Source organism: Arthrobacter sp. NicSoilB8 (genome assembly GCF_019977355.1).
Taxonomy (GTDB): Bacteria; Actinomycetota; Actinomycetes; order Actinomycetales; family Micrococcaceae; genus Arthrobacter.
In genome coordinates this window covers 1428308-1485750 of record NZ_AP024655.1, presented here as the reverse complement: position 1 = coordinate 1485750, position 57443 = coordinate 1428308, and the positions used below count along the sequence as shown (strand labels likewise).

Sequence of the window (57443 nt, the reverse complement as noted above, 5' to 3'; positions counted from 1 at the left end):
CAGGCCCGTGTACCAGGACATGCGTTCCTTCATCCAGTACTCATGCCACTGCTCGTCGGTGCCGGGCTCGACAAAGAATTCCATCTCCATCTGCTCGAACTCGCGGGTGCGGAAGATGAAGTTGCCCGGCGTGATCTCGTTGCGGAACGACTTGCCGATCTGGCCGATGCCGAACGGCGGCTTCTTCCGCGAGGTGGTCAGGACGTTGCTGAAGTTCACGAATATGCCCTGGGCCGTTTCGGGCCGCAGGTAGTGCAGGCCTTCCTCGCTGGCGACGGGGCCAAGGTAGGTCTTGAGCAGGCCGGAGAATTCGTGCGGCTCCGTCCACTGGCCGCGGGTTCCGCAGTTGGCGCAGGCGATGTCCTTGAGGCCGTTCTCGGCCGGACGGCCCTTCTTCTCCTCGTACTCTTCTTCGAGGTGGTCCGCGCGGTAGCGCTTGTGGCAGGACAGGCATTCCACCAGCGGGTCGGAGAAGACATCGACGTGGCCGGAGGCTTCCCAGACCTGGCGGGGCAGAATGACGGAGGAATCGAGGCCTACGACGTCTTCGCGGCCGCGGACCACGGACTGCCACCACTGGCGCTTGATGTTTTCCTTGAGCTCGGCGCCGAGGGGCCCGTAATCCCAGGCAGAGCGGGAGCCACCATAGATTTCACCGGCCTGGAAAACGAATCCCCGTCGCTTGGCGAGGGAAATGATCTGGTCGAGGACGGATTTTGCTGCCATGGGAACTCCAATTTCTACAGGGCCGCTGGGTGCGGTCCGCGGTGTCAGCCCCGGGTCACCGGCTGGTTGCCGGACGGGGTGATACGAACAGTGCGATGCAAGCTCCAAGCCTACCGGGCCGCTACCGCTTCAGCGCGCCCCGGGGCCAGGGCAGGGTGGCCAGGATGATGGCGCCGAGCGTGAGCAGGGTGCCGAGGACAGTGGGGAGGGCGACGACGGTGCCCGGCACCGGGAATATCAGGTCCAGTCCGAGGGAGCCCAGCAGCTGCCCGGCGATCATCCCGAGGCCGGTGACCAGCACGCCCAGGCTGCGGACCAGGAGGGCGCCGACGCCGATGAAGATGCAGCCGAGCGGGCCGCCCAGGTAGTACCACCACTGTGCCGGGAGGGGGTTACCGGCGCCGGCCACGGCGAGTTTGACCAGCCAGGCCGCCCACAGCAGGGCGGCTCCGGCGATGAAGTTCACTAACGTCGCGGCGATCGGGGATCCGTAATGCACGGTGGCTGTGCCGTTCATGGCCTGCTGGAAACTCATCAGGAACCCTGCCAGTACCGGCAGCAGAACGGGAAGAAGGAGCTGCAGCCCGGTTTCCCCGGCGCTGAACCGGGGCGACACGGCCCACGCGACGGCGGCGACGGTCAGCACGCTGCCCAGCACGCGGATGCCGGTGATGGGCCGTTTGCCCGCGGGGCCGATCCCCATCCGGTCCACGAGCAGGCCGCTGAGGGTCTGCCCCGTCACGGCGGCCACGGTGAAGAGGGCCACACCGAGCACTGCAACGGTGAAGGACTGGGCGAAGACGAAGAGCGCCCCGATGCAGCCGGCCAGGACGTAGTAGGGCGGAAACTGCCGTTCCCGCACGGCCGGGAGGATCCGAGCCAGCCCGGCCCTGCCTTTCGGCAGCGCCAGGGAAATGACCACCATCACCGCCAATCCGGTACTGAAGCTGACGACGGCGGCGGCGATTCCGTCCCCCAGCGCAACGCCGAGGGCGCCGTTGATCCGGCCCTGGAGCGGTATGAACAACCCCGCCGCGATGGCCATGGGCAGCCCCGCGATGAGCGGTAGCCGGGGTGTGTGGGTCATTGGTGCCACCTTTGGTCAGGCATCATTGCCTATATGAGCAATCCGGAATTCGAAGACATCATCATCCGCGACAGCATGATCCGGCTGGGCCAGCTCCTGAAGCTCGCGAACCTGGTCGAGGACGGTGTGGAGGCCGCGGACCTGATCAAGAACGGGCTGGTCAAGGTCAACGGCGAAATCGACGAGCGCCGGGGCCGCCAGCTGCACGACGGCGACACCGTCACCGTGAACGGCCAGACCGTGCGGATCAGCGCGCCCCCGGCCGCCTGACAGCGGCGCCTCTGACGGCGGCACCCGCGCGCCGCCGTCGTCCGGCCTATTTGTTGAGGACCTCGTGCGTGAGGAACTCGCCCACGTGGCCGATTTCCTGCTGGTTGATGCCGTGCCACATGCCCGTGTAGAGGACCTTGGTGAGCTTCACGTGCTTGCGTACCCAGCCCATGGTGAAGTCGATCTTGTCCGGCGTGATCACGGGATCCTGCTGGTCGCGCCCCCAGAACATCGGCACTGTTCCGTCCAGGTCCGCGTCGCGGAAGCTCGGGTCGCCGTCGGCGTCGACGGCAAAGCCTGAGAGCCCGACGACGGCGGCGTAGCCGTCCGGCCGCTGCCGCAGCAGCGTGGTGGCCATGGCCATGCCCATCGAGAACCCGAGCAGCGTCACCGAGGGATGGTTGGCCCTGACCGAGTCGATCCAGTCCTGGACATACGCCGCGGCGTCCTTGACGGCTTCGAGCGAATAGTCAATGGACGCCGTCAGCGGGAACCAGGTGAAGCCCGGGCCGGAGACCAGGGGGGCACGCAGCGAGGCCACCACAAACTCTTCCGGCAGCATGTCCGCCAGGCTGAGCAGGTCCTGCTCGTTGGCGCCGTAGCCGTGCAGCAGCACCAGGAGGGGCTTGCCGGCGCGGGCCTCTTCGGGCTGGGACCACAGGACAACAGGGGCGGGGAAGGCAGCGGCTTCAGTCATGGCTCCATTCTTACAGTTACCTTCCGGTAACAAGCTACGGTGGCGTAGCTTTGCGGGAAGAGTGCAGGATATGAAGGTGAGCGAAACTGAAGCCATGGACAATGCACCGGACACCTCAGCGGAGACCTCCGCGGACATCGTCACGCACCCCTGGACCCGCTACGTGGCCATGGGCGACTCCTTCACCGAAGGCATCGGCGATCCGGAGCCCGCCAGCCCGGGCGGCCACCGGGGCTGGGCAGACCGGGTGGCCGAGGAACTCAGCCGCGGCCACAACGACTTCGCGTACGCCAACCTGGCCGTCCGCGGCCGGCTCCTGCAGCAGATCGTGGACCAGCAACTGGCGCATTGCCTCTCGCTCAAGCCGGACCTCATCACGCTCTCCGCCGGCGGCAACGACCTCATCCGTCCGGGCGGCGATCCGGACGCGCTGGCCGAAAGGCTGGACTCGGTGGTGCAGATCCTGAGCCTGGGCGGCGCCACCGTGGTCCTGTTCAACGGCCCCGACACCGGCTCCACGGTGCTGGGCCGGATCCGCAGCAAGGTGGCCATCTACAACGAGAACCTGCGCACCATCGCCTCGCGCCACGATGCCGTGATCGCGGACATGTGGTCCCTGCGCCAGCTCAATGATCCGCAGATGTGGAATGCCGACCGGCTGCACTTCTCGCCGCTCGGCCACCACACGATCGCGGCCATGGTGCTGGATTCCCTCAACGTCGACCACACCCTCGAGCCGCTCTCCCCCAAGCCGCTGCCGCAGCGCAGCTGGCGCGAGGCCCGCAGCGGGGATCTCGTGTGGGCCAAGGAGTACTTTGTCCCCTGGGTGGTGCGGCGGCTGCGGCACCGGTCCTCCGGCGACGGCGTGACGGCCAAGCGGCCCCTGCCGGGTCCGGTGTTCGGGCCCGGCGTTCCGCTCGGTTCGGGCGAGGGCCCGCCGGGCGCCGAGGACGCGGTGCGGTCCTGAGCCTGCGGGGCATAAGCTGGAGGCACATTTCTCAGGCCCTCCCGGGGAGCCCTCCGTTGAGCGCCGTTGAGAAGTCCCAGCAGCTGAAAGGCCCCGTACCGTGAGCAGTATGTTCTTCTGGATCATCGTCTTGTCGTTCCTGATCCCCATGGGCGTGCGGCTGTACCGGAGGTCAGTCCGCGGCCGGAACCAGGGCACGCCGGGTCAGTTCGGCCGGTTCCCCGGCAACCCGAACAACCAGAGCAACCAGCCGCGGGACGGTTACACCCAGCAGGACTACTTTGGCGGCTTCGGCCAGCTGGGCGCTCCGAAGCAGCCCGGGCAGGCCAACGGTCCGTACCCGGGCCAGCCCTACCCCGGCGGCCAGAATCCCGGACAGCAGTACCCCGGGCAGCCTTATCCCGGGCAGCCTCATACCGGGCAGCCTCATACCGGGCAGCCTCATACCGGTCCCCGGTTTCCCGAGCAGCCCTTCCCGAACCAGCCGTATCCCGGCCAGCAGTATCCGAGTCCGGCCGGCTACCAGTCCCCCGTGCCCTACGAGGACAGCCCCGAATACCTGAACAACGTGCCGCAGCGGCAGGACCCCGCGCAGGGCGCGGGACAGCCGCCGGCACCGCCGGTGCCCCAGTCGCCGTCGGCCCCGCAGGGTTACCGGGCCCGCAAGCTCGCCGAACTCGACCAGAAATACAGCGACGGCAAACTGTCCATGGAGGACTACATGGCCCAGCGCGCTGAGATCATGAAGGGCTAGACCAGTCAGAACCGGATGAAGCAGGGCCCGGCGAAGTCGACGTCGGCCGCGTTGACGGCTCCTGCCGTCCGCCCCGGGGCCCAGCAACGCGGGGTCACTTACGGCCCATAATCCTGCCGTGGATGGGCCGTATGTGACCCCGCGTTGGTTTATGCGGGGGCGGGGGTCAGTCCACCTGGGGGAAGCCGAGGTCGATCACCGAGGTGGCGGGGTCCGGCCAGCGGGTGGTGACCACCTTGCCGCGGGTGTAGAAGCGGATGCTCTCCGGGCCGTACATGTGGGTGTCGCCGAAGAGCGAGTTCTTCCAGCCGCCGAAGGAGAAGGTGCCCACCGGCACCGGGATGGGCACGTTGACGCCCACCATGCCGGCTTCGACGTCGAACTCGAACTGGCGGGCGGCGCCGCCGTCGCGGGTGAAGATCGCCACGCCGTTGCCGAACTCGTTGTCGTTGACCAGCTTCACGGCGTCCGCGTAGGTCTCGACGCGGACCACCGAGAGGACGGGGCCGAAGATCTCGTCGTCGTAGACCTTCATGCCCGGCTTGACATGATCGATCAGGCTGACGCCGAGGAAGAAGCCGTTGGAATCGAACTCCTGCTCGCGGCCGTCCACCACCACGGTGGCGCCTTCGTCCGCAGCACCGGCGACATAGGAGGCCACCTTGTCACGGTGTTCGGCTGTGATGAGCGGGCCCATCTGGGAGGCCGGGTCCGTGCCGGGACCGATCGTGAGCGTGGCCATGCGGGTGCTGATCGCGTCCACGAGTTCATCCGCGATGCTGCCGACGGCGACCAGGACGCTGACGGCCATGCAGCGCTCCCCGGCGGAGCCGTAGGCGGCCGAGACGGCGGCGTCGGCGGCCATGTTGAGGTCGGCATCCGGCAGGACCACCATGTGGTTCTTCGCTCCGCCCAGAGCCTGGACGCGCTTGCCGTGGTCCGCGGCGCGCTTGTAGATGGACTGCGCGATCGGCGTCGAGCCGACGAAGCTGACGGCCTTCACGGCAGGGTGCTCCAGCAGGACGTCGACGGCTTCCTTGTCGCCGTGGACCACGTTGAGGACGCCGGCGGGCAGCCCGGCTTCGGCGAAGACCTGGGCGATGAAGATGGCGGAGGACGGATCCTTCTCGCTCGGCTTGAGCAGCACGGTGTTGCCGCAGGCCAGGGCGCTGCCGATCATCCACAGCGGCACCATGGCGGGGAAGTTGAAGGGCGTGATGCAGGCGACGACGCCGACGGGCTGGCGGACCGAGTGGACGTCGACGCCGCCGGCCACCTGCTCGGAGCGCTCGCCCTTGAGCATGTGGGACAGCCCGGTAGCGAATTCGATGTTCTCCAGGCCGCGCGTGATCTCGCCTTCGGCGTCGGAGAGGACCTTGCCGTGCTCGCTGGTGAGCAGGGCTGCCAGCTCGGGCCGGCGCTGCATGAGCAATTCGCGGACCTTGAAGAAGATGGTGGTGCGTTTGGACAGGCTGGTGGCGCGCCAGCCGGGCAGGGCGGCGCGGGCCGCCTCGACGGCTTCCCCGACGCGGGCGGCGGAGGCGAGGGCAACTTCCTTTTCCTGCTCGCCGGTGGCCGGGTTGTAGACGGGTCCGTAGCGCTCGGCGTCGGAAATCAGGGCGCCGTTGATGAAGTGCGGAATGCGTTCCATGGGGTGGTCTCTTTCGTGGGGGGCCGTTAAGGCCGGGGGCAGGGAGCAGGGTGCCTAGTTGGCGGAGTCGAGCGAACCGTCGACCAGCTTGACGATTGCGGAGCAGTCCATCCCGGACTGGCCTGAATCGATGAGCCGCTGGAAGAGCTGCTGGACGTGCTCGCCCAGCGCCAGCGGGGTGCCGGTGTCGCGGGCGGCGCTGATGGCCAGGCCGATGTCCTTGTTGGCGAGTTCGGTGGTGAAGGTCGGGGCGAAGCCGTTGTTCGACGCCGCGGTGGGCACGACGCCGGCCACGGGATACCAGGTGCGGAGGGCCCAGCTGTCCCCGGAGGAGACCGAGGCGATGTCCCAGAAGACCTGCTTGTCCAGGCCCAGACGGTCGGCAAGGACCGCGCCCTCGGCCGTGGAGGCGAGGTTGATGAAGAGCATGAGGTTGTTGCAGATTTTGGCGGCCTGGCCGGTGGTGGCGCCGCCGGTGGGGATGATGTTCGCCGCCATCGGCCTGATGTATTCGGTGGCGTCGGCGACGGCGCCGGCCTCGCCGCCGATCATGAAGGTCAGGGTGGCGGCCTTTGCCCCGCTCATGCCGCCCGAGACGGGCGCGTCGACGAAGCGGAAGCCGGCGGCAGCGGCGGCGTCGTGCAGGGCCTGGGCGGAGGCGATGTCAATGGTGGAGGAATCCACCAGCAGCGTCCGGGTGTCGGCTTGTGCCAGGATCCCGGCCTCGCCCAGGTATACGGCCCGGGCGTGGTCGCCCTTGGGGAGCATGGTGAAGACGACGTCGGCGCCGCCGACTGCCTCGGCGATGCTGCCGGCCGGTGTGACTCCCCCGGCCCCGGCGGCGGCAACGGCCCCGGCGTTGAGGTCGAAGCCGCGGACCTCATGTCCGGCCTTGGCGAGGTTGACCGACATGGACCCGCCCATGTTTCCCAGTCCGATCCAGGCGATAACTGCCATGGCATAAGCTCCTTTGCTTGGTGATTGCCGTGCTTCTTGGTGGTTGCCGGGCGCCTCCGCCCGCTCCGGCCTGAGGGCCGAAAGCCCGGCAACCCAGTGTCCACAATCACACCCTGTTAGAGTGCAATCAAGGTAAAAAATCACAGAGGGCATGTGCACAAATGCACACCGGCGGCCGCCGGACCCGTATTCCTCCGTGTCCGTTGACCGCAAACACTCACAAAGGAGGGCCATGGTGGACCTGCGTCGGCTTCCGAGCCCCGATGACCTGCTCATCCTGCTGACGGTGGCGCGGCTGGGCCGGTTCAACGCGGTCGCGGAGACGCTCGGCACGACCCACACCATCATCTCCCGCCGGGTCCTGGCACTGGACAAGCAGCTTGGCGGCCGGACGCTGGAACGCAGCCCGCACGGCTGGGAGCTGACCGAGCTCGGCAGCCGGGCCGTCGCCGCGGCCGAGGCCATCGAGGGCACTTTGGGCGCCCTGTCCAGCAGCATCGCCCGCTCCGGCGACGTGGTCTCCGGCCTGGTCCGCATCAGCACCCCGGACGGCTTCGGCAGCGAGTTCCTCGCGCCCGCCCTCGTGCGGCTCCAGCGGGCCAGTCCGTTGCTCAACGTGGAGCTGCTCAGCGCCACCCGCAAGGTGAGCCAAAACCGCTCCGGCGTGGACCTTGAGGTGGTGGTGGGCACCATGGAGACCGCAAATGCCCAGGCCATCTTCCTGAGCAACTACTTCCTCAGGCTCTACGCCAGTCCCGCGTATGCGCAGGAGCACGGGCTTCCGGCAACGCTCGACGACGTCCGGCAGCACGGCTTTGTCTCCTACGTCGAGTCGGCGCTCCAGGTGGCCGAGCTGGGCCACCGCTCCACGCAGCTGCCGGTGCCGCGGTCCAGCTTCCAGGCCACCAGCGTCTTCGCCCAGCTGGAGGCGGTCCGGCGGGGCGGCGGGATCGGTCTGCTCCCGAACTTCCTCGTGGCGGGCAGGCCCGGCTTCGTGCCCGTTCTGCCCGACGACTTCCAGCGCCAGCTCCCCATCTGGGCGGTGGCCCGGCCCGAGGCGCTGCGCTCGGCCCCGGTCCGTGCCGTACTGGAGGCGATCCGCCAGGAAATCCGGGACCGCCAGGACGTGCTGTCCGGCTGATCCGCGGGTTAACCCAGGTTGCCCGGGTCCGCGCAGTGCGCGGATCCGGGCAGCCTGCCCCGCAAAGGGTTTCCCCGGCGGGTTTCCCCTTCCGGCGGGGATGCCGTTTACCGGCGGACTACCGTTTGCCGGCGGCGAGGAGGTCCGCGGTGCCCCGGGCATCGGCGGCGTCGACGTCGTGCAGCGAGACGCCGCGGGTCTCCTTGAGGAAGAAGACGGCGACGGCGGTGATCGCGCAGGCGATCAGGAGGTAGATGGCCACCGGGACGGACGACTTGAACTGGCCCAGGAGCGCGACGGCGATGATCGGCGCGAGCGAACCGGCCACGATCGAGGTCACCTGGTAGCCGAGGGAAACACCGGAGTACCGCATGCGGGTCGGGAACATCTCCGCCATGATGGCCGGCTGACCGGCGTACATCAGGGCGTGGAAGAGCAGCCCGATGATGACCGCGGCGAGGATGATGAGATCGTTTCCGGTGTCCATCATCGGGAAGGCGAAGAAGCCCCAGGTCGCACCGAGAACGGCGCCGGCCATGTAGACGGGCTTGCGGCCCAGCCTGTCCGAGAGCCTGCCGACCATGGGCACCACGGAGAAGTGGATGAAGTGCGCCACCAGCAGGAGCAGCAGGATCCGGGAGGTGTCGGCGTGGACCACCGTCTTGAGGTAGGTGATCGAGAACGTGACCACGAGGTAGTACAGGATGTTTTCCGCGAAGCGCAGGCCCATCGCGGTGAACACGCCGCGGGGGTAGCGGCGGAAGACCTCGGCAACGCCGTAGCCCTTGTGGCCTGCTTCGACCTCCTTGCGTGCTTCCAGGAAGATCGGGGCGTCGCGGACCTTGGTGCGGATGTAGTAGCCGATCAGGACGATCACTGCCGAGAGCCAGAAGGCGACCCGCCAGCCCCAGCCGAGGAAGTCCGCGGAGGACAGCACGGAGGACAGGATGAACAGCACAGCGGTGGCGAAGAGGTTGCCGAGCGGGACGGCAGACTGCGGCCAGCTGGCCCAGAAGCCGCGGGACTTGCTGGGGCTGTGCTCGGCGACCAGGAGGACGGCGCCGCCCCATTCACCGCCGACGGCGAAGCCCTGGGCGAAGCGCAGGAAGACCAGCAGCGCCGGGGCCCAGTAGCCGATCTGCGCAAACGTGGGGAGGCAGCCCATCAGGAAGGTGGACACGCCTACCAGGATAATGCTGAGCTGGAGCAGCTGCTTGCGGCCGAATTTGTCGCCGAAGTGGCCGAACACGATTCCGCCGATCGGGCGGGCGATGAAGCCGACGGCGTAGGTGAGGAAGGCCGCGAGGATGCCGTCCAGTTCCGTGCCTGAATTGGGGAAGAACGCCTTGCCGAAGACCAGTGTGGCCGCGGATGCGTAGAGGAAAAATTCGTACCATTCCACCACGGTGCCGGCCATGGAGGCCGCCACCACCTTCTTGAGACCGGACGTTTTGACGTCGGTTTCTTCAGCGCGCCTTGCAGCGTTTTCCGTACTCATCGAGACTCCTTCGGCGTCGCCATCGACGCCCTGTGGACCATTGGGCTGAGGACGCCTGTGATGCAGGGCACACGGCGTCATTCCCCACGAGTATGGACGCTCCCGCCCTGGGCCTCAACGGCCATTAGTGCAGAGCGCATCTGCAAAAACGCACACGGCGGCCGGGCCTAGTGGCCGAAGAAGGTCTCCCGAAGCTGGCCGCTAAGCTGGCCGATTTCGGTCAGGAAGCCGTCGTGGCCGATCGGCGCCTCGATGATGTGCACGTCGGCGCCGCCCGGCAGGGCCTCGGCCAGGGCCCGGGACTGGGCCGGGAAGTACAGGCGGTCCGAGTCGACGGCCGCCACCAGGAACTCAGCTGTGGCCGGAGCCAGCGATTCGCGGAGGCTTCCGCGCCCGCGGCAGACGTCGTGGCTCATGAGCGCCTCGGTGATGGCGATGTAGCTGTTGGCATCGAAGCGCCGGACCAGCTTGTTGCCCTGGTGGTCGAGGTAGCTTTCCACCTGGTAGCGGCCGCGTCCGGCCAGCGACCCTGCCTCCAGGGGCGCCTCGGACTCCTGGGCGTTGCGGCCGAACCGGCCGTCGAGTTCGGCCGCGGAGCGGTAGGTGATGTGCGCGATGCGGCGGGCCAGGGCCAGCCCGGCCTCGGGTTCCGGGCCGCCGTAGTAGTCGCCGCCGTTGAAGTGCGGGTCCTGGCGGATGGCCAGGGTCTGGGCCTGCGCAAAGGCGATCTGTTCGGCGGTGCTGCTGGCGCCGACCGAAATCACGGCGCAGCGCCGGACCCGCCCCGGGTACGTGACGGCCCATTCCAGGGCGCGCGCGCCGCCGAGCGAGCCTCCCACGACCGCGTACCAGCTGCCGATGCCCAGGGCGTCGGCCAGGCGCGCCTCGGCGGCGGTGGTGTCCCGCAGCGTGACGAGCGGAAAGCGCGATCCCCAGGGGCGCCCGTCGGGGGCCGGAGTGGAAGGGCCCGTGGAGCCGTAGCAGCCGCCCAGGATGTTGATCGACACGACGAAGTATTTGTCCGTGTCCACGGGAGCACCGGGTCCGGCCAGCTGTTCCCACCAGCCGGGTTCCTCGCTGGCGCCGCGGGTCACATGGGTGTCCCCGGTCAGGGCATGTTCAATCAGGACGGCGTTGGAGGCATCCGCGTTCAGGGTTCCCCACGTCTCATAGGCGAGGACGACATCCGGCAGCGGGACCCCGGATTCGAGCTGCAGGTCACCGATCCGGACGTGCTGGACTGTCCCGTCCGGCACGCGGGACGCAATGCCGGCGGACGCACCGCCCGGGGCACTTCCGGCGGACGCACCGCCCGGGGCACTGCCGGCAGGAGTGCTGCCCGGGGCACTTCCGGCAGGAGTGCTGCCGGCGGTACCGGAATTTCGGGCTTGTTTGGTTTCGGGTTCACCGCTGCGGGTGACGGCAATCGTCATGTGAGGACCTAACTTCGCGCTTGCCTGCCGTCAGCTGACCGGCAGGCCAGGTCTTCACCCGGGGCACCCCGCCGCAAAAGGAGGGTTGCCGGCCAGCAAGCCGGGGCTGTCGCTGGCACTCATGACCTTGTACGAGTGTACGAAACAGGGTGCGGAAATGACGAAGATTGTGACTTCCATGTGACAGCCGGGCGCCGGCACTCCCCTTTCACGGACAGTGCCGGCGCCGTCGGCACACCTAGTCGCTCTTGGCCGCGCGGAATCCGGCGTCGAGGTCCGCGAGGATGTCGTCAATGTGTTCCAGGCCGACCGAGAGCCGCACCAGCCCCGGGGTCACGCCCGCCACGGCCTGCTGCTCGGCCGAGAGCTGGCTGTGGGTGGTCGACGCCGGGTGGATCACCAGGGATCGGACGTCGCCGATGTTCGCGACGTGCGAGTGCAGTTCGAGGGCATCGACGAACCGCTTGCCGGCCTCGGCTCCCCCGGCGATATTGAACGCGACGACGGCGCCGGTCCCCTTGGGCCCGTACTTGCGCCCGCGCTCGTACCACGGGCTGGACGGCAGCCCGGCGTAGGCGACCGATTCGACGTCGTCCCTGGCCTCCAGCCATTGCGCCACCTTGGTGGCGTTGGCCACGTGCCGCTCGACGCGCAGGCTGAGTGTCTCAATGCCCTGGGCGATGAGGAAGGCGTTGAACGGGGACACCGCCGAGCCGAGGTCGCGCAGGAGCTGGACGCGGGCCTTGAGGATGTAGGCGAGGTTGGCCCCCAGGGCGCCGTCCGCACCGAGGTCGCGGGCGTAGACCAGGCCGTTGTAGGTGGGATCCGGGGTGTTGAAGCCGGGGAACCGCCCGGGGTCCTTGCCGAAGTCGAAGTTGCCCGAATCCACGATCACCCCGGCGATCGCCGCGCCGTGGCCGCCGAGGTACTTGGTGGCGGAGTGAACCACGATGTCCGCGCCCCACTCGATGGGACGGATGAGGTAGGGGGTGGACAGGGTGTTGTCCACGATCAGGGGAACGCCGGCCTCATGGGCGACCTTGGAGATGCCCTCGATGTCGAGCACGTCCTGGCGGGGGTTGGAGACCACTTCTCCGAAGAACAGCTTGGTGTTGGGCTGGACGGCGTCCCGCCAGTGGTCCAGGTTGTCCGGGTCCGCAACGAAGGTCACGGAGATGCCGAACTTCTTCAGCGTGTGGGCGAGCAGGTTGTAGGTTCCGCCGTAGAGGCTGGGGCTGGCCACCACGTGGTCCCCGGCTTCGGCGACGTTGAGGATCGCGAAGGTTTCGGCGGCCTGGCCGGAGCTTAGCAGCAGGGCCGCGAGGCCGCCTTCAAGGCTGGCCACGCGCTGCTCCACGGCGTCCTGGGTGGGGTTGCCGATCCGGGTGTAGATGGGGGCGAGCTCGGCGAGCGCGAAGCGGTTCGCGGCGCTCTCGGCGCTGGGGAACACGAACGACGTCGTCTGGTAGATCGGGAGGGACCGCGCGCCGGTGGCGGAGTCCGCCTCCTGGCCGGCATGGATCTGGCGGGTTTCGAAGGACCAGGCAGTGGACATTGATGCTCCTCAAGGGACCGGGCACAGCACCGTCCAGGGCCATCGGCCCGGACCGGCACAGGCGCCGCGCTTGCCCTCCGGCGGGCGCCGGACGGCCGGGTCTTCACCCGGGGCACCCCACCGCGATACGAGGGTTGCCGGCCAGCAAGCCGGGGCTGTGCGCTGGCACTCATGACCTTGATTCAGTGTAGGAATGGCGGCAGGCCGCTGGATAGCTTTGTGACGAACATGAAGCGGACGGGCCCGTGTGCGGTGATGGCGCCGTCCGGAACGCCGCGGAAGGCGCGGCCATGACATCCTATGACGGTAAGGCAAGCCTAAGCTGAGAGCCGCATCACAAAGTGCCAAGATGATGGCATGCGCATGGATCACGTCTCTTACGCCTGTGAACACGATGGCTTGGCAGCCACCACTGAACGTATTGCGTCTGCCCTCGGCGTCGAAGCCGTGAAGGGTGGAGTGCACCCCCGTTTCGGGACACGCAACATGATTATCCCGCTCGCGGGACACAAGTACCTGGAAGTCGTAGAGGTACTGAACCACCCGGCGTCGGACAAGGCGCCCTTCGGACAGGCAGTCCGGGCCCGCTCCGAAGCCGGCGGCGGCTGGATGGGCTGGTGCGTCGAAGTGGACGACCTCGCCCCGTTCGAGGAGCGTCTCGGCCGCTCGGCCGTGAACGGCAACAGGAAGTTCCCCGACGGCCGCGAGCTGGTCTGGAAGCAGATCGGCATCCTCGGCCTTATCGCCGACCCCCAAGTGCCCTACATGCTCAAGTGGGAGGGCAACCCGGAGCTTCACCCCTCCAACGCCTACGCGAGCGATGTCAAGATGTCCGCGCTGACCATTGCCGGTTCGGCAGAGCGCGTGACGGAATGGCTGGGCGAACCGGTGGAGAAGCCGCTGGAGGACGTCGCGGTCAACTGGATCGCGCCGCACGGCACGCCCGGCATCCTCTCCGTCACCTTCGAGACCGCCTCCGGGGCAGTCACGATCTAACGCTCCACCTGCCCCACACTTCGGCCGCCATCTAAGGGTGCCAACGATGTCACCCTTAGATGGCGGCCGATATCTTTTTAAAGCCCGGATCTTTCAAAGCCCGGATCTTTTCAAAGCCCGGGTCACCGGCTCTCCGGGCCCAACAAGCAACGCGGGGTCACTTGCGGCCCGTCCAGGCGCTCCGGACGGGCCGCAAGTGACCCCGCGTTGCTTTGTGGGCGGCTCAGCCCAGGCCCACGGCCTTGCCGAACAGGCTGAACCCCACGAACGCGACGGTGTCCAGGATGGCGTGGGCGATCACGAGCGGCATCACGCGCTTGGTCCGGGTGTAGACGAGGGCGAAGACAACGCCCATCACGGCATTGCCGATGAACGGGCCGAACCCCTGGTACAGGTGGTAGCTGCCGCGGAGCAGGGCGCTGGCGGCGATCGCCGCCGGAGTGCTCCAGCCGAGCTTCCCGAGCCGGTCCAGCAGGTAGCCCACCACAATCACTTCCTCGACGATCCCGTGGCGGATCGCGGACAGGACCAGGACCGGCACGGTCCACCAGTACGCGTCCAGCGCGCTGGGGATGATCGTCGTCGTGATTCCCATGGCCCGGCCGGCGGCGTAGAGCCCCAGGGACGGAATGCCGATGGCCGCGGCCAGCCCCAGCCCCTGCAGGAGGTCCTTGCCGGGCCGGGCGAAATCGAAGCCTAGCTTTCGGAACGCCGAGGTCCCGCGCTCCCCGGCCGGCCAGTGTTCGGTGAGGAAGTAGATCACCAGGGCCACCGGCACCAGTGCGAAGACGATGTCCAGGAGCTGGTAGGTGAGGTCGAAATATTCCCGCGGGCTCTGCGACCGGTTCAGGGTTGACGTCCCCTGGGCCAGCGGGGCCCGGGTCATCTTGTCCATCAGCTGCACCACGGAGTAGACCGCGGACTGTCCGAGCGACAGACCCAGGACAATCAACATTTCGAACCGCAGCCGACGGCGGGAGGGAACCAGCATGCTCCTATCTTGCCTGCAGTTGCCGAGAGTTTGCTGGTCCTTTGGCTGGCGCCGGCCATGCCGGTCCCGCCGGTGGCACCGGCTTTCGGGAGCCCTATGCTTGGGGATTATGAGTGCGCCCCGGAAAATCATCATGATCCGGCACGGCCAGTCCGCCGCCAATGCCGATACCTCGATCTACAACCGTGTTCCGGACTACCGGATTCCGCTGACCCCGCTGGGCCTGGAGCAGGCGACGGCGGCCGGAGACGAGGTCCGGCGCCAGCTCGACGGCCGCCCGGTGTGCGTCTATGTCTCCCCGTACCTGCGCGCCTACCAGACCCTTGAAGCGCTCAACCTCGGTCCGCTCGTGGAGCGGGTGATCGAGGAGCCGCGGCTGCGGGAGCAGGACTGGGCCAACTTCCAGATCGCCGGTGACATCGAGGACCAGAAGGAGCTCCGCAACGCCTACGGGCACTTCTTCTACCGCTTCCGCGAGGGCGAGTCCGGCTCCGACGTGTACGACCGGATTTCCTCATTCATGGAAACCCTGCACCGGCACTGGTCCAAGCCCGGCTATGCGCCGAACGCGCTGTTCGTGACCCACGGGCTGACCATGCGGCTGTTCTGCATGCGCTGGTTCCACTGGTCAGTGGAGTACTTCGAGTCCTTGAACAACCCGGAGAACGCCGAGGTCCGCACCCTGCTGCGCACCGCGCGCGGCAAGTACGAGCTCGACAAGCCGTTCACGCAGTGGGAAAAGAGGCGCGTGGACGAAACCGTCCTCGACGCGCCGCCGATGTTTTTCTAGCTGCTGAGTTTCAGTCCGGAACCCGGGCGATCACCTGCCGGAACTTCCCGCTCGTGCCGCTCTGTTCCGGCGGCTCGGCCGCGCGGACGACGTCGACGTTCCCCAGTTCCAGCCCGGCGAGGTACTCCGACAGCCTCGCGGAGGCCGTGCGCCACACCGCCCCGGCATCGGCGCCGGGTTCCGGTTCGAGCCGGAGGCGGATGGTTGCCGGTCCCGTCTGAACCAGCTGGCTGCGGTGCAATCCGGGCGTATCGTCGACGACGGACCCGATGGCGAGCGGAAGAATCAGGACCGCGGTCCCGTCGGCGGCGAGGAGCCGGAGAACGTCGTCACGGCGGCCGGCGACCCGGATGGCGGGCAGCGGGTTGCCGCATTCGCACGGACCGGCCTTGGCCAGCACTGAGTCCCCGAGGTCGTAGCGGATTCGCGGCTGGACCCGGTTTGCGAGGTTGGTCAGTAGCACGGTGTGGGACGGCTCCCCCGGGGGCGTGGACCGGTAGTCCGCGTCGACCGGCTCCAGGATGGCCCAGTCGCTGTTGACGTGCAGCCAGCCGCGGGGGCAGTCGAACGCGAGCGGTGTGAACTCGGAGGCCGCGTAGGCATCGTGAAGTGAACCTCCAAACGCCTCCGCGATGCGGGCCCGCACTTCCGGCCCGCTGGACTCACCTGCCAGCTCCACCACCACGGGTTTCAGGCGGAGCCGGCCGGCCGCTTGCTCCTCGGCGAGCAGCGCAAGGGCGCTCGGGTAGCCGGTGACAGCTGAGGGGTCGAAGTCGTTGAGGGCCGCCACGAGCTGCGCCAGCGGCTGTTGCACCGGAAAGGCCCGGAACGCGCGCCGGCGCCACCAACTTCGCCGGACCTGCCATTGCACCCAGCCCGCCCCCGCATAGTGTCCGCCAGTGCCCACAACGGCCGCCCAGCGCAACCCGCGGCGGGCCACGGCCAGCAGCTCAACGGGCGACAGCCAGGCCAGGTCGATGCGGAGGGTGAAGGCCTGGGAGACCGCGAGGGAACGGGGATCGTGCACGAAGATACCGGGGTGCCCGGTGGTGCCCGACGATGTGCAGACGAAGTACCGGCCCAGGTAGGGCGTTCCGACCAGGGACGGGTCGGCGATGAAGGCCTCGACTCCGTCCCGGGTGACGGCGGGATCGGTGACCCAGTCATCGAAGTTGGCCATGAGCTCCTGTTTGGTAACCGGTGGCAGCTCCGGCAGGACAACGCCGTCGGCGGGCCGGGCGGCCTTCACATCCCGGTAGAGGCGCCGGTAGAAGGGCGAGCTGGTCCGGGCGTGAGCAACGATCTCCGCCAGCCGGGCGGCCTGGCGCCGGGCCAGGCCGGCCGGCCCCCGGCGCTGGGCCCACAGCTGATCGAGAGCGAAGCCCAGTTCCTCCAACAGCCTGACCACGGTTACCTCCTGGGCTAAGTCGGCGAAAGCAGAGTCAGCGGGCGCGGACGCCCGCCCGCCACACGGCGTGCGTCAGGGGGATGCCGGGCCGGTAAGCCAGGTGCGTCGCCGACGGCGCGTTGAGCAGGTGCAGGTCCGCGCGGTGTCCGACGGCGATCGAGCCCACCGCGCGTTCGCCGTCGACGTCGTTCCCGGACTCCCGACCGAGGGCCAGCGCGCCGCCGAAGGTGGCCGCCCGGACAGCCTCGTGGACGCTGAGCCGCATCTGCAGCACGGCGGTGGTGACGCAGAACGCCATCGAGCTCGTGTAGGACGTCCCCGGGTTGCAGTTGGACGCCAGAGCGATCTGGACACCGGCGTCGAGCAGTTCCCGGCCGGGCGCCAGCGGCTGGCGTGTGGAGAGGTCGCAGGCCGGCAGGCACGTGGCGACCGTGCCGCGCTGCCCGGTTCCGCGGGAGCCAGTCGTCCGGGAGCCGCCGCCGGCGCCGTCCCAGCCGGACCAGCTGGCGGCCAGCGCGTCGATGTCCGCGGCCGACAGGTAGTTCACGTGGTCCACGCTCGCGGCGCCGAATTCCACGGCCAGCCGGACGCCGGGGCCCTCGCCGAGCTGGTTTCCGTGGACGCGCAGCCCCAGGCCGGCGTCCCTGCAGGCCTGCAGCACCCGGCGGGACTGGTCCTCGTTGAAGGCGCCCTGCTCGCAGAACACGTCGGCCCAGCGGACGTAGGGCAGGACGGCGGCGAGCATCGGCCCGCACACCAGTTCCGTGTATTCCTCCGCGTCCATGCCTGCGGGCACGAGGTGCGCCCCCAGATAGGTGACCTCGTCCGCCACGGTGGAGGCGATGCGGGCGCTGCGGGCCTCGTTTTCGAGGTCCAGGCCGTAGCCCGTCTTGGTCTCCAGGTAGGTGGTGCCCTGCGAGACGGCCTCCGCGACCCGGCCCATCGCCAGCCGGGTGAGGTCGAAGTCGCTCGTGCTCCGGGTCGCGCCTGTGGTGACGGCGATCCCGCCGGCACTGTAGCTCTCCCCCGCCATCCGGGCCTCGAACTCGGCCGTGCGGTCCCCCGCGAAGATCAGGTGGGTGTGCGAGTCAACCCAGCCCGGCAGGAGCGCCCGGCCGCCGGCGTCCACGGCCTCATCGGCGGCCGGGGCCCCGGCCGCGGATCCAAGCCAGGAAATTCGCTCCCCCTCGATCACCACGGCCGCGTCGCGGAGGACGCGGTGCTCCGCGTCCTGGGTCATGAGTTCGGCGATATTGGTGATCAGGGTGCTCATGGAACCATTCTTCAGCGCCGGATGGACCAACGGGTCGCCGCCAGCGCCTCCACTGTCCGGGATGCCGGACTGGCGTCCCGCATCGGAGACACCGCCGTGACCGAAGCGCCGGGGCCCTGCCCCGCCAGAATCAGCCCGGCCGCCAGTTCCGCGATGCCGGAGGAGGTCTGGAAACCGTAGCCGCCCTGACCGGCGAGCCAGAAGAATCCCGAAGCCTCGGCGTCGAATCCCACCACCGGGACGCCGTCGGCCGCTTCCGTCCGCAGCCCGGTCCAGGCCTTGCGGACGTCGCGGATCCCGAGCGTCGTGATCGTGTTGAGCCGTTCGACGAGCCGTTCGATGTCCCCGGGGTAGGGCCGGGCGTCCCCGGGGCCGCTCGGGACGTGTTCCGAGGGCGAGATCAGGACCTGGCCGTCGTCGGGCCGGAAGTAGAAGCTTTCATCGGCCGCCGCCACCATGGGGCAGTCGGCCGGGAGGGGATGGCCGACGTCGACGATCGCGGCGGTGCGGCGGTACGGCTGGAGGCCGAGTTTCTCGACGCCGCTGAGGACGGCGAGTTCGTCCGCCCAGGCCCCGGCCGCATTGACCACGACGGCGGCCTGGAAGCCTTCCTGACCGGCGCCGAGTTCCCAGCCGGATCCCAGGCGCTGGGCCGAATGGACCCTCGCGCCGGTGATGATCTCTACGCCGCCGGCTTCGGCCCGCCGGCGGTGGTCCTCGAGCAGGACCGGAGCGTTGCAGGCGAAGGATCCCGTGTCCAGGCCGGCGGCGCTGAAGGAGTCCGGGACCAGGACCGGGCACAGTTCCATTGCCTCGGCGTGGGTGATCCGTTGCATGTGGCCGCTGGCCTCGGCCCGGACGGTGGCGTCGTCGCCGATCAGCATGAAGCCGCGCGGCGTGAGCACCGGTTCCGGACGTTCGGCGTCCTGCGCGGCGATGAGCTCAAGCGTCCGGACGGTGAGTTCCTGGACCACGGGAGGGCCGTAGCTGGGGATCAGCTGCCGGGCCGAGCGGGCCGAGGTGTGGTATGCCAGGGTCTGTTCGGCTTCGACCAGGGCCACGCTGCATTTCCCGGCCAGGGTGGAGGCTAGGGACAGGCCGGCGATACCGCCGCCGACAATCACGACATCGTAAGTTGCTGACATGGCTCCATCCTTGCAGATACTCGCGTCACGCCGCGCCGACACCTCCACCGGGGCGAACTGCGCCGCAGCAGCCGACACACGCGCCGATGGATCGTTCGAAAATCGCTGACCTGCCGTATCCACGCTCCGCACCGATGGACATGTCCCCCGTTGCCGCGCGCCGGCCCGGGACATGCCCTTCCCTGGTGCGCACGTCTGGACATGTCCCCCGTTGCCGCGCGCCGGCCCGGGACATGCCCTTCCCTGGTGCGCACGTCTGGACATGTCCCCCGTTGCCGCGCGCCGGCCCGGGACATGCCCTCCGTTGATCGTGGCAGGTGGACATAGTGGCATTATGTCCAGTCCTCGCTGCCGGACCTGGGCACGTCCCGCGGACAAGTCAGCGGAGGAAGCTGGGATAAACCAGCAAGGCCGGACCCGTGCTGAAAAGAAGGCCGGACCCCATGCTGAAGTGGGGCCCGGCCTCGGGGATCCGCCTTAGGCCGCTGCGACGGCAGCGCGGCTGCTCACGAACGCCTGCACGCACGCCTCGACGTCTTCGGCGCTGTGCGCGGCGGAGAGCTGCACGCGGATCCTGGCCGCACCCTTGGGCACCACCGGGTAGCTGAACGCCGTGACGAAGACGCCGTGGTGGAGCATGGCGTCGGCCACCTTGGCCGCCATGACGGCATCGCCGAACATCACGGGAACAATGGCGTGCTCGCCGGGGAGCAGTTCAAAGCCCTCCTCGCTCATGCGGTTCCGGAAGAGTTCGGCGTTGGTGAAGAGCTTGCTGCGCAGGTCTCCGGAGCTCTCCACGAGGTCCAGGGCCTTGAGCGTGGCCGCGACGATGGCGGGGGCCAGCGAGTTGGAGAACAGGTAGGGGCGGGCCTTCTGGCGGAGCATGGCGATGACCTCGCGGCGGCCGGAGACATAGCCGCCGGAGGCGCCGCCCAAGGCCTTGCCGAAGGTGCCGGTGTAGATGTCAACACGGTCCGAGACGCCGGCGTGTTCCGGGGTGCCTGCACCGGTGGCGCCCATGAAGCCAACCGCGTGGGAGTCGTCCACCATGACCATGGCGTCGTACTTTTCGGCGAGGTCGCAGATCGCCTCGAGCGGGGCCAGGAAGCCATCCATCGAGAAGACGCCGTCGGTGACGATGATCTTGCGGCGGGCCGGGTTCTCCTGCGTGGTGGCCTCGATCAGCTTGGATTCCAGGTCCGCCATGTCCTGGTTGGCGTAGCGGAAGCGCTGGGCCTTGCAGAGCCGGATGCCGTCAATGATGGAGGCGTGGTTCAGCGCATCGGAGATGACGGCGTCTTCCGGGCCGAACAGGGACTCGAACACGCCGCCGTTGGCGTCGAAGCAGCTGGAGAACAGGATGGTGTCCTCGGTGCCGAGGAACGCCGCGACGCGCTGCTCCAGCGCCAGGTGCAGGTCCTGGGTGCCGCAGATGAAGCGCACGCTGGCCATGCCGAAGCCGCGAGAGTCCATGGCGTCCTTGGCGGCGGCGATGATGTCCGGGTGGTCGGCGAGGCCGAGGTAGTTGTTGGCGCAGAAGTTCAGGACGTCGGCGCTGGACTCGCCGATCTGTCCGGCCTTGATGTGGTTGGCCTGCGGCGAGTCGATGTGCCGCTCGGTCTTGAACAGTCCGGCGCTGCGGATCTCGTCGAGTTCGTGCTGCAGCTGGTCCTTGATGGCTGAATACATGGGTTGGCTCCTCAGCTGGTTGGATGCGGGGGCAATTTGCCTGGTTTGGGAGATCGTTCGGACGGGCGGTTGGGAGGGTGCCCCGGAGGGCGGGCCTAGAAAACGGTCCAGTCCAGGACCACCTTGCCGCCCACACCGGCGCGGGCCACCTCGAAGCCCTTTTCCCAGTCGGTGGCGGGCAGCGTGTCCGTGACGACGGCGGAGATGTTGGCGTGCAGGACCGGGTTGGAGGAGAGCATCGCGCTCATCGCGTACCAGGTCTCGAACATTTCGCGGCCGTAGATGCCCTTCATGGTGAGCATGTGCGTGACCACCTTGCCCCAGTCGATGTCGATGGACTGGCTGGGCAGTCCCAGCATCGCGATCCGGCCGCCGTGGTTCATGTTGTCGATCATCTCAGGCAGGGCGGTGGGGTGTCCCGACATTTCCATGCCGATGTCGAAGCCTTCGCGCATGCCAAGTTCCCGCTGGGCGTCCCTGACCCGCATCTTGGAGACGTCGATCGCGAGGTCGACGCCGAGCTTCCGGGCCAGTTCCAGCCGGGGGGCAGAGACGTCGGTGATGGCGATCTTGCGGGCGCCGGCGTGCCGGGCGACGGCGATCGCCATGAGCCCGATGGGGCCGGCACCGGTGATCAGGACGTCCTCGCCGACGAGCGGGAAGCTCAGGGCGGTGTGGACGGCGTTGCCGAAGGGGTCGAAGATGGCGCCCAGCTCGGGCGTGACGGAGGGATCCTGGTGCACCCAGACGTTGGTCTCGGGGATCACCACATACTCGGCGAAGGCGCCGTCGCGCTGGACGCCGACGCTGACGGTGTTGATGCACATCTGCTTGCGGCCGGCGCGGCAGTTGCGGCAGATCCCGCAGACGATGTGGCCTTCACCGGAAACCCGGTTCCCGACCTTGACGTCCAGGACGTCCTCGCCGATTTCGACGACCTCGCCGTAGAACTCGTGGCCGGCGATCAGCGGGGCGTTGATGATGCCCTGCGCCCACGCGTCCCAGGACTGGATGTGCAGGTCCGTGCCGCAGATGCCGGTGGTCATGACGCGGATCTTGACGTCGCCCGGACCTGTCTCCGGCTCGGGGCGGTCAACGAGCTCGAACCCTGCGTGGGCGCCGGCCTTGTAGAGAGCCTTCATGGGCCTTCCTAACTGTGCTCTGTGGTTCTTGTTCCGTGTTGTGTCCCGCGTTGTTTTTGTCCCGCGTTCTCCGCGTTTTGCTCCGCGCGTTCAATTCCGCCGCGCGGCGCGGGCGTGTGGGACAACTCACCCCATTAGACCCACCACAAAGCATTAGCACAACCGAATTTTTCTCAATCGACGATTTAGAAATTGCTGTTGCATAGAATGGCTGGCATGGAAATCCACCAACTGGAGATGCTGCGCGAGCTCGGCGCCCTGGGCAGCGTCAAGGCCGTCGCCGAAACCCTCCTCGTGACGCCCTCGGCCGTGTCCCAGCAGCTGGCCGCGCTGCAGAAGACCGTGGAGGTTCCGTTGACCCGGAAGGAGGGCCGGAACCTGGTGCTCACCGAGGCAGGCCAGGTTCTCGCGGACGCCGGCGCCGCCGTCGTCAGCGCGATGGCGGATGCGAAGATGGCGATCGGCGCCTATCACGGCTCGCCCGTTGCGCCGGTGACGCTCAGCGGGTTCCACAGCGCCGGGCAGGCGCTGTTCGCGCCGCTGGCCCGGCTGCTGGACGGTCCGGGCCGGCCTCGGATCCTGCTCTCCGACGAAGATGTGGCCCAGCAGGATTTCCCGGCCCTGACGGCGCGGTATGACCTCGTGCTGGCGCACCGGATGGATCACAGCCCGCGCTGGCCCGAGGAGCGCGTCGCGGTGATCCCGCTCGCGCATGAGCCGCTGGACGTGGCGCTGCCGGCCGGGCACCGGCTGGCCGGCCAGCGCGCGGTGACGGCGGATGACGTCGTCGGCGAACCGTGGGTGACGAGCCGCGCCGGGTACTCCCCCGCGGACGTGCTGTCCGCCGTCGCGGCGGTCTCCAGCCGGGAACTGAACATTGTGCACCGCATCAACGACTACTCCACCGTGGCGGCGCTCGTGGCGGCCGGCGGCGTGATCGGCCTGCTGCCCCGGTACACCGCGCGGCCGGTGTTGAACCCGGACATTGTGCTGCGGCCGCTGGAGGGCATCAGCACCCGGCGCCGGATCGACGTCCTGGCCCGGCCGGAGAACCTTAAACGAACATCGGTCATGATGGTCTGCGAAGCGCTGCAGACCATCATGACCGATTTGGTCGGTTCACCCAAGTAAGCCGGTTCACCCAAGTAACTCGCAGCAGGGGCCGTTTAGAGCGCTCAAAACGGCCCCTGCTGCGAGTCAGTTGGGCGGGGGTGCGACCTAGCCTTCGACGCCGAGGCGCTGAAGGATCAGCTCGCGGACGCGGCCGGCGTCGGCCTGCCCGCGGGTGGCCTTCATGACGCCGCCGACGATCGCGCCGATCGCCTGGAGCTTGCCGCCGCGGATCTTGTCCGCGACGTCGGGCTGGGCGGCGAGTGCGGCGTCGATGGCTTCGAGCAGCGGGGCATCGTCGGAGACCACGGCGAGGCCGCGCTTCTCGACGATCTCCGCCGGGGTGCCCTCGCCGGCGAGCACGCCGTCCAGGACCTCGGCGGCCATCTTGTTGTTGATCTTGCCGTCCTCGACCATCTGGTTCAGTTCCACGATGGTGGCAGGCTTGACGCCGAGCTGGCCGGGATCGACGTCGGCGTTCTTGGCCCGGCCGACGATCTCGCCCATCCACCACTTGCGGGCCACCGTGGGGGTGGCGCCGGCGGCGATGGTTTCCTCGATCTCGTCCATGACGCCGGCGTTGACGACGTCGCGGAACTCCAGGTCCGAGTAGCCCCAGTCGGCCTGCAGGCGCTTGCGGCGTGCGGCCGGCGGCTCGGGCAGGGTGGCCCGCAGCTCTTCGACCCATTCGCGGGAGGCGGTGATCGGGACCAGGTCCGGTTCCGGGAAGTAGCGGTAGTCGTCGGCGTCGGACTTGGCCCGGCCCGACGTCGTGGTCCGGGTGTCCTCGTGCCAGTGCCGGGTTTCCTGGATGACCGGCTCGCCGGAGTCCAGGACGGCGGCGTGCCGCTGGATCTCGTAGCGGACGGCGTGTTCGACGGCGCGCAGCGAGTTGACGTTCTTGGTTTCCGAGCGGATGCCGAAGCGTTCGCGGCCGTGCGGGCGCAGCGAGACGTTGGCGTCGCAGCGGACGTTGCCGCGTTCCATCTTGGCGTCCGAGACGCCCAGGTTCTTGACGATTTCGCGGACGGCGGCGACGTAGGCCTTGGCGAGTTCGGGGGCGCGGCTGCCGGCGCCCTCGATCGGTTTGGTGACGATCTCGACCAGCGGCACGCCGGAACGGTTGTAGTCCACGAGGGAGTAGTCCGCGCCCTGGATGCGGCCGGTGGCGCCGCCCATGTGGGTCAGCTTGCCGGCGTCCTCCTCCATGTGAGCGCGCTCGATCTCGACCCGGAAGATCGTGCCGTCGGAGAGTTCGATGTCCAGGTAGCCGTCGTATGCGATGGGTTCGTCGTACTGGGAGGTCTGGAAGTTCTTCGGGGTGTCCGGGTAGAAGTAGTTCTTCCGGGCGAAGCGGCAGGTCTCGGCGATCTTGCAGTTCAGGGCAAGGCCGATCTTGATCGAGGACTCGATCGCGGTCTTGTTCACCACGGGCAGCACGCCGGGCATGCCGAGGTCCACCTCGTTGACGTTGGTGTTCGGCTCGTCGCCGAAGACGTTCGGCGCGGAGGAGAACATCTTGGTCTTGGTGTTGAGCTCCACGTGGACCTCGAAGCCCAGGACGGGATCGTACTTGTCCATGGCCTCTTCGAAGCTCAGGGTTGCATCAGTCATCAGTGTGAACCTCCGTGGCTCGCGGGGGCGCCAGTAGCAGCCGCCGGTGCAGAATCGGTCAGTGAAGCAGCCGCCGGTGCAGAATCGGTCAGTGAAGGAGCCTTGTCCAGCAGCGGTCCGCCCCACTGAGCCTCGAGCAGGGATTCCAGGACAGCGCCTACCCGGTACAGCCGGGCGTCCTGGCGGGCCGGCGCCAGCAGCTGGATGCCCACGGGCAGCCCGTCCTCGTCGGCCAGGCCGCCGGGCAGGGAGAGCCCGGGGACGCCTGCCATGTTGGCGGGGATGGTGGCGACGTCGTTGAGGTACATCGCCAGCGGGTCGTTGAGCTTCTCGCCGAGCTTGAACGCGGTGGTGGGCGCCGTCGGGGAAATCAGCACGTCCGCCTTGGCGAATGCGGCCTCGAAGTCGCGCTGGATCAGGGTGCGAACCTTCTGGGCCGAGCCGTAGTAGGCGTCGTAGTAGCCGGCGCTCAGGGCGTAGGTGCCGAGGATGATGCGGCGCTTGACCTCGTCGCCGAAGCCGGCGGCGCGGGTGGCGCCCATGACGCGTTCGATCGTCAGCGGTCCTTCTTCGGGCAGGACCCGCAGGCCGTACCGGACGCCGTCGAACTTGGCCAGGTTGGAGGAGGCTTCCGAGGGCATGATCAGGTAGTAGGCGCCCAGGGCGTACTTGAAGTTGGGGCAGGAGACCTCGACGATTTCGGCGCCGGCGCCCTTGAGCAGTTCGAGGGACTCGTTGAAGCGGTTCTCGACCCCGGCCTGGTAGCCCTCGCCGTGGAGTTCCTTGATGATGCCGATCTTCATGCCCTGGACGTTGCCGGTGCGGGCCGCGGCGACGAGGTCCTCGAGCGGATCCGGCAGGGAGGTGGAGTCGCGGGGATCGTGCCCGCCGATCACCTGGTGCAGCAGGGCCGAGTCCAGCACGGTGCGTGAGACCGGGCCGATCTGGTCCAGCGAGGAGGCCATGGCGATGGCGCCGTAGCGGGACACGCCGCCGTAGGTGGGCTTGACCCCGACGGTTCCGGTGACGGCGCCGGGCTGACGGATGGACCCGCCGGTGTCCGTGCCGAGGGCCAGCGGGGCTTCGAAGGCCGCGACGGCGGCAGCGGAGCCGCCGCCCGAGCCGCCGGGGATGCGGTCCAGGTCCCACGGGTTGCGGGTGGGACCGTACGCGGAGTGCTCCGTGGAGGAGCCCATGGCGAATTCGTCCAGGTTGGTTTTGCCCAGGATCGGCATCTTCGCGGCGCGGAGGCGCTCGACGACGGTGGCGTCGTAGGGGCTGTACCAGCCTTCGAGGATCTTCGAGCCGGCCGTGGTGGGCTGGCCGATGGTGACGATCAGGTCCTTGACCGCGATCGGCACGCCGGCGAGGGCGTGAAGTTCCTCGGCGGCGGCGCCCCCGGCGGCGCGGATCGCGTCCACTTCGGCGGCGACGGCGAGGGCCTCGTCGGTGTTGACGTGCAGGAAGGCGTGGACCTTGGGGTCGACGGCGGCGATCCGGTCCAGGTAGGCCTGGGTGACCTCGACGGAGGTGACTTCGCGGGCGGCCAGCTTGTCGGCGAGCGCGGCGGCGGAGAGGCGGATCAGTTCGTTGTTCTCAGTCATGGGTCTTAGTCCTCATCCAGGATTGCCGGGACCTTGAAGCGGCCTTCGTACGCGTCGGGGGCACCGGAGAGGGACTGCTCGGCCGTGAACGTGTGTCCCACGACGTCCTCGCGGAACACGTTGGTCAGCGGAATCGGGTGCGACGTCGCCGGGACGTCGTCACCGGCAGCTTCACTGACGGACTTCACGGATTCGACGATGACGGCGAGTTCGCCGGCCATCCTGTCGAGCTCTTCAGCACTCATCTCGATGTGCGCGAGACGCGCGAGATGCGCGACGTCGTCGCGGTTGATCGCAGCCATGGATCTCCCCTGCAAGTTCGGATTATTTTCCGTCCCAGTCTACGTGGGTTCGCATGCTGTTACTTCCCTGCCCCATCCCCTACAACGACAAGCAACGCGGGGTCACTTACGGTCCATCCCGGGCCTCCGGATGGGCCGTAAGTGACCCCGCGTTGCTTGTGGCGGTCAGCCGATGCCGATGGCTCCGGTTGCCGCTCCTACTCCCAGCATGACCAGGGAGATGACGGCCGTGCGCCAGAGGACCTTCTTGTGGTGGTCGCCGAGGTCCACCTTGGCCAGGGAGACCAGGAGCAGGATGGCCGGGACCAGGGGGCTCTGCAGGTGGAAGGGCTGGCCGGTGATGGAGGCGCGGGCCATGTCGGCGGCGCTGACACCGTAGTGGGCTGCCGTTTCGCTGAGGACGGGGAGGACGCCGAAGTAGAAGGCGTCGTTGCTCATGAAGAACGTCATCGGGATGCTCAGGACGCCGGTGATGATGGCCATGAACGGCCCCATGTCCGCTGGAATGATCTGGACGAGCCATTCCGACATGGCCTTGACCATGCCCGTGCCGTTGAGGACGCCAGTCAGGACCGCGGCGGCCATGACCATGCTGACGACGGCGACGATCGAGGGAGCGTGGGCGATCAGCTGGGCACCCTGGTCCTTGACCTTGGGGAAGTTGACCAGCAGGGCGATGGCGGAGCCCACCATGAAGACGAACGGCAGCGGAACGACGTTGGCGACGAGCGTCGCCATGACCGCGACCGTCAGGCCAAGGTTGAACCAGAACAGTTTGGGACGCAGGGTCTTGCGGTTGGGGTCCAGGGCGGTGTCGGCCATGGCGGAGTCGCGGTCGTCGACGAGGTCCTCGGTGCGTTCCAACACCGCAACCGCGGAACCGCCGGTTGCGGGGCTTACGACGGCGGCCGTTCCGCCGGCGGGGCCGGAAACCTTGGGGCCGGAAACCTTGGGGCCGGAAACCTTGGTGCCGAAGCCAAAGCGGCCGGAGCGGCCGGTGCCGCTGCCGCCGTCGGAGGCGCCGCCGTCGAACTTCAGGGCATCGTCCGTACCCCAGATCTCGGGGGCGGTGCTGCGGAGGCGGTTGCGTTCCTGCAGGCCGAGCAGCCAGGAGAAGACCAGCACCACGATGAGGCCCGCGATGAGGGACGGGACCATGGGCACGAAGACATCGTTGACGTCGAGCTTCAGCGCGGTGGCGGCGCGGGCGGTGGGGCCGCCCCAGGGCAGGATGTTCATGGTGCCGTTGGCGAGGCCGGCGACGCAGGTCAGGACGACGGGGCTCATCTTGAGCCGCAGGTAGACCGGCAGCATGGCCGCGGTGGTGAGGATGAAGGTGGTGGAGCCGTCGCCGTCGAGGGACACGGCCGCGGCGAGGATGGCGGTGCCGAGGACCACCTTGGCGGGGTCGTTGCCGAGCTTGCGCAGGATGAACCGGACCAGCGGGTCAAAGAGTCCGACGTCGATCATCAGGCCGAAGTAGATGATCGCGAACATCAGCAGCGCCGCAGTGGAGGTCATGGACTTCATGGAATCCATGACCATGGGGCCGATGCCGAGGCCCGCGCCGGCGAAAAGACCGAAAATTGTGGGGACGATGATGAGCGCCAGCACGGGCGTCAACTTCTTCGTCATGATCAGCACCATGAATACCGCGATCATGGCGAATCCTAGTAATACCAGCACGGCCGGCTCCTTCTTCTTTGAATGACACCACTCCGGTGTGATGCGCACTACAGACGTTAGAGTGGCGTCCGTCACGGCTGGGCCTTTGGCTCAATTGATTGGCATACTGCTTATTGGACGCATTTTGCGCATTTTGCTCACGATCGTTTAACCCAGTACAAACCACCAGGCAGGAGCCCGATGAAGCGCCGCACAGCTCTGCCGGCCCTGCGCTTTTCCACCCAGACGCTGCTCCTGCAGCTCGGCGTCGTGGCGCTGGTGGTGCTTCTGAGCAGTGCCGTCCACGCCTGGCTGACGTACGATCGGCTGGGCCGCGAGGCGGAGAGCCAGGCGCTGACCCTGGCCCGGACGGTGGCCTCGGATCCGTCCGTGCGGGCAGAGGTCCAGTCCATCAGCGTCCTTCCCGCCGCTCCCCCGGCGCCCGAGCTGCTGGCCGGTCCGTTGATGGCGGCCGCGGAGGGTGCCCGCGCCCGCACCGGGGCGCTGTTCGTGGTCATCACGGACGAGACCGGCATCCGCCTGGCGCACCCGGACGCGGAACGGCTCGGCGAAAAGGTCAGCACCGACCCCTCGGAGGCCCTCGCCGGCAGGGAGGTCACCACGCGCAACACGGGCACGCTGGGACCGTCCGCCGGAGCCAAAGTCCCGGTCTTCGCCCCGGGCTCCACGGCAGTAGTGGGTGAGGTGAGCGTGGGGTACTCCACCGAATCGATCAGCCAAAGCCTGGCCCGGGACATCATCCCCATCGCCGTCACGGCCGCGGGCGCCCTGCTCGCCGGCGTGCTGGCCTCGTTTCTGCTGCGGCGGCGGCTCCAGCGGCTGACGCTCGGGCTCGAGCCCGAAGAGATCAGCACCCTCGTGCACGACCAGGTGGCCGTGCTGCAGGGCGTCGACGACGGCGTGATCGGCGTTTCGGCCGACGGCAGGGTCAGCGTGTTCAACGCCGCCGCCCAGCGGCTGCTCGGTGCTCCCGACCTCGCGGGCACGATGTGGGCCGACGCGCCGGTGCCGGCCCAGCTCAAAGCCCTGACCCGGGCCGACGCGGCCGAGGGCGACGCCGTGGAACTCGTCGCCGGCGGCCGGGTCCTGGTGGCGAGCGCCCGCAAGGCCCTGCACCGCCGCGAGGATCTGGGCTGGGTGGTGATGCTGCGCGACCGGACCGAGCTGCAGCAGCTGACCCGCCAGCTCGACGCCGTCGGCACCATGTCCGCCGCCTTGCGGGCGCAGCGCCATGAGTTCGCCAACCAGCTGCACACGATCGCCGGGTTCATGAGCATCGGCCAGCCCCAGCAGGCCAAGGACTATCTGGCCCGGCTGGCGGCCACGGGGCCGCTGACGTTCCCGGTGGACCAGGCCGAGCTGCTCCAGGATCCCTATCTGCAGGCCTTCCTCGGCGCCAAGGGCGTCGAGGCGGACGAGCGCGGCGTGAGCCTCCGCCTCGGCCCGGAGTCCCTGGTCCGCGGCAACGTCACCGAACCGCAGGATGTCACCACCGTCCTGGGGAACCTGATCGACAACGCCGTGAACGCCGCCGTCGCCGGTTCTGCCGCCGAGCGCTGGGTGGAGGTGGAGGTGCTGGACGAGCCCGGCGTCGACGGCGGCGCCGGCACGCTTCACATTGTGGTCGCCGATTCCGGCGACGGCCTGGGCGCCGGGATGACATCAGCGGAGGCCGAGGCAGTGTTCGCGGAAGGCTATACGACGTCGGAACGCCCCGCGCGGGCAGGCGCCGGGCAGGGCCTGGGGCTGGCGCTGTCCCGGCAGCTCGCGCGGCGCCGCGGCGGCGACGTGCGGGTGCTGGACCCCGGTTCCCCGGGCGGCCCGGGCGCCGTGTTCGTCGCCACCCTGCCGGGGACGACAGGCGCGGGGACGACGGCGGAACCAACTGAACCAAGCGGAAAGGACAACGATGCCTGAGGATTTTAGGGTGCTGATTGTCGATGATGATTTCCACGTCGCCAAGCTGCATGCCGCCTATGTGGATTCGGTGGCCGGATTCCTGGCGCTGCCGCCGGCCGGATCGGCGTCGCAGGCGCTGCAGGCCATCCACAGCCTGCGCCCGGACCTGGTGCTGCTGGACGTCTACCTCCCGGACGCTTCGGGGCTGGACCTGCTGCACCAGCTGGACGTGGACACCGTGATCCTGAGCGCTGCCTCGGACCCGGCCTCGCTCCGGCTCGCATTCCGCCGCGGGGCATTGGGCTACCTGCTCAAGCCGTTCACGGCCGAGGCCCTGTCACAGCAGCTGCGCTCCTATGCGCGCTACCGACGGATCCTGGCGCAGCCGGGCTCCGTCAACCAGGAGACGGTGGAACGCGCCAAGCGGGCCTTGGTCCCGGGCGACGTCGTCGCGTCGGCGCGTCCCCGCTCGGCCACCGAGGCCGCGGTGCTGGAATCCCTGGTTCCCGGCGAGCAGTACTCCGCCGCCGACGTCGCCGCCCGGGTGGGCGTTTCCCGGGCCACCGCCCAGCGGTACCTGTCCTCGCTCGCGGACGACGGCGCCGTCGACATCCAGCTGCGCTACGGCACCACCGGCCGGCCCGAGCACCGCTACGGGATCCCGGCCGGCACCGGCGAGTAGCTCCCCCGTCAGCTCGGCACCACAAGCAACGCGGGGTCACTCCCGGCCCATCCCGGCGGTCCTGATGGGCCGGAAGTGACCCCGCGTTGCTTCTAGCCGGCGTCCGGGCCGTTCTGTGCTGCCTCCTGCCGCGCCTGCTCCGCCTGCACGGCCCGGTGGATGTTGCCATGGATCATGTCCGCCCCGATGCGCTCGATCACGCCGTCGCGCTCCAGCACCGCCCGAACCGCGGGCTTCAGCCGGGTCAGGCGCAGGTTGACGTCGGACTCGCGGGCAAGGTCCGCAATGTCCGCCATCTTCGCGACCCCCTGGGAGTCGACGAAGTTGATCCCCCCGCAGTCGAGCACGATCCCCGTGATCCCGGGCGTTGACCGGATAACGTCCCGCAACCGGTCCTCGAGGGCATCGGCGGTGGCGAAGAAGAGTCCGCCGTCGAACCGGATCACGGCAACCCCGGGAATCACCTCATCGCCGGGGTGCTCAGCGGCTTCGCGGAAGACCTGGGTGCCGGGCTCGCGGCCCAGGGACGGCATCTCCGGGTGGGTGGCGACCCGGACGAGCCAGATGAGCGAGAGCCCGATCCCGATAATCACGCCCGCCAGGACGCCGAAGATGAGGGTGCCCGCGATCGCCGCGACCGCAATCCAAAAATCGAACTTCTGCACCCGGGCCAGGCGGCGCATCTCCGGGACGTTCATCATGCCCATGACGACAGCCTCGATGATCAGCGCCGCCAGTACCGGCTTCGGCAGGATCGAGAACAGTGGCGCCAGGAAGAGCAGCGTGAGCAGCACGGTGACGCCGGAGGTGAGGGAGGCCAGGCCGGTCTTCGCCCCGGAGTGGTCGTTCAGCGAGCTCGCGGACAGGCTCGTCGAGACCGGCATCCCTTTGAAGAGCCCCGCGGCGATGTTGGCCAGCGACTGGGCGATGGATTCCTGGTTGATGTCGATCTGGTAGCGGTGCTTGGCGGCGAACGCCCGTGCATCCCCGGCGGTCTGCGAGAAGCCGATCAGGACCAGCGCCACCGCCGCGAGCGCCACGGTGGCCGCGTGATCCCACATCAGCTGGCCGTTCGGGACCTGAAGTGAGGGCAGCCCCCTGGGGACGTCACCCACGAGAGCCACGCCCTTGGCGCCGAGATCGAACAGGGCCGCCGCCAGCAGGCCGCCCACTACCAGCACCAGGGCGCCGGGAACTCTCGGCGCGATGGCCTTCAGTCCGAAGACGACGGCGAGCGCGATGACGCCAACCACCACGGTTGCCTGATGCGCCTCGCCCAGGGTGCCCAGCCATGACCACAGCTCCTGGATCGGGTTCGAGCCGGTGACCTCGGTCCCGGTGAGCTTGGGAAGCTCGCCGATCACGACGTCGATCGCCGCGCCGAAGAGGAAGCCGGTGACCACGGCCCGGGAGAGGAACTGCGCGATCCAGCCCATCTTGAGGACGGCCAGAAGCAGGAAGAGTATCCCGGAGGCGAGGGTGATTCCCGCAACGAACGAGGCGACGTCCTGCTCGCCGGTGATACCTGCCGCGAGCACGGCGCTCGCAGCCACCGCCGCCAGTCCCGAGCTCGGGCCCATCGAGATCTGCCGGCACGTGCCGAAGACCGCATAGACGATGGCTCCCGCAGCCGCGGCGTACAGGCCGTTCTGCAGCGGTATCCCGGCAATGCCCGCGTACCCCAGGTTCTTCGGAACGATCAGGGCCGCGACCGTGACGCCGGCGATCAGATCGCCGCGCAGCCATGTGCGGTCGTAGGAGCGGAACTGGCCGATGAGGGGGACCTTGGAGGGTCCCTGCCCTTGCGCCCTGGTCATGCGCCCTTCATACCCCAAGTCCGGCCGTTCCGCCAGAGTCCCGGAAAGCAACGCGGGGTCACATACGGTCCATCCGGAGGTCCGGGACAGGCCGTATGTGACCCCGCGTTGCTTGGGGGTTAGCTGGCGCTCTTCTGGGCGACGAGTTCGATCTCGACGAGCATCTGGGGGTCCAGGAACGGCAGCACGTGGACGAGCGACAGCGTGGGCCGGATCTCGCCGAAGACCTCGCCGTGGGCGCGGCCTGCTTCTTCCCACTTGCTGATGTCCGTCAGGTACAGCTTGGACTGCACCACGTCCTCGAAACCGAAGCCTGCCTCGGCCAGGACCGCCCCGAGCTTCTGCAGGATGTAGCTGGTCTGGGTGTAGAAGTCCTCTCCCACGATGCCGTCCTCGCCGCTGGCAGCGGTCGCGGAGATGTAGAGGGTGTTGTCGACCTGGACGGCCCGGGAATAGCCGAGCGTCTGTTCCCAGGTGGAGCCGGTGCCGAAGGTCTTGCGCATGAGATGCCTTTCGCGGGGGTGGGGATTCGGCACCACTCTAGGTCGCGGAAGGCTCGGGCCGCCAAAAGCGGCCGCTTTGTGTCGGGATCAAAGTTCCGGGATCAGAGTTCCTGGCGGTAGACGAGCAGCCGGATGTCCGTGCCGGGCACCAGCCAGTCGCGCTCCGGGGCGCGGACGAAGCCGGTCTTCCGGTAGAGGCCGTGGGCGCTTTCCCAGCTAACGCCGGTGGTGAGGGCCACGGCATGGATTCCGGGCAGGGACCGGGCATGGTCGAGGATGGCCTGGACCATGGCTTTGCCGGCGCCGCTGCGCTGGACCGACGGATCCACCACGAGCATGCGGAACTCCAGCTCGTCGCCGAGGGCGATGTCCGCGTACGGCTCGCCCGCGACGGCCAGCGTCACGGAGCCGAGGATGACGCCGTCGCGCTCGGCGACCCAGATGGTCGCGTGCGCCGCCCGCCGGGCGACGTCCTGGATCTGCCGCATGTAAGGATGGTCCGCGTCCTCAAAGTAGCCCGCGGCCAGGTAGGCGTCCCGGGTGATGCGCGCTATGGCGTCGAAGTCGGCCGGACCGGCGGGGCGAATGAGGATCTGCGAAGGCACCTGTCAATGGTACGGGCGCCCGACGCGGCCCCGCCCCGGAAGGGCCGTTTCCGTGACTGAACTATCACTCCGGCCGGGACCAGGCCTGGGGAACGGCCCCCAAGGCAGGGCCTCAGAGGGGGAACTTGCCGGAGAGTTCCAGCGACCCGGCGCAGGTCCAGGCGGCCAGGCGTTCGTCGTCGGACGGGCCGCCGGCCAGGGGGCTGGTGAGCCGCGGCCGCCGCACCCAGCAGCCCGCTTCCTCCGCGATCAGGGCCCCGGCGGCGAAGTCGTGTTCGTTGAGCCCGCGCTCGCCGTAGGCGTCGTGGGTGCCGTCCGCCACGAGGCAGAGGTCCAGCGCGGCCGAGCCCAGCCGGCGCATGTCGGCAAAGCCGTCCATGAGGCTGCCCAGGCCCGTGGCCTGTTCAGCCCGCACGCCGGGATCGTAGCTGAACCCCGTGGCCAGGATCTGGCCGGCCCGCCCCGGGACGGGGCCAAACAGGGCGCCCAGCCGGCCCTGCTCCTCAAGCCAGGCCCCCTCGCCGCGGGACGCGTAATAGGTGCGGCCCAGCGCCGGGGCGCTGACGACGCCGGCCAGCCAGACGCCGTCGGGGTCCGCCACCGCCACCGAGGTGGCGTAGTAGACGATGTTGCGGATGAAATTGGTGGTCCCGTCGAGCGGGTCGATGGACCAGCGGTAGCCGCTGGGCTCCGCCGGCAGGACGGTGCCGCCTTCCTCCCCGGTGATGATGTCCCGCGGCCGGGCAGCGGTGATGACGTCCCGGACGGCGGCTTCGGCGGCGAGGTCGAAGGCCGTCACCCAGTCTCCCGAGTCGCCTTTGTTGCTGACATCCAGGGCTGCGGCCTGCCGGGTGGCCAGGACCGCGGCGCCCGCGGCCGCAGCCGCCTTGGCCAGTTCCAGCAGCGCCGCCGTGCCGGGATCGGACGCGGGCGGGACAGCGGCGTGGGAGCTCATTCGGCCGCCGCTCCATCGACCCCGTGGGCCTCGCCGTCGTCGTCCGGATCCTCGTCGTAGTCCAGGCCCTCGACGTCGTCCGGTTCACCGGAGCCGACCGGGCCGTTCGCCAGCAGCGCCCGGAAGCCGTCCTCATCCAGGACCGGGACACCGAGCTGTTCAGCCTTGTCCAGCTTGGTGCCCGCGTTCTCCCCCGCCACCACGTAGCTGGTGTTCTTCGAGACCGAACCCGCGGCCTTGCCGCCGCGGATCAGGATGGCCTCCTTGGCCTCGTCCCGGCTGAAGCCCTCGAGGCTTCCGGTCACCACGACGGTCAGTCCTTCCAGGGTCCGCGGCGTGGACTCGTCGCGCTCGTCGGCCATCCTGACGCCGGCTGCCGCCCAGCGGTCCACGATGTCGCGGTGCCAGTCCTCGGCGAACCATTCGGTCAGCGCCTGGGCGATGACCGGGCCCACGCCGTCGACGCTGGCGAGCTCCTCTTCGGAGGCCTGCCGGATGGCGTCCATGCTGCCGAACGCGGTGGCGAGCGCGCGGGAGGCCCGCGGGCCGACGTGCCGGATGGACAGCGCCACCAGGACCCGCCACAGCGGCTGGGACTTGGCCTTCTCGAGTTCCCGGAAGAGCTTGTCCGTGGTGGCCGTGGGTTTGGACGGGGTCTTGGTCGTGGCCTTGGTGTAGAAGTAGGGCACGAGCTCGAATTCCCCCGTGCCCGCGCCCTTGGAGCGTTTCTCCCGGCGGACGCGGACGTCCGCGAGCTGCTCCGGAGTGAGGTCGAACAGTGTCGCCTCGGTGGTCAGCGGCGGCGTGGCGGGCTCGGCGGGCTGGGTCAGTGCGATGGCGGCTTCCCAGCCGAGGGCCTCGATGTCGAAGGCGCCGCGGCCGGCGAGGTGGAAGACGCGTTCTCGCAGCTGCGCCGGGCAGGACCGGGAGTTGGGGCAGCGGATGTCCACGTCCCCTTCCTTCCCGGGAGCCAGCGGCGTGCCGCAGGCCGGGCACTCGGTGGGCATGATGAAGTCGCGGACCGGAGGGTCCTGGGCGTCCCGGAGCGCCAGGACCGGGCCGACAATTTCCGGAATGACGTCCCCGGCTTTGCGCAGCACCACGATGTCGCCGATCTTCACGCCCTTGGCCTTGACCACTTCCTGGTTGTGCAGGGTGGCCATTTCCACGGTGGAGCCGGCAACCTTGACCGGTTCCATCACGCCGTACGGGGTGACCCGGCCGGTGCGGCCGACGTTGACGGCGATGTCCAGCAGTTTGGTGTGGACCTCTTCCGGCGGGTACTTGTAGGCCACGGCCCAGCGCGGCACCCGGGACGTGTAGCCCAGGGCCCGCTGGGTCGCGAAGTCGTCCACCTTGACCACAATGCCGTCGATCTCGTGGGTGAGGCTGTGACGTTTGTCGCCATAGCGCTTGATGAACGCCAGCACGTCCGCCAGCCCGGACAGGACCTCGAAGTACGGGCTCGTGGGCAGGCCCCACTCGGCGAGCTGGCGGTAGGTGTCCGACTGGCTGACGGTGTGGAGTCCCTCGCGGGCGCCGATGCCGTGGACGTACATCCGCAGCGGCCGCTTGGCCGTTTCCGCGGGATCTTTTTGCCGCAGCGAGCCGGCGGCGGCGTTGCGCGGATTGGCCAGCGGCGCCTTGCCGGCCTCGATCAGGGCCGCGTTGAATTCCGCGAAGGCCTGGGACGGGATGAAGACCTCGCCGCGGACTTCCATCTCGGCGGGGAAGCCGGTGCCGCTGAGCTGCTGCGGGATTTCCTTGATGGTCAGGACGTTGTGGGTGATGTCCTCGCCGGTGGTTCCGTCGCCGCGGGTGGCGGCCCGGACCAGCACGCCGTCGCGGTAGAGCAGGTTGACGGCCAGGCCGTCGATCTTCAGTTCGGTGAGCCACGACGGCGGGTTGCTGCCGTTGCCGAGTTTGGCGATGCCCGCCTCGGCCTTCGCCATCCACGCCTCCAGCTCCTCGAGCGAGAAGACGTCCTCCAGGCTGTACATGCGCTGTAAATGTTCGACGGCGGCAAAGGCGGCGGAGACTTCGCCGCCCACTTCCTGCGTGGGCGAATCGTTGGCCACCAGCTCCGGGTGCATGGCTTCGAGTGTTTCCAGCCGGCGGTAGAGCTCGTCGAACTCGGCGTCGGAGATGATCGGCGCGTCCTGCTGGTAGTACGCAAAGCGGTGTTTGCGGACCTGTTCCACGAGGTCCTCGTATTCCGCGCGGATGTCCCCGGACGGGACCCGCTCCCCGTCGGGGGCCAGGGGGTCCGTGACGTGCCCGGGGGCTTCCATGGCTGCGTTTTCAGTCCGTGCTGCGGTCTCTGCTGCGGTCTTCCCTGTACTCACAGACCTATCCTGCCTTAGATCGGCGCCGTTGTCCGGTCGGCGCCGGTCAAGTCAGCGCCCTCAAGTCAGCGCCGGTCCGGTCAGGCGCGGGCATCCCCGGCTGCAGTCCGGGCGTCGACCACGATCGCGGTAATGTTGTCCCGGCCGCCGCTGCGCAAGGCCGCCTGGATCAGTTCGTCAACAGCCGCCTGGGGGTCTGCCTCGGACGCCAGAATCCCGGCAATCTGCTCATCGTTCAGCTCGCCGTTCAGACCGTCGGAGCAGACCAGAATCCTGTCGCCGTCCTCCATGGGAAGCAGCCAGTAGTCGGCCTCGGCTTCGTCACCGGCGCCCAGCGCGCGGGTCACGACGTGCCTGCGCGGGTAGACGGCGGCCTCGGCTTCGGTGATCTGGCCGGCGTCGACCAGTTCCTGCACCTCGGAATGGTCCACGCTGACTTGGGCCAGCTGGCCGTGGCTGAAGCGGTAGGTGCGGGAATCGCCGATGTTGAGGACCAGCCAATAGGGGACGCCCAGTTGTTCCACCACCACGACGCCGGACAGCGTGGTCCCGGCCCGGGATCCGGTGGCCTCGCGGATGTCCGTGTCAGCCTTGAACAAGTATTCCTGGAGGATGCCGGCGGTGGCGTCCCGGCTGCCGGTCTTCAATTGCGGCAGCTCCGCCAGGGTGCGCACGCAGATTCCGCTGGCAACTTCGCCCGCCTCGTGGCCGCCCATGCCGTCCGCCACCGCAAAGACGGGATCGTCGGCGATGAAGGAGTCCTCGTTCATCTCGCGGCACAGGCCCCGGTCCGTGCCGTACCCGCACTGCAGCCGCAGTCCCCGTTGCCCGTCCGACGGCGGGAAGGGGGCGTCTGGAGTTGGGTTCATGGCCGTCCTAAATCAAGAGGTGCGCGCGTTAGTTGGCGGCGATCACAAACCCGGCCGGCTCGCAACTGCCGGTCCGACTATTGCATACGGGCAGCACAACTGAGAAGACCGCCACGGCCCGCGGCCGCGGCGGTCCGGAACTCAGTCCAGGACGAGGCCCCGGCCGCTGCCGTGCTGCAGCTGCACCGGGTGGATTTCGCCGAACCCGCGGACGTCCTCGGCCGGGCGGGGCACCAGGACGAAGCGTTCGTCGCGCTCCAGGGCGGCCGCGGTCATGGAATCCACGAGCACGGTTCCGGGGTCCGCGAGGGCGGTCAGGCGTGCGGCGAGGTTGACGGTGGGACCGTAGATGTCGCCCAGGCGGGAGAGGATGCGTCCCCAGACCATGGCCACGCGGGCCTGCGGCAGGATCTCGTCCTCGGTGAAGGCGCGGGACAGGGCCAGCGAAATCTCGGCGCCGGCCGCGGGCGTTTCGGCAATGTAGAGGACTTCGTCGCCGACGGTCTTGACCAGGCGGCCGCCGCCGACGGAGATGATTTCGGCGCATTTGTTTTCGAAGCGCTGCACCAGCTGGGCGAGGGTTTTCTCGTTCATCCGGCGGGACAGGCTGGTGTAGGACACGAGGTCGGCGAAGCCCACGGCGCGGGCCAAGGGCAGCGGGGCGTCGTCCTCGTCGCCTTCGCGGCCCTCCTCGCTGGACTGCAGCCCGGCTTCGGCCCGGACCGCCAGGCGCTGGACGGCGGCGTTGAGCTGGCGGCGCCAGGAGTAGACGAGCATGTCCTCGAGGGCGTCAATGAGGTTCGGCAGCTCGCTGACCAGCCGTTTGCGGGCGACGGCGTCCGGCACCCCCTGTTTCTGGACCATGTCTTCCACGAGGGCCTCGACCTGCCAGACCACCATCCGGTCCGTCATCTGCCCGATGGCCCGGGTGACGGAAATGGCGGCTTCCTCGGTCAGCTTTCCCTCGCGCACGAGGTCCACGATGGAGGACAGGGCGGACTGGTCGCGTTCGGTGAAGGCGACATCTTCGTCCCCCAGGTTGGGGAAGCCAAGGGCGCGCCAGAGTTTCCGGGCCGAGAGGAGCGAGAGCCCGGCGCCGGCGGCGACCTCACGACGCCGGAGCTTGCGTTCGCCGCCCAGCAGGCGGGCTTCCAGGGCCTTGGTGGCGAGCCGCTCGGCGGACATCGTCCCGGTGGGCGGGGCGGCGGATTCAACTGCGGATTCAACTGCGGGTTCATCGGGCTGGTCGCCGGGGCCGGCGCCGCCTGCGTCGCCGGGGTCGCCGGCAGCGTATCCGGCGTGGGGCGCGTCGGGGCCGGCGTCGAAGCCTGCGTCGGAGGGGTCGTCGGCGGCAGGCTGCGGGGTGACGGCTGCCGGTTCAGAGACGACGTCTCCGGGCTCCCGGGGCAAATCCGGGGCGGCGAGGTCAATGTCCTGCTGGACGTTCTCAGCGTTCATCTCTTCCACCTTCTCTCGTCTCCCACGGCATGGCCTCTCCCGGGTTGGGTGTCATTCCTTCGGTCCCGTACGCCCGGCCCTCGGGCAGGTCGGCGATGGCGTCAAGCATGAAGTTGCGGAACGTCGCGACCTCCGGGACGTCGCGGACCACTGTTCCCAAGGGGTACCCGGTCTCCAAGGATATATTCCCCGAGCGCAATAGGCGCTGCAACAACGATTGCTCAATGGCCACATGGCGGACTGCGGCGAGGGGAACCTGTTCATCGCGCCGCCGTAACATGCCGTAGCGGGTAACTAATCGCTGGCTGGTCAGGATGTAGCGCGTGGCGTGCCATGCAATGACCCGCGGGAGGCAATAGCCCAGCAGGACCCAGGCCGCCAGCCCCAGACACACAGCGACCAGCCAGGGCGTCCATTCCTTGGGGACGAGGGGTACGAACTTTGCGGGGCCGCCCTTGACGACCCAGGCGCAGGCGTACGCGGCCAGCGCGGGAACCACAACGAACAGCAGCGCCGGGACAATGAGCATCCTGGGCTGGGGCCGGGTCAGCACAATCACCTGCTCTCCCGGCAGGAGCACTTTACGCATAACCGCTTTCTGCCCCGCCACGGCCGGCGTCGCCGTGCCCGCCGGTTCCGGCCGGGTTCCACGGCCGCAGGTGCACGACGTCCCCGGCGGTCACCACGTGTTCGTGGCCCGTCGCGTCCACCACCAGGAGCGAACCGTATTCGTCCAGGCGGGTCGCGTGGCCAATGATCTCGTGGTCGCCGGGGAGCTGGGCACGGACCTGCTTGCCGAGGGTCGTCAGCAGGTGTTCCACCCTCTTGTGCAGCGACGGGCCGCCGGCCATGCCGGCGGCGGGGTCGCCGTCGGCGTTGCAGAAACTCCGGTACAGCGTGGCGAAGCGGGACAGGTAGCTCTTGAGGAGGTCGGTCCGGTCCACGGTGTCCGCGTTCTCGAGCAGCACGGACGTCGCGGTGGGCACCGGGAGCTCGGCCTCGGTCAGCGTGACGTTCAGGCCGGTGCCGAGAATCACCGGCGGCGTGCCTCCGCCGGCGAGCGGGCCGAGCTGGGCCAGGATACCCGCGATCTTCCGGCCCCGCACCAGTACGTCGTTGGGCCATTTGAGTTCCGCGGGGAGGCCGGCCGCTTCCGTCAGGGCCTCACGCAGGGCGAGCGCGGCGAGGAGGGAGAGCCACGAGTAGCTGTGGGTCGGCAGCGGCCGGCCGTCCGCGTTGACCGGGCGGAGCACCAGTGAGACGGAGACCGAACTGCGGGGCGGGGCCTCCCAGCGGCGGTCGAGGCGGCCGCGCGCGGCGGTTTGGTACTCGGCCGTGAGCACCGAGAGGTCCGGCCAGGCGCCGGGGTCCTCGGTCACGCCGCGCAGGAGGTCGGCGTTGGTGGAGCCGGTGGAATCCACCACCGTCAGGCGCGGAATCCCGTTGGCGGACAGGAACGCCTCATCGCTGAGGGCATTGAGGTCCAGGGGCGGACGGTCCGGGGTTTCCTGCAGGGCTTCCATGCTTGAATCCTACCGAGGAAAGCCCGGCCCGGCTCCGGCCCCTCCGCGCGGAAACTCCCCCTCTTTGGCCGGCATCTGCGGCGGGTCGGCCCGACATGCCGGGGATTTTCGGCGTCGGGCCCTCGAAGGTGGGGAAATTCCGCGGGGGCAGGCGGCCCAAAACACCCAGCAAGCTCAGAGGAAGATGTCAGGGACCAGCCGGTCCTCCGGCGCGCCGAGGCTGTACGGGCTGAAGTCCGTCACCCCGGCCGCCGCGAGGACCTCCTCATCAGTGTAGAAGTTCCCGCTCCGGCTGCCGTCCGGGGCGAGCACGTTGCCGCCAGTCAGCACGGCGTGGGCGGCATCGGCCATGATTTCGGGGCCGCGGGCGCCCTTGACGATCGTCTCGCCGCCGGGCATGTTGCGGATGGCCGCGGTGTCGATCAGGGTGCACGGCCAGAGCGAGTTCACGGTGACTCCGTCCGCCTTGAGCTCCTCGGCCAGCCCCAGGGTGGTCAGGCTCATGCCGTACTTGGCCATGGTGTAGGCCAGATGCATGCCGGCCCACTTGGGGTCCAGGTTCAGGGGCGGGGAGAGCGTCAGGATGTGCCCGGCGGATGCGCGCAGGGCAGGCAATGCCATCTTGGAGAGCAGGAACGTGCCCCGGACGTTGATGTCCTGCATGAGGTCGTAGCGTTTCATGTCCACGGCGTCGGTGGAGGACAGGTCGATCGCCGAGGCATTGTTGATGACGACGTCGATCCCGCCAAAGCGGTCGACGGCGGCACCGACGGCACCGGCGACGTCGACGTCGTTGCGCACATCGCCAACCAGCGGCAGCGCCCGGCCGCCCGCGGCCTCAATCTGTTCGGCGGCCGTATAGACGGTGCCCTCCAGCTTGGCGTGCGGCTGGCCGGTCTTGGCCATCAGGACGATGTTGGCGCCGTCCCGGGCGGCGCGGAGCGCGATGGCCAGGCCGATGCCGCGGCTGCCTCCGGAGATGAGGACAGTGCGGCCCTGAAGGGAACCGGCGGCCTGGTAGGGCCCGGCAGCGGTGCCCGAAGCATCATTGCTTGAAGTCATGAGCACACTCTAGCGGACCAATGTTACTGGTGGGTAACAAGGCGGTGCGGGAGCTTCGCCGCGGGAAAATTGTAGGTTCCCTACAGCGGCACCGGCCAATACCGTCACTAGACTTGCCAGCAGAGCCCTGCTTTTGTGGATTCCAGCCAAAGGAGCCAGCGGGCCGGGCACCGAATAACCTAGCGACAGAGCCGGAGACACTTGATGAGCCACGATCTGACCACGACTGCGGGAAAGCTTGCAGATTTCCGCGACCGCCAGGCCCGTGCCGAGCAGCCCTCCGGCCCGGAAGCTGTTGTCAAACAGCACGCACGCGGCAAGAAGACCGCCCGCGAGCGCATCGACCTCCTGCTGGATGCGGGGTCCTTCGTCGAATTCGACGCTTTGGCCGTGCACCGGTCCACCGCGTTCGGCATGGAGAAGAAGAAACCGCTGGGCGACGGCCTCGTCTCCGGCTACGGCACGGTGGACGGCCGCCCGGTGGCCGTCTACAGCCAGGACTTCTCCGTCTACGGCGGCTCGCTGAGCCAGGTCAACGGCGAGAAGATCGTCAAGGTCCAGGAGTTCGCGCTGCGCAATGGCTGCCCGGTGGTCGGCATCCTGGACGGCGGCGGTGCCCGCATCCAGGAGGGCGTGGCCTCCCTGGCGATGTTCGCCGACATCTTCCGCAACAACGTCCATGCCTCCGGCGTGGTCCCGCAGATCTCCCTCATCATGGGCCCCTCCGCCGGCGGCGCGGCCTACTCCCCCGCCCTGACCGACTACGTCGTCATGGTGGACAAGACCTCGCACATGTTCATCACCGGCCCGGACGTCATCAAGACGGTCACGGGCGAGGACGTGGACATGGAGACCCTGGGCGGCGCGCGCCAGCACAATGCCACCACCGGCACTTCAACCTACCTGGCCTCCGACGAGGCCGACGCGGTGGAGTTCGTCCGCGAACTGCTGGACTTCCTGCCCTCCAACAACCTCGCCGAAGCCCCGGTGCTCGAGCACCAGCAGGAGCTGGAAATCGACGACGACGACCTCGCCCTCGATGTCCTCATCCCGGACTCGGCCAACCAGCCCTACGACATGCGCAAGGTCATCGAGCAGATCGTGGACGACGCCCACTTCCTGGAGATGCAGTCCCTCTACGCCCCGAACGTGATCATCGGCTACGGCCGGGTCGAGGGCCACACAGTCGGCATCGTGGCTAACCAGCCCATGCAGTTCGCCGGCACCCTGGACATCGCCGCCTCGGAAAAGGCCGCGCGCTTCGTCCGGCACTGCGACGCCTTCAACATCCCCATCATCACTCTGGTGGACGTGCCGGGCTTCCTGCCCGGCAAGGACCAGGAGTTCCAGGGCATCATCCGCCGCGGCGCCAAGCTGCTTTACGCCTACGCCGAGGCCACCGTGCCCAAGCTGACCGTGATCACGCGCAAGGCGTACGGCGGGGCGTACATTGTGATGGGCTCCAAGAAGCTCGGCGCGGACCTCAACCTCGCCTGGCCCACCGCCCAGATCGGCGTCATGGGCGCCCAGGGCGCTGTGAACATCCTGTACCGCCGCGAACTCGCCGCGGTGGCCGAAGCTGGCGGCGATGTCGAGGCCAAGCGCGCAGAGGTGGTCCGCCAGTACGAGGAAGAGCTGCTCAACCCCTACCAGGCGGCCCAGCTGGGCTACGTGGACGCGGTCATTGCCCCGTCCGAAACCCGGGTGCAGATCATCAAGGGACTGCGCGCCCTCCGGGACAAGCGGGCCGCACTGCCCGCCAAGAAGCATGGGAACATCCCGCTGTGACGCCCATGGCAGAACCGGCTGTACCGGCTGTACCGGACGACGAAGCGGGCAGCGTCGCCGCGCCGGCCCTGCTCTCCGTAGTGAAGGGCGAACCGACGCCCGAAGAATTGGCGGCGCTGACCGCCGTCGTGCTGTCCCTGGGGCAGGCCGCGCAGGCAGCCCCCGAAAAGCCCGGCGTCCGGCACTGGGTCCGCCGGCAGCAGCTTCGGCTGGCCCCCCGGCCCGGCCCGGACGCCTGGCGCCGCAGCCTGGGCTAGGCGGCCCGGACTGACCGGACGGCCCGTTCACGCACCGGCGCCGGAAAAAGTTCAGTGACTCTTTCATAACCACGGCGGCCGGGCTAGTCTCGACGGGTGACTACCGAAACCATCGCTTCAGACAACACTGCCCCCGCACGCCAGCAGACAGCCATTGACGCCGTCGCCGACGCCTACACGGACACCCTCATCCGGCTCAACCCGAGCTTCGCCACCGAGCTCGGCCTGCCCGGGCACGAGACCGAATACCAGGATTTCTCCCCCGCCGGGCACGCCGAACACGCGGCCGCCACGCGGGAGGCACTCGCGGCGCTGGATGGTCTGGAGCCGGTGGACGACGTCGACGCCGTCACCCTCGACGCGATGCGCGAGCGGCTGGGGCTGCAGCTGGAAATCCACGAATCGGGCTGGGACACGGCCGATCTGAACAACATCGCATCCCCGTCCCAGGACATCCGCGCGATTTTCGACCTCATGCCGACGGACACGGCCGAGCATTGGGAGCACATCGCCGGCCGGGCTAAGAATGTCCCCGGCGCGGTCGACGGCTACATCGAGTCGCTGCGCTCGGCGATGCAGGACGGCAGGGTGGCCGCCGCCCGCCAGGTGTCAATCGTGATCGAGCAGGCCACCAAGCACGCCGCGGACGACGGCTTCTTCGCCAAGCTCGCCGCCGGCGCCAAGACCGCGGACGGCGCGCTGTCGCCCGACCTGCAGTCCGCGCTCGACGCCGGTGCTGCCGCCGCGCGCGTGGCCTACGCCCGGCTCGCGGGGTTCCTCGAGTCCGAGCTCCTGCCCGTTGCCCCGGCCAAGGACGCCGTGGGCCGCAGCCGCTACGCCCTGGCGTCCCGTTCCTTCCTCGGCGCCACGGTGGACCTGGAGGAGACTTACGCGTGGGGCGTGCACGAGCTCGACCGCCTCATCGCCGAACAGGAACGCGTGGCCGGGGAAATCCGGCCCGGCGCCACCATCGAGGAAGCCAAGGAGATCCTGAACAACGATCCCGCCCGCCAGCTCAAGGGCACCGACGCCCTCCAGGCCTGGATGCAGGAACTCTCCGACCGGGCCGTCGCCGACCTCGCGGGCGTGCACTTCGAGATCCCTGACGTCATGAAGACCCTGGAGTGCAGGATCGCCCCGACCGATGAGGGCGGCATCTATTACACCGGCCCCTCGGATGACTTCAGCCGCCCGGGCCGCATGTGGTGGTCCGTGCCGCCGGGCGAGGATACCTTCACCACCTGGGCCGAGACCACCACGGTCTACCACGAGGGCGTCCCGGGCCACCACCTGCAGGTAGCGACCGCCACCTACCGCCGCGAACTGCTCAACAAGTGGCGCCGGAACGTCTGCTGGACCTCCGGGCACGGCGAAGGCTGGGCCCTCTATGCCGAGAAGCTGATGCAGGAACTGGGCTACCTCAACGATCCGGGCGACCACATGGGCATGCTGGACATGCAGCGCATGCGGGCTGCCCGCGTGGTGTTCGACATCGGCGTCCATCTGGAGCTGGAGGTGCCCGAGCGTTGGGGGTCGGGCACCTGGACTCCGGACAAGGGGTACGGGTTCCTCAAGCAGAACCTCGCGATCAGCGAAGGCCAGCTGAACTTCGAGTTCACGCGCTACCTCGGCTGGCCGGGCCAGGCACCGTCCTACAAGGTGGGCCAGCGGCTCTGGGAGCAGATCCGGGCCGAGCTCGAATCCCGCCCCGCGTTTGATCTCAAGGCGTTCCACACGAAGGCGCTGAACATCGGCTCGGTCGGCCTCGACACCCTCAAGCGCGCGCTGCTGGGGTAGGGCGGCTCCCGGGGAGACCTGCCGTCCTCGGGCCGACGGCGAGTGTGCAGTTCGCGGCAATGTTTTCGAAAACGACTGCCGCGAACTGCCGCCTCGACGCAGCACCGGGAGACAATCGCCACATTCTGCCCGGGAATAACTTCACAAACGGGTGGTCTTCCGGCGTATTTCCGGGGATGAAGCGGCCGGACCCTAAAACAGGCCGCGTAACATTTCTCAACATCCGTTCGCCGTGCTATGGATTCCGGTCCTAGCGTGTTCCGGTGACCTCTCAGACAAGCACCCCCGCACCCGCTGGAAAGACCCGGTTCCGGCTGCCCACATGGGCCGGCTCGTTCGGCTTCCAGATCATCGCCGCCCTGATCGTGGGCCTCGGACTTGGCCTCCTCGCCAAATACACGGGCAGCACCAAGGCAAACCCCAACGCCCTCGGCACCACGCTGCAGACCATCGGCTCGAGCTATGTCTCGCTGCTGCAGACCGCTGTCGTCCCCCTGATCTTCACCGCCGTCGTCAGTTCGATCTCCAACCTGCGCGCGGTCTCCAACGCCGCCCGGCTGGCCTGGAACACGCTGCTCTGGTTCGCCATCACGTCCCTGATCGCCGTGCTGATCGGGATCGGGCTCGGCGTGCTGCTGCAGCCCGGAGCCGGCACCGGCATCAGCCAGGAAGCCAAATACGCCGGCAAGTCCGGTGACTGGTGGGCCTTCCTGACCGGTCTGTTCCCCAAGAACTTCCTCGGCCTGGGAGCGACGACGACCGTCACCGACGGCGTCGCAACCACCGCGGTGAGCTTCAACGTGCTCCAGATCCTGGTGATCGCGATCGCCGTCGGTATCGCCGCCCTCAAAGTGGGCAAGGCCGCCGAGCCGTTCCTGAACCTCAACGCCTCCGCCCTGGCCGTCATCCAGAAAGTCCTCTGGTGGATCATCCGGATCGCGCCGCTCGGCACCGTCGGCCTGATCGGCAACGCCGTGGCCGTCTACGGCTGGGACACCATCGGCTCCCTGGGCAAGTTCACCGTCGCGATCTATGTGGGCCTGGCCCTCGTGCTGTTCGTGGTCTACCCGGTCCTGGTCCGCGCCCACGGGCTGTCCGTCAGGCAGTACTTCTCCGGCGTCTGGCCTGCGGTGCAGCTGGCGTTCGTCTCCCGCTCCTCGGTGGGCACCCTGCCGCTGACCCAGCGCGTGACCGAACGCAGCCTGGGCGTCCCCCGCGCCTACGCCTCGTTCGCCGTGCCGCTGGGCGCCACCACCAAGATGGACGGCTGCGCCGCGATCTACCCGGCGATCTCGGCGATCTTCGTCGCCCAGTTCTTCGGCATCCAGCTTGATTTCACCCAGTACCTGCTGATCGCCCTCGTCTCCGTGCTCGGCTCGGCCGCCACCGCCGGCACCACCGGCGCCGTCGTGATGCTGACCCTGACGCTGTCCACGCTGGGACTGCCGCTGGCCGGCGTCGGGCTGCTGCTGGCGATCGACCCGATCCTGGACATGGGCCGCACCGCGGTCAACGTGGCCGGGCAGGCCCTGATCCCCACCATCGTGGCCAAGCGCCAGGGCATCCTCGACGAGTCGCTGTACAACGCGCCGCGGAACGGCGACCCGTTCAGCGACGAAGAGTTCACCGATGAAGAGTTCAGCGACGACGACGCGACCGCCGTCGACCGCTCCGCCGCCGCAGCTCCCGGACGGGAAGAGCGCGAACTCGCGGACGCGACGGCCTAGCCACCGAACCCAACGTCTGACGGAAGCGTCTTACAGGAAGCGCTGATGTGGAGAAGTCCCCGGGGAGCAGTTCACTGCTCCCCGGGGACTTCTCCCGTGTCACCGACGCCGGAACGTCCCCGCGCGGGCATTAACGCCCGCCGATCACACCCTTTTCCGCCGCCTTGGTGACGGCATCCGCCTCCGCCTGGGTCAGGACGCCGTCCTTGACGGCCCGGTCCAGCCGGGGCTTCAGCGCTGCGGCATGGTTGGCCTGCTCCGAGGTGCGCAGCTCCTCGAGGGCCGCGGTGACCTTGGCCTCGTCGATGCCGAGCGATTTCGCCAGGGAAGCGGCCAGGGCCTTCTCCATGGCGGCGCGGTCCGGTTTCTGTCCTTCGGCCGGCGGCGCTGCCGGCCTATTGGCGTCCCGGAAGGCCTTCAGCGCGTCGGAGACCTTGGCCTCGTCGACGCCCAGCTTGGCGGCAAGTTCCTTGGCACGGGCACCGAACTCCGCACCTCCGTGGCCGTGCCGGCCGCCGCGCATGCCGTGGCCGTCGGCGAAGGTGCCGCCCGGGGCGGCGGAAGTGGGCCCGGTGGAAGTGGGCGTCGGGGTGGGGGTCGGCGTCGTCGTGGCAGAGGCCATCCCGGCGACGCCGATCCCGGCCCCAAGAGCCACCGCCGCGGCCCCAAGGCTGAGTGCGATTCTGGTTGTGCGTGACATGTGTGTCTCCTGGGTCTGCCGTGCCGTGACGGCGCTTGAGGCTGCTGGTTCTTCCGGGGAAGTCTGCTCCACGACCATTTCCAGTCTGCACCTGCCCCAGCAGAGATAGCTGTTTCCCAGCTTTCACTTTCCTGTGAATCCCGCCGTGATGCCGCTGCCGCGGGGCCCCAGGGATGGAATAAATACTTGCCCAGAGTGCAAACATGCACGTAGTGTAAGCGCGTGGCCTCACCATCATCTTCTTCCCGCGAACCGAACCGGCGCGAACTAAACAAGGCGGCCACCCGGCAGGCCATCACGGACGCCGCCCTGGACCTGCTCAGGACCCGGGGCCCCGGAAACTTCACGGTGGAGGACATTGCCGAGGCCGCCGGGATATCGCGCCGCACGTTCTTCAACTACTTCGGCAGCACCGAGGCAGCACTGGCCTCGGTGACGTTCGGGTTCCTGGACACGGCACTTCAGCAGTTCCGGCTCCGGCCGGCCGAGGAGCCAATCCTGGAGTCGGCCCGTGCGGCCCTCGTTGAATTGGCCGATCCCATGACCGTGGCACCGGTGGCCGAAATCTACAGCCTGGGCCAGGCCAATCCCCAGCTCAGCCGCTCCGAGCTGGAAGCCTGGGACCACTGCACCGCACAGATCATCGAGGCCGCCCGCGAGCGCTTCGCCCGGCGCGCCGGCGGCGAGATCGACGAGCTGTATCTCCGCGCCCTCGCGGGCTCCATCATCTCCTGCGGCAAGGCGGCCATGGACGTGTGGTTCGCCCGCTGCGGCGGCGACCTCAGCCCGGCGTCCTTGTCCATCCTGCGCCAGCTTCTCATCGACTCCATGAGCCTCCTCGGCTCCGGCTTCGCTTCCCGCTCTCCCTCCGCCCCTTCCCCAGATCGGCACTGACATGGCCCTATTGCTCTACCGTCTCGGCAAGTTCTCCTACCGTCACCGCTGGCTCGTCATCTCCCTCTGGCTCGCCGTCATGGTGGCCGTCGGCGGCGCAGCGGCGGCTTTCCACGGCACCATGTCCAACAACTTCCAGATCCCCGGCACCGAGACCCAGCAGATGGCGGACAAGCTCAAGCAGGAGCTGCCCAAGTCCTCCGGCGGGTCGGCCGGCATCGTGTTCGAGTCCACGGACGGCCCGTTCACCCAGGCCGGCAGGGACGCCGTCTCGGCCGCACTGGCCAAGCTGAAGGCCCTCCCCGACGTTCAGGGCACGGTGGACCCGTTCGCCACCCAGGCCCAGCTGGACAAGGCCGTCACGGATCTTGCCGCCGGGGAGCAGCAGGCCTCCGCGGGAAAGGAGCAGCTGGATGCGTCGGCCGCCCGGCTGGCGGCAGGGAAGGCCCAGCTGGACGCCGCCGAGCAGCAGATGATCGCGGCAGGCATGCCCCCGGCGGCCATCGATGCCCGGCTCGGCCAGCAGAAGGCCGCCCTGGCCGCGGGCCAGGAAAAGCTCGACGCCGGGACCACGGAACTCGAGGCCGGCGCGGCAAAGCTCGCGCTCGCCAAGCGCCAGCTTGAGGCCTCGCAGGGTATGCGGTTCGTTTCCGAGGACGGCACCGCGGCGATCGCCCAGGTCCAGTTCAAGTCCTCCATCAACGGGCTGGCCCCCGCCGTGCGCCAGCAGGTCCAGGACATCGCCCACGAAGTCTCATCAGCCGGCGTGACCGCCCTGGCCAGCAAGGAAATCACCGAGGACGTCTCCGAGCTGTTCGGCATCTCCGAGATCCTCGGCATCGCGATCGCGGCCCTGGTGCTCATCGTCATGCTGGGAACGCTGATCGCCGCCGGGCTTCCCCTGCTGATGGCCGTCGTGGGCGTGGCAGTGGGCGTCGGGGGCACCTTCGCCCTCAGCGGCGCCGTCGACATGAGTTCCATCTCCCCGATGCTGGCCCTGATGCTGGGCCTCGCGGTCGGCATCGACTATTCGCTTTTCATCGTCAACCGGCACCGCGGCCAGCTGCTGGCCGGCATGGACGGGGAGGAATCGGTGGCCCTGGCCACCGGCACGTCCGGCAACGCCGTGCTGTTCGCGGGGCTGACGGTCATCATCGCCCTCGCGGCCCTCGTCATTCCGGGCCTTCCCTTCCTGGCGGTCATGGGCCTGTCGGCCGCCGCGACTGTGGCAGTCGCCGTCGTCGTCGCCCTGACCCTCACCCCTGCCGTGCTGTCCCTCATCGGCCCCAGGCTCATTTCCCGGCGCGCCTGGGCCAAGGCGGAGACGCACAACGCCGCCCCGGGCCACGAGACCGAGGACCGCGCCCGCGATGAACGCCGCAGCACCCGCGGCTGGGGCGGCCTCGTCACGCGGCACCCGGTCCTGGCGCTGCTGGCCGGCGTCCTGCTGCTGGGCATCGTGGCGCTTCCCGCCAGCCAGCTGCGGCTCGCACTGCCCGACGGCGGGTCCGAGCCCGTGGAGTCGCAGGCGTTCAAGGCCTATGACGTCACCGGCCGCAGCTTCGGCGAAGGCATGACAGGCCCGATCGTGGTGGTCGGCGACCTCCCCGCCGGCCTGAGCGACGCCGAGGCCGCGGCCAAGCAGCTCGACGTCGCCGATATCCTCCGCGGCACGGCCAACGTCACCGCCGCCGTCCCGGTTGCCCTGAGCGAGGACCGCCGCACCGCCGTGTTCCAGGTCATTCCCAAGGAGGGCCCGGCCAGCGCCAGCACCGTCAAGGTGGTCTCCGAGCTCCGGGCCGAAAAGGGCCAGATCAAGGATTCGACCGGCGTCAGCATCGGCCTCACAGGACAGACGGCCGGTAACGTCGACGTCTCCACGAAGCTCGGCGACGCCCTTCCCCCATACCTGGCCATCGTCGTCGGGCTCTCGCTGATTCTGCTCCTGCTCGTGTTCCGCTCGATCGTGGTACCGCTGCTGGCCACGGGCGGCTTCCTGCTCTCGCTCGCGGCCGCCTTCGGCGCCGTCGTCGCCGTCTACCAGTGGGGCTGGCTGGGGAACGTGTTCGGGGTCGAAAACCCGGGTGCGGTGCTGAGCTTCCTGCCCATCATCCTGATCGGCGTGCTGTTCGGCCTGGCCATGGACTACCAGGTGTTCATTACCTCGGGCATGCGCGAGTCCTTCATGCACGGCGAATCGGCCAAGCATGCGGTCCGCACCGGCTTCAGCCATGCCGCGTCCGTGGTGACCGCCGCGGCCATCATCATGGTCAGCGTGTTCTCCGGCTTCATCTTCTCGCACCTGAACATGGTCCGGCCGCTGGGCTTCGCGATGGCGTTCGGTGTGCTGGTGGACGCGTTCGTGGTCCGCATGACGATCGTCCCGGCCGTGATGTACCTGCTCGGCGACAAGGCATGGTGGCTGCCCGGGTGGCTGAACCGGATCCTGCCGGACGTCGACGTCGAGGGCGCCAAGCTCCGCCAGCCGGCACGCGCCCGGGTGAACGCAGCGGAGGCCTCGCCCGAAGCCGAGCCCGAAGAAGTCGCCTCCCGCTGACGTTCACCGCCTCCCGCACAAGCAACGCGGGGTCACCTGGCGCCCATTAATCCCCGGGCAAAGTCAATCAGTGGTAGCAACGCGGGGGGTTAGGCTGCGTGCAGCAGCTGGTTCAGCCGGTTGGCTGGGGTTTCCAGGTTCAGGGTGGGCCGGGGCCGGCGGTTGAGTTTCGCGGCGACCTGCCGGAGGTCCTCCGGGGTGTGAACGGAGAGGTCCGTGCCTTTCTCGAACCAGAACCGCAGGAGCCGGTTGGTGTTCTCGTTGGTCCCGCGCTGCCAGGGCGAGTGCGGGTCGCAGAAGTAGAGCGTGGTGTCCAGGGCGGTTTGGATCCGGGCGTACTCGGCCAGTTCCGTGCCGCGGTCCCAGGTGATTGAGCGGCGCAGGTGTTCCGGGAGGCTGGCCATCTCCCGGATCATCGCGGCAGCGACGGTGTCGGCGGTATGGTCCCCGGGAAGGTGGAGGAGGATCGTGAACCGGGTCGAGCGTTCCACCAGGGTGCCGATCGCGGTCCCGTCGGAGCCGATGATGAGATCACCTTCCCAGTGGCCCGGGACGGCCCGGTCCTGGACCTCGGCCGGGCGCTCACTGATCTTGAACGCTTCCTTGTAGGGGCTGTTCTTGGTCCGGTCCGCGGCGTGGGGAACCCGTTGCTTCCGCTTCAAGCTGAGCTTCTCGGCCAGATCTGCCCGCAGACTTCCGCGGGATTGGACGTATAACGCCTGGTAGATCGTTTCGTGGCTCACCTGCATAGTCTGATCGTCGGGGAAGTAGAAGGCCAACATCGCCGAGATCAGTTTCGGGCTCCACCCGTCATCCATCCACACCCCGATCAGCCGGCAGAGCGTCTCGTCCCCGGCCAGCTTCAGCGGTTTGGGCCGGCGCCGGCCCTGATGGGCCTTCGTGTGGGCGACCGAGGCGTAATACACCCCGTCCGCGCTGGTGTTCCGGTTCACTTCCCGCCAGACCACCGACTTGTCCCGGCCAATGGCCTCGCCAATTGCGGCGTAGCTGAGCCCGCTGCGCCGGCCCATCTGGATCATCCCCCGCTCAGCCAGATTCAACGCCCGGCCCCCCGGACCTTCCACCGTCGGTGCCGGATCCGCAAGACCGCCGACCGCCCCCATGTTCACAGCCATCATCTGGCCAGACTGCGCCCACCACCGCCTTCCGGTCCCATGCATGACCCCGACACGCCGGGCCGCGGCGACTATCGACATCCCACCGCACACCATGTCAACGAAGTCGGTGCGGGTATTCGGAGGAAACAACTTGACCATAAAACGCTCCATCGATCAGAGCGTTGCTACGACCATATGACTTTGCCCGTGACTTATGGGCGCTAAGTGACCCCGCGTTGCTTTGTTGGGGTGGATTAGGCTGGAACCGTGACCCGCCTGATTCTTGCCTCCCAGTCCCCCGCCCGCACCAAGCTGCTCAGCCACGCCGGAATCCGGCACGAGGTCCTCGTCTCGGACGTGGACGAGGACGCCGTCCAGGCCCGCTACGGCGTGACGGACCCGCATGACACCGCCCTCCTGCTGGCCCGGGCCAAGGCCGAGGCCGTCGCCTCGCTGCCCGAGGCGGACGGCGCCATCGTGATCGGCTGCGATTCGGTCTTCGAGTTCGACGGCGAGGCCCACGGCAAGCCCTACACGGCGGACGTCGCCCGCGAGCGCATGCTCCGCATGAGCGGCAGCATGGGCATCCTGCACACCGGCCACTGGCTCGTGGACTGCCGCGACACCGACGCCGGCGGCGTCACCAGCACCGGCGGCGTCACCAGCAACGACGGCGCCACCGACGGCGCCACCAACGACGACGGCGGCGTCACCGCGCGCGGTTCCGGCGCCACGCTCGGTTCGGTGTCCTCCGCCGAGGTGCACTTCATGGAGATGAGCGCCGCGGAAATCGAGACCTACATCGCCACGGGCGAGCCGCTCCAGTGCGCCGGCTCCTTCACGATCGACGGCTACGGCGGGGCGTTCATCCGCAAGGTCGACGGCGATCCCCACACCGTCGTCGGGCTCTCCATCTCGACGCTTCGCGCGCTGCTCGGCCAGGCAAATGTGGGCATCACGGAACTCTGGACCGCCGGCGCCGTGGACCCGGCGGACGTCAGGGCAGAGTAGAAGCAAAGCGGGAGCAGACGTGAGAGCAAACGGAAAGCCGGGAGAGCGCCAAGCCGGGGGCGAAGTGAGCCAATTCGCCGCTCTTTGTGGCAACCCTACAAAGGAGGGGCCGTTTACGCGCGGAATCCGCAAGTAATATCGGCGGAACCCTCAAAACCGCGCTAGGCTCCCTGAAGGAAAGAAGGAGACGCCTTGTCAGCAAATTCGGAGCAGTCCGCAACCACCGTGCCGGGATCGACGCAGTCACTTGCAACCGCAGGCACCCGCCCGCTCAGCAAGGTGCTGATCGCCAACCGCGGAGAAATTGCGGTGCGGATCATCCGCGCCGCCCGCGATGAAGGCATCGCCTCGGTGGCCGTCTACGCGGACCCCGACCGCGACGCGCTGCACGCCCGGCTCGCCGACGAGGCCTACGCGCTGGGCGGCAACACCGCCGCGGAGTCCTACCTGGTGATGGACAAGATCATCGACGCCGCCCGCCAGTCCGGTGCGGACGCCATCCACCCCGGCTACGGCTTCCTGGCCGAGAACGCCGAATTCGCCGCCAAGGTGATCGACGCCGGCATCACCTGGATCGGGCCCTCCCCCGAGGCGATTTCCGCCCTCGGCGACAAGGTCCAGGCCCGCCACATCGCGGAGAAGGTCGGCGCCCCCCAGGTCCCCGGCACCGCCGACCCTGTGGAGTCCGCCGAGGAAATCCTCGACTTCGTGGACAAGTTCGGCCTTCCTGTTGCCATCAAGGCGGCCTTCGGCGGCGGCGGACGCGGCATCAAGGTGGCCCGCACCCGCGAGGAGATCCCCGAACTCTTCGAGTCCGCCGTGCGCGAGGCCACCGCAGCCTTCGGCCGCGGCGAATGCTTCATCGAGCGTTTCCTGGATGCCCCGCGCCACGTTGAGACCCAGTGCCTCGCCGACGCCCACGGCAACGTCGTGGTGGTCTCCACCCGCGACTGCTCGCTCCAGCGCCGCAACCAGAAGCTCGTTGAGGAGGCCCCGGCCCCCTTCCTCACGGAAGAGCAGAACCGGCGCCTCTACGAATCGTCCAAGGCCATCCTCAAGGAGGCCGGCTACCTCGGCGCCGGCACCTGCGAATTCCTCGTCGGCCAGGACGGCACCATCTCCTTCCTCGAGGTCAACACCCGCCTTCAGGTGGAGCACTGCGTCTCCGAGGAGGTCACCGGGATCGACCTCGTCCGCGAACAGTTCCGGCTGGCCCGCGGCGAAGAGCTCGGCTACGGCGACCCGGAAGTCCGCGGCCACTCCATCGAATTCCGCATCACCGGCGAGGACCCGGGCCGGAACTTCATGCCCGCCCCCGGCACCATCACCACGCTCAAGAACCCCACCGGCCCCGGCGTCCGCATCGATTCCGGCGTGGAGCAGGGCGATGTCATCAGCGGCAACTTCGACTCCATGCTCTCCAAACTGATCGTCACCGGCGCCACCCGCGCCCAGGCCCTGGAGCGGTCCCGGCGCGCGCTGGAGGAAATGGTGGTCGAAGGCATCCCCACGGTCATCCCGTTCGGCCTCGCGGTTGTTTCGAATCCGGACTTCGCACCGGCCGAGGGCCCCTTCAAGGTCCACACCCGCTGGATCGAGACGGCCTTTGTCAACGACATTCCCGCCTGGACCCCCACCGGCACCGAGGCTGAAGCGACCGACGGCGGCGACCGCCAGCGCGTCGTCGTCGAGGTCGGCGGCAAGCGCCTGGAAGTGGTGCTGCCGGCGTCCCTGGGCTCGGTCAGCACCGCCGGCGGCGGCAAGCCGGCCAAGGCCAAGAAGCGCGCCCGCAGCGGCGGCGCAACAGTCGCCGCGAGCGGCAACGCGCTGACCTCCCCCATGCAGGGAACCATCGTGAAGGTCGCCGTGGCGGAAGGTGACACCGTCTCCGAAGGCGATCTCGTCGTCGTGCTGGAAGCGATGAAGATGGAACAGCCGCTCACCGCGCACCGCGCCGGCATCGTGATCGGCCTCTCTGCCTCGGCCGGCGAGACCGTATCCGCCGGCGCCATCATCGCCATGATCGAGGACGGCGACTAGCAGGACGCAGCGCAAGCAAAACGCAGCGAGCGGTCTGCCCCCGCGGGCAGGCCACGGCAACGACGAAGACCAGGACCGGGAACAGGACCGGGAACAGGACCGGGAACAGGACCGGGAACAGGACCGGGAACAGGACCGGGACCGGGACCGCGACCATGACACCGCCGGTCACGGGCGCGCCTATGGCGCCCCCGTGACCGGCCGGTGGAAACTTGGTGTGTGAAGCCATTTCTGCTCCTCGCCTCGCGCGCGGAAGACACCGCCGCCGAGGACGAATACCGTGCCTATCTTCGCTACGCCGGCCTCCAGCCGGATCAACTGCACCGCATCCGGATGGAAGCCGCCCCGCTGCCCGAGCTGGAGCTCTCCCGCTTTTCGGGCGTCATTGTGGGAGGCAGCCCCTTCACCTCCAGCGACCCGGCCGAGCACAAAACGGCCACCCAGCAACGGGTGGAGCGCGAACTCTCGAGGCTGCTGGACAGGATCGTGGCCGAGGACTTTCCGTTCCTCGGCGCCTGCTACGGCGTCGGGACGCTCGGGCTGCACCAGGGTGCCGTGATCGACCGGACCTACGGTGAAGGGCTCGGCGGCGTGGCCATCAAGCTGACGGCGGAGGGGCTGCAGGATCCGATCCTGCGCGGACTGCCGGAGAGCTTCGTCGCCTTCACGGGCCACAAGGAGGCCTGCACCGTCCTGCCTTCCCACGCGGTGCTCCTGGCCAGCTCGGCGGCCTGCCCGGTGCACATGTTCCGGATCAAGACCAACCTGTATGCCACGCAGTTCCACCCGGAGCTCGACGCCGAAGGGCTCGTCACGAGGATCGACATCTACCGCCACGCCGGCTACTTCCCGCCCGAATCGGCCGAAATGCTGATGGCCGATGCGCGGCAGTTCACCGCGACGGAACCGATGAAGATCCTCAGGAACTTCGTGGAGCGCTACGCGGGCTGACGGCACCGACTGGCAGGACATGCCCCAACAGAGTCCCCCGCGGCGATCGCGGGAGAACCCGGCAGAAAAGGCCGCGAAAAAGCCCGGCGCGTTCACCGAACACGCCGGGCTTTTGGGTTGGTGGCGGACCCTAGGCCACGTTGTTCTCGTAGTCGAGGTCCCGGGTTTCCTTGCTGACAAACAGGGCGATCAGCGTCAGCACGGCCATGGCGGCGAGGTAGACGCCCACCAGCACGGTGCTGCCCCCGGCCAGTTCCCAGAGCCAGACGGCGATGAAGGGAGCCACGGCTGCACCGAGGATGGACGAGACGTTGTAGCTGATGGCGGAGCCGGTGTACCGGACGTTGGTCGGGAACAGCTCCGGCAGGAGCGCACCCATGGGGCCGAATGTCAGGCCCA

Annotated in this window: 48 protein-coding genes, 1 pseudogene and 2 riboswitches (2 of these 51 running past the window's edge); of the genes and pseudogenes, 18 read left to right on the top strand and 31 right to left on the bottom strand. The window is 68.6% G+C overall.

Annotated elements, in window-relative coordinates; translation table 11 throughout:
* Window positions 1-726 carry the 5' portion of a glycine--tRNA ligase gene (locus tag LDO15_RS06600; RefSeq protein WP_223985219.1) on the bottom strand. 660 nt of this gene lie to the left of the window's left edge, so 726 of the gene's 1386 nt are visible here — the first part of the coding sequence; its start codon is at window positions 724-726; the stop codon falls past the left edge of the window.
* Window positions 727-847: 121 nt separating this feature from the next.
* Window positions 848-1813, bottom strand: a complete 966-nt coding sequence (locus LDO15_RS06595) for a DMT family transporter (protein ID WP_223985217.1) — start codon at window positions 1811-1813, stop codon at window positions 848-850.
* A 33-nt stretch (window positions 1814-1846) separates the two neighbouring features.
* Between LDO15_RS06595 and LDO15_RS06590 the strand changes: the two genes are divergently transcribed.
* On the top strand, window positions 1847-2083 hold the full coding sequence (locus LDO15_RS06590; protein ID WP_223985215.1) for an RNA-binding S4 domain-containing protein: 237 nt from the start codon (window positions 1847-1849) through the stop codon (window positions 2081-2083).
* A 46-nt stretch (window positions 2084-2129) separates the two neighbouring features.
* On the opposite strand, the gene LDO15_RS06585 is transcribed toward LDO15_RS06590, so the two are convergent.
* Window positions 2130-2780 carry a phospholipase gene (locus tag LDO15_RS06585; RefSeq protein WP_223985213.1) on the bottom strand — a complete coding sequence of 217 codons (651 nt, stop codon included), beginning with the start codon at window positions 2778-2780 and terminating at the stop codon, window positions 2130-2132.
* Window positions 2781-2874: 94 nt separating this feature from the next.
* Between LDO15_RS06585 and LDO15_RS06580 the strand changes: the two genes are divergently transcribed.
* Together LDO15_RS06580 and LDO15_RS06575 are read left to right on the top strand one after the other, a co-directional pair.
* On the top strand, window positions 2875-3747 hold the full coding sequence (locus LDO15_RS06580) for an SGNH/GDSL hydrolase family protein (protein ID WP_223987156.1): 873 nt from the start codon (window positions 2875-2877) through the stop codon (window positions 3745-3747).
* Window positions 3748-3856: 109 nt separating this feature from the next.
* Entirely contained in the window at window positions 3857-4501 is a 645-nt protein-coding gene (locus LDO15_RS06575; protein ID WP_223987154.1) for a hypothetical protein, read from the top strand.
* Window positions 4502-4667: 166 nt separating this feature from the next.
* On the opposite strand, the gene LDO15_RS06570 is transcribed toward LDO15_RS06575, so the two are convergent.
* Window positions 4668-6152 carry a CoA-acylating methylmalonate-semialdehyde dehydrogenase gene (locus tag LDO15_RS06570; protein ID WP_223985211.1) on the bottom strand — a complete coding sequence of 495 codons (1485 nt, stop codon included), beginning with the start codon at window positions 6150-6152 and terminating at the stop codon, window positions 4668-4670.
* 54 nt (window positions 6153-6206) lie between these two features.
* Entirely contained in the window at window positions 6207-7109 is a 903-nt protein-coding gene (gene mmsB, locus LDO15_RS06565) for a 3-hydroxyisobutyrate dehydrogenase (protein WP_223985208.1), read from the bottom strand.
* 241 nt (window positions 7110-7350) lie between these two features.
* Here mmsB and LDO15_RS06560 point away from each other — a divergent pair, with 241 nt between their 5' ends.
* The gene (locus tag LDO15_RS06560) at window positions 7351-8250 is read left to right on the top strand and encodes a LysR family transcriptional regulator (RefSeq protein WP_223987151.1); all 900 of its coding nucleotides are present in this window, start codon (window positions 7351-7353) and stop codon (window positions 8248-8250) included.
* Between the two features lie 118 nt (window positions 8251-8368).
* Here the strand turns inward: LDO15_RS06560 and LDO15_RS06555 are convergent, their stop codons facing one another.
* The 3 genes from LDO15_RS06555 to LDO15_RS06545 form a co-directional block, all read right to left on the bottom strand.
* Window positions 8369-9748, bottom strand: coding sequence for an MFS transporter (locus tag LDO15_RS06555; protein WP_223985206.1), 1380 nt, complete (start codon window positions 9746-9748; stop codon window positions 8369-8371).
* Between the two features lie 167 nt (window positions 9749-9915).
* Window positions 9916-11181: a homoserine O-acetyltransferase gene (locus tag LDO15_RS06550; RefSeq protein WP_223985204.1), complete on the bottom strand. Its 1266-nt coding sequence runs from the start codon at window positions 11179-11181 to the stop codon at window positions 9916-9918.
* 11 nt (window positions 11182-11192) lie between these two features.
* Window positions 11193-11308: riboswitch (SAM riboswitch) on the bottom strand.
* Between the two features lie 111 nt (window positions 11309-11419).
* Window positions 11420-12736: a bifunctional o-acetylhomoserine/o-acetylserine sulfhydrylase gene (locus tag LDO15_RS06545; RefSeq protein ID WP_223985202.1), complete on the bottom strand. Its 1317-nt coding sequence runs from the start codon at window positions 12734-12736 to the stop codon at window positions 11420-11422.
* 61 nt (window positions 12737-12797) lie between these two features.
* A riboswitch (SAM riboswitch) is annotated at window positions 12798-12913 on the bottom strand.
* 180 nt (window positions 12914-13093) lie between these two features.
* Here LDO15_RS06545 and LDO15_RS06540 point away from each other — a divergent pair.
* Window positions 13094-13732, top strand: coding sequence for a VOC family protein (locus LDO15_RS06540; protein ID WP_223985200.1), 639 nt, complete (start codon window positions 13094-13096; stop codon window positions 13730-13732).
* A gap of 223 nt (window positions 13733-13955) precedes the next feature.
* On the opposite strand, the gene LDO15_RS06535 is transcribed toward LDO15_RS06540, so the two are convergent.
* Window positions 13956-14723 carry a type II CAAX endopeptidase family protein gene (locus tag LDO15_RS06535; protein ID WP_223985197.1) on the bottom strand — a complete coding sequence of 256 codons (768 nt, stop codon included), beginning with the start codon at window positions 14721-14723 and terminating at the stop codon, window positions 13956-13958.
* A gap of 109 nt (window positions 14724-14832) precedes the next feature.
* Here LDO15_RS06535 and LDO15_RS06530 point away from each other — a divergent pair, with 109 nt between their 5' ends.
* Window positions 14833-15513: a histidine phosphatase family protein gene (locus LDO15_RS06530; protein WP_223985194.1), complete on the top strand. Its 681-nt coding sequence runs from the start codon at window positions 14833-14835 to the stop codon at window positions 15511-15513.
* A gap of 10 nt (window positions 15514-15523) precedes the next feature.
* Here the strand turns inward: LDO15_RS06530 and LDO15_RS06525 are convergent, their stop codons facing one another.
* The 5 genes from LDO15_RS06525 to tdh form a co-directional block, all read right to left on the bottom strand.
* Window positions 15524-16921, bottom strand: coding sequence for a phenylacetate--CoA ligase family protein (locus LDO15_RS06525; RefSeq protein WP_223985190.1), 1398 nt, complete (start codon window positions 16919-16921; stop codon window positions 15524-15526).
* 34 nt (window positions 16922-16955) lie between these two features.
* Window positions 16956-18194 (bottom strand): amidohydrolase family protein, encoded by a 1239-nt coding sequence (locus LDO15_RS06520; protein ID WP_223985187.1) that lies wholly within the window; start codon window positions 18192-18194, stop codon window positions 16956-16958.
* A gap of 11 nt (window positions 18195-18205) precedes the next feature.
* Window positions 18206-19339 carry an FAD-dependent oxidoreductase gene (locus LDO15_RS06515; protein ID WP_223985185.1) on the bottom strand — a complete coding sequence of 378 codons (1134 nt, stop codon included), beginning with the start codon at window positions 19337-19339 and terminating at the stop codon, window positions 18206-18208.
* Window positions 19340-19816: 477 nt separating this feature from the next.
* Window positions 19817-21028, bottom strand: a complete 1212-nt coding sequence (locus tag LDO15_RS06510) for a glycine C-acetyltransferase (RefSeq protein ID WP_223985183.1) — start codon at window positions 21026-21028, stop codon at window positions 19817-19819.
* 95 nt (window positions 21029-21123) lie between these two features.
* The gene (gene tdh, locus LDO15_RS06505) at window positions 21124-22170 is read right to left on the bottom strand and encodes an L-threonine 3-dehydrogenase (RefSeq protein ID WP_223985181.1); all 1047 of its coding nucleotides are present in this window, start codon (window positions 22168-22170) and stop codon (window positions 21124-21126) included.
* 216 nt (window positions 22171-22386) lie between these two features.
* Between tdh and LDO15_RS06500 the strand changes: the two genes are divergently transcribed.
* Window positions 22387-23301: a LysR family transcriptional regulator gene (locus LDO15_RS06500; protein WP_223985180.1), complete on the top strand. Its 915-nt coding sequence runs from the start codon at window positions 22387-22389 to the stop codon at window positions 23299-23301.
* An 87-nt stretch (window positions 23302-23388) separates the two neighbouring features.
* Here the strand turns inward: LDO15_RS06500 and gatB are convergent, their stop codons facing one another.
* The 4 genes from gatB to LDO15_RS06480 all read right to left on the bottom strand — a co-directional run bounded on the left by gatB (window position 23389) and on the right by LDO15_RS06480 (window position 28486).
* Window positions 23389-24897: an Asp-tRNA(Asn)/Glu-tRNA(Gln) amidotransferase subunit GatB gene (gatB, locus tag LDO15_RS06495; protein ID WP_223987149.1), complete on the bottom strand. Its 1509-nt coding sequence runs from the start codon at window positions 24895-24897 to the stop codon at window positions 23389-23391.
* Window positions 24894-26498, bottom strand: coding sequence for an Asp-tRNA(Asn)/Glu-tRNA(Gln) amidotransferase subunit GatA (gene gatA, locus LDO15_RS06490; RefSeq protein ID WP_223985179.1), 1605 nt, complete (start codon window positions 26496-26498; stop codon window positions 24894-24896). Before gatA ends, gatB begins: the two co-directional genes overlap by 4 nt.
* Before the next feature lie 5 nt (window positions 26499-26503).
* Window positions 26504-26800: an Asp-tRNA(Asn)/Glu-tRNA(Gln) amidotransferase subunit GatC gene (gene gatC / locus LDO15_RS06485; RefSeq protein WP_011691167.1), complete on the bottom strand. Its 297-nt coding sequence runs from the start codon at window positions 26798-26800 to the stop codon at window positions 26504-26506.
* 165 nt (window positions 26801-26965) lie between these two features.
* Entirely contained in the window at window positions 26966-28486 is a 1521-nt protein-coding gene (locus LDO15_RS06480) for an SLC13 family permease (protein ID WP_223985178.1), read from the bottom strand.
* A 180-nt stretch (window positions 28487-28666) separates the two neighbouring features.
* Between LDO15_RS06480 and LDO15_RS06475 the strand changes: the two genes are divergently transcribed.
* On the top strand, window positions 28667-30403 hold the full coding sequence (locus LDO15_RS06475; protein ID WP_223985177.1) for a sensor histidine kinase: 1737 nt from the start codon (window positions 28667-28669) through the stop codon (window positions 30401-30403).
* Entirely contained in the window at window positions 30396-31067 is a 672-nt protein-coding gene (locus tag LDO15_RS06470; RefSeq protein WP_223985176.1) for a response regulator, read from the top strand. Before LDO15_RS06475 ends, LDO15_RS06470 begins: the two co-directional genes overlap by 8 nt.
* Before the next feature lie 92 nt (window positions 31068-31159).
* Here the strand turns inward: LDO15_RS06470 and sulP are convergent, their stop codons facing one another.
* The 10 genes from sulP to LDO15_RS06420 form a co-directional block, all read right to left on the bottom strand.
* Entirely contained in the window at window positions 31160-32884 is a 1725-nt protein-coding gene (sulP, locus tag LDO15_RS06465; protein WP_223985175.1) for a sulfate permease, read from the bottom strand.
* A gap of 119 nt (window positions 32885-33003) precedes the next feature.
* Window positions 33004-33387, bottom strand: coding sequence for a RidA family protein (locus LDO15_RS06460; protein ID WP_223985172.1), 384 nt, complete (start codon window positions 33385-33387; stop codon window positions 33004-33006).
* 101 nt (window positions 33388-33488) lie between these two features.
* A complete protein-coding gene (locus LDO15_RS06455) occupies window positions 33489-33992 on the bottom strand; it encodes a GNAT family N-acetyltransferase (RefSeq protein WP_223985169.1) in 504 nt (167 codons plus the stop codon).
* Between the two features lie 112 nt (window positions 33993-34104).
* A complete protein-coding gene (locus LDO15_RS06450; protein ID WP_223985166.1) occupies window positions 34105-34947 on the bottom strand; it encodes an inositol monophosphatase family protein in 843 nt (280 codons plus the stop codon).
* Complete coding sequence (gene ligA / locus LDO15_RS06445; protein ID WP_223987146.1) at window positions 34944-37238, bottom strand: NAD-dependent DNA ligase LigA; 2295 nt, start codon at window positions 37236-37238, stop codon at window positions 34944-34946. The genes LDO15_RS06450 and ligA overlap by 4 nt, the downstream gene beginning before the upstream one ends.
* Window positions 37239-37372: 134 nt before the next feature.
* On the bottom strand, window positions 37373-38161 hold the full coding sequence (locus LDO15_RS06440) for a protein phosphatase 2C domain-containing protein (protein WP_223985163.1): 789 nt from the start codon (window positions 38159-38161) through the stop codon (window positions 37373-37375).
* 141 nt (window positions 38162-38302) lie between these two features.
* Window positions 38303-39619, bottom strand: coding sequence for an adenylate/guanylate cyclase domain-containing protein (locus LDO15_RS06435; RefSeq protein WP_223985160.1), 1317 nt, complete (start codon window positions 39617-39619; stop codon window positions 38303-38305).
* Complete coding sequence (locus tag LDO15_RS06430; RefSeq protein WP_223985159.1) at window positions 39609-40208, bottom strand: PH domain-containing protein; 600 nt, start codon at window positions 40206-40208, stop codon at window positions 39609-39611. Before LDO15_RS06430 ends, LDO15_RS06435 begins: the two co-directional genes overlap by 11 nt.
* Window positions 40201-41142 carry a biotin--[acetyl-CoA-carboxylase] ligase gene (locus LDO15_RS06425; protein ID WP_223985158.1) on the bottom strand — a complete coding sequence of 314 codons (942 nt, stop codon included), beginning with the start codon at window positions 41140-41142 and terminating at the stop codon, window positions 40201-40203. Before LDO15_RS06425 ends, LDO15_RS06430 begins: the two co-directional genes overlap by 8 nt.
* Before the next feature lie 174 nt (window positions 41143-41316).
* Entirely contained in the window at window positions 41317-42204 is an 888-nt protein-coding gene (locus LDO15_RS06420; RefSeq protein WP_223985157.1) for an NAD(P)-dependent oxidoreductase, read from the bottom strand.
* Between the two features lie 204 nt (window positions 42205-42408).
* On the opposite strand from LDO15_RS06420, the gene LDO15_RS06415 reads away from it, so the two are divergent.
* The 4 genes from LDO15_RS06415 to LDO15_RS06400 all read left to right on the top strand — a co-directional run bounded on the left by LDO15_RS06415 (window position 42409) and on the right by LDO15_RS06400 (window position 47773).
* Entirely contained in the window at window positions 42409-43992 is a 1584-nt protein-coding gene (locus tag LDO15_RS06415; RefSeq protein WP_120953719.1) for an acyl-CoA carboxylase subunit beta, read from the top strand.
* A gap of 5 nt (window positions 43993-43997) precedes the next feature.
* A complete protein-coding gene (locus LDO15_RS06410) occupies window positions 43998-44249 on the top strand; it encodes an acyl-CoA carboxylase subunit epsilon (RefSeq protein WP_223987144.1) in 252 nt (83 codons plus the stop codon).
* Between the two features lie 111 nt (window positions 44250-44360).
* Window positions 44361-46046, top strand: coding sequence for a DUF885 domain-containing protein (locus LDO15_RS06405; RefSeq protein ID WP_223987142.1), 1686 nt, complete (start codon window positions 44361-44363; stop codon window positions 46044-46046).
* A gap of 263 nt (window positions 46047-46309) precedes the next feature.
* Window positions 46310-47773, top strand: coding sequence for a dicarboxylate/amino acid:cation symporter (locus tag LDO15_RS06400; protein WP_223985156.1), 1464 nt, complete (start codon window positions 46310-46312; stop codon window positions 47771-47773).
* Window positions 47774-47903: 130 nt separating this feature from the next.
* Here LDO15_RS06400 and LDO15_RS06395 read toward each other — a convergent pair whose 3' ends face one another.
* A complete protein-coding gene (locus LDO15_RS06395; RefSeq protein WP_223985155.1) occupies window positions 47904-48473 on the bottom strand; it encodes a Clp protease N-terminal domain-containing protein in 570 nt (189 codons plus the stop codon).
* Window positions 48474-48695: 222 nt separating this feature from the next.
* On the opposite strand from LDO15_RS06395, the gene LDO15_RS06390 reads away from it, so the two are divergent.
* A complete protein-coding gene (locus tag LDO15_RS06390; protein WP_223985154.1) occupies window positions 48696-49367 on the top strand; it encodes a TetR/AcrR family transcriptional regulator in 672 nt (223 codons plus the stop codon).
* A gap of 1 nt (window position 49368) precedes the next feature.
* Window positions 49369-51924 carry an MMPL family transporter gene (locus tag LDO15_RS06385; protein ID WP_223985151.1) on the top strand — a complete coding sequence of 852 codons (2556 nt, stop codon included), beginning with the start codon at window positions 49369-49371 and terminating at the stop codon, window positions 51922-51924.
* Window positions 51925-52013: 89 nt separating this feature from the next.
* Here the strand turns inward: LDO15_RS06385 and LDO15_RS06380 are convergent.
* A pseudogene (locus LDO15_RS06380) lies at window positions 52014-52985 on the bottom strand (IS30 family transposase); the annotation flags it as partial.
* A 324-nt stretch (window positions 52986-53309) separates the two neighbouring features.
* Between LDO15_RS06380 and LDO15_RS06375 the strand changes: the two are divergent.
* The 3 genes from LDO15_RS06375 to LDO15_RS06365 all read left to right on the top strand — a co-directional run bounded on the left by LDO15_RS06375 (window position 53310) and on the right by LDO15_RS06365 (window position 57044).
* Window positions 53310-54053 carry a nucleoside triphosphate pyrophosphatase gene (locus tag LDO15_RS06375; protein ID WP_223985149.1) on the top strand — a complete coding sequence of 248 codons (744 nt, stop codon included), beginning with the start codon at window positions 53310-53312 and terminating at the stop codon, window positions 54051-54053.
* A 225-nt stretch (window positions 54054-54278) separates the two neighbouring features.
* On the top strand, window positions 54279-56093 hold the full coding sequence (locus tag LDO15_RS06370) for a biotin carboxylase N-terminal domain-containing protein (RefSeq protein ID WP_223987140.1): 1815 nt from the start codon (window positions 54279-54281) through the stop codon (window positions 56091-56093).
* A gap of 219 nt (window positions 56094-56312) precedes the next feature.
* Entirely contained in the window at window positions 56313-57044 is a 732-nt protein-coding gene (locus LDO15_RS06365; RefSeq protein WP_223985146.1) for a glutamine amidotransferase, read from the top strand.
* Between the two features lie 130 nt (window positions 57045-57174).
* Here the strand turns inward: LDO15_RS06365 and LDO15_RS06360 are convergent, their stop codons facing one another.
* Window positions 57175-57443 carry the 3' end of an MFS transporter gene (locus LDO15_RS06360; protein ID WP_223985144.1) on the bottom strand. 1144 nt of this gene lie beyond the right edge of the window, so only the last 269 of its 1413 coding nucleotides appear in the window; the start codon falls outside the window, past its right edge; its stop codon occupies window positions 57175-57177.

Coding starts and splice junctions, on each gene's coding strand:
- LDO15_RS06595 (WP_223985217.1), bottom strand. CDS start 1,813: ATGACCCACACACCCCGGCTACCGCTCATCGCGGGGCTGCCCATGGCC.
- LDO15_RS06590 (WP_223985215.1), top strand. CDS start 1,847: ATGAGCAATCCGGAATTCGAAGACATCATCATCCGCGACAGCATGATC.
- LDO15_RS06585 (WP_223985213.1), bottom strand. CDS start 2,780: ATGACTGAAGCCGCTGCCTTCCCCGCCCCTGTTGTCCTGTGGTCCCAG.
- LDO15_RS06580 (WP_223987156.1), top strand. CDS start 2,875: ATGGACAATGCACCGGACACCTCAGCGGAGACCTCCGCGGACATCGTC.
- LDO15_RS06575 (WP_223987154.1), top strand. CDS start 3,857: ATGTTCTTCTGGATCATCGTCTTGTCGTTCCTGATCCCCATGGGCGTG.
- LDO15_RS06570 (WP_223985211.1), bottom strand. CDS start 6,152: ATGGAACGCATTCCGCACTTCATCAACGGCGCCCTGATTTCCGACGCC.
- mmsB (WP_223985208.1), bottom strand. CDS start 7,109: ATGGCAGTTATCGCCTGGATCGGACTGGGAAACATGGGCGGGTCCATG.
- LDO15_RS06555 (WP_223985206.1), bottom strand. CDS start 9,748: ATGAGTACGGAAAACGCTGCAAGGCGCGCTGAAGAAACCGACGTCAAA.
- LDO15_RS06550 (WP_223985204.1), bottom strand. CDS start 11,181: ATGACGATTGCCGTCACCCGCAGCGGTGAACCCGAAACCAAACAAGCC.
- LDO15_RS06545 (WP_223985202.1), bottom strand. CDS start 12,736: ATGTCCACTGCCTGGTCCTTCGAAACCCGCCAGATCCATGCCGGCCAG.
- LDO15_RS06540 (WP_223985200.1), top strand. CDS start 13,094: ATGCGCATGGATCACGTCTCTTACGCCTGTGAACACGATGGCTTGGCA.
- LDO15_RS06535 (WP_223985197.1), bottom strand. CDS start 14,723: ATGCTGGTTCCCTCCCGCCGTCGGCTGCGGTTCGAAATGTTGATTGTC.
- LDO15_RS06530 (WP_223985194.1), top strand. CDS start 14,833: ATGAGTGCGCCCCGGAAAATCATCATGATCCGGCACGGCCAGTCCGCC.
- LDO15_RS06520 (WP_223985187.1), bottom strand. CDS start 18,194: ATGAGCACCCTGATCACCAATATCGCCGAACTCATGACCCAGGACGCG.
- LDO15_RS06515 (WP_223985185.1), bottom strand. CDS start 19,339: ATGTCAGCAACTTACGATGTCGTGATTGTCGGCGGCGGTATCGCCGGC.
- LDO15_RS06510 (WP_223985183.1), bottom strand. CDS start 21,028: ATGTATTCAGCCATCAAGGACCAGCTGCAGCACGAACTCGACGAGATC.
- tdh (WP_223985181.1), bottom strand. CDS start 22,170: ATGAAGGCTCTCTACAAGGCCGGCGCCCACGCAGGGTTCGAGCTCGTT.
- LDO15_RS06500 (WP_223985180.1), top strand. CDS start 22,387: ATGGAAATCCACCAACTGGAGATGCTGCGCGAGCTCGGCGCCCTGGGC.
- gatA (WP_223985179.1), bottom strand. CDS start 26,498: ATGACTGAGAACAACGAACTGATCCGCCTCTCCGCCGCCGCGCTCGCC.
- gatC (WP_011691167.1), bottom strand. CDS start 26,800: ATGGCTGCGATCAACCGCGACGACGTCGCGCATCTCGCGCGTCTCGCG.
- LDO15_RS06475 (WP_223985177.1), top strand. CDS start 28,667: ATGAAGCGCCGCACAGCTCTGCCGGCCCTGCGCTTTTCCACCCAGACG.
- LDO15_RS06470 (WP_223985176.1), top strand. CDS start 30,396: ATGCCTGAGGATTTTAGGGTGCTGATTGTCGATGATGATTTCCACGTC.
- sulP (WP_223985175.1), bottom strand. CDS start 32,884: ATGACCAGGGCGCAAGGGCAGGGACCCTCCAAGGTCCCCCTCATCGGC.
- LDO15_RS06460 (WP_223985172.1), bottom strand. CDS start 33,387: ATGCGCAAGACCTTCGGCACCGGCTCCACCTGGGAACAGACGCTCGGC.
- LDO15_RS06450 (WP_223985166.1), bottom strand. CDS start 34,947: ATGAGCTCCCACGCCGCTGTCCCGCCCGCGTCCGATCCCGGCACGGCG.
- ligA (WP_223987146.1), bottom strand. CDS start 37,238: ATGGAAGCCCCCGGGCACGTCACGGACCCCCTGGCCCCCGACGGGGAG.
- LDO15_RS06440 (WP_223985163.1), bottom strand. CDS start 38,161: ATGAACCCAACTCCAGACGCCCCCTTCCCGCCGTCGGACGGGCAACGG.
- LDO15_RS06435 (WP_223985160.1), bottom strand. CDS start 39,619: ATGAACGCTGAGAACGTCCAGCAGGACATTGACCTCGCCGCCCCGGAT.
- LDO15_RS06430 (WP_223985159.1), bottom strand. CDS start 40,208: ATGCGTAAAGTGCTCCTGCCGGGAGAGCAGGTGATTGTGCTGACCCGG.
- LDO15_RS06425 (WP_223985158.1), bottom strand. CDS start 41,142: ATGGAAGCCCTGCAGGAAACCCCGGACCGTCCGCCCCTGGACCTCAAT.
- LDO15_RS06420 (WP_223985157.1), bottom strand. CDS start 42,204: ATGACTTCAAGCAATGATGCTTCGGGCACCGCTGCCGGGCCCTACCAG.
- LDO15_RS06415 (WP_120953719.1), top strand. CDS start 42,409: ATGAGCCACGATCTGACCACGACTGCGGGAAAGCTTGCAGATTTCCGC.
- LDO15_RS06410 (WP_223987144.1), top strand. CDS start 43,998: ATGGCAGAACCGGCTGTACCGGCTGTACCGGACGACGAAGCGGGCAGC.
- LDO15_RS06395 (WP_223985155.1), bottom strand. CDS start 48,473: ATGTCACGCACAACCAGAATCGCACTCAGCCTTGGGGCCGCGGCGGTG.
- LDO15_RS06385 (WP_223985151.1), top strand. CDS start 49,369: ATGGCCCTATTGCTCTACCGTCTCGGCAAGTTCTCCTACCGTCACCGC.